The organism is Streptomyces griseicoloratus (assembly GCF_014534645.1).
GTDB lineage: Bacteria > Actinomycetota > Actinomycetes > Streptomycetales > Streptomycetaceae > Streptomyces > Streptomyces griseicoloratus.
Window position 1 is genome coordinate 1 of sequence record NZ_JACVQF010000218.1, and the last position, 55,607, is coordinate 55,607.

The 55,607-nt window shown below is 71.6% G+C and carries 53 protein-coding genes and 1 pseudogene (1 of these 54 running past the window's edge); 23 read left to right on the forward strand and 31 right to left on the reverse strand.

Annotation, left to right across the window (positions count from 1 at the left end; genetic code table 11):
- Positions 1-63 precede the first annotated feature (63 nt).
- A protein-coding gene (locus H0H10_RS26865; RefSeq protein WP_223180439.1) for an IS5 family transposase occupies positions 64-881 on the forward strand; the annotation gives its coding sequence in 2 pieces (ribosomal slippage) (positions 64-415 and positions 415-881; 819 coding nt in all).
- 878 nt (positions 882-1,759) lie between these two features.
- Here H0H10_RS26865 and H0H10_RS26870 read toward each other — a convergent pair.
- Entirely contained in the window at positions 1,760-2,395 is a 636-nt protein-coding gene (locus H0H10_RS26870) for a hypothetical protein (RefSeq protein WP_188183705.1), read from the reverse strand.
- Positions 2,388-2,765, reverse strand: a complete 378-nt coding sequence (locus tag H0H10_RS26875; protein ID WP_188183706.1) for a hypothetical protein — start codon at positions 2,763-2,765, stop codon at positions 2,388-2,390. Before H0H10_RS26875 ends, H0H10_RS26870 begins: the two co-directional genes overlap by 8 nt.
- Positions 2,766-4,057: 1,292 nt before the next feature.
- Here H0H10_RS26875 and H0H10_RS26880 point away from each other — a divergent pair.
- Both H0H10_RS26880 and H0H10_RS41310 read left to right on the forward strand, forming a co-directional pair.
- Positions 4,058-4,588: a WhiB family transcriptional regulator gene (locus tag H0H10_RS26880; protein WP_188183707.1), complete on the forward strand. Its 531-nt coding sequence runs from the start codon at positions 4,058-4,060 to the stop codon at positions 4,586-4,588.
- On the forward strand, positions 4,585-4,776 hold the full coding sequence (locus H0H10_RS41310; RefSeq protein WP_188183708.1) for a helix-turn-helix domain-containing protein: 192 nt from the start codon (positions 4,585-4,587) through the stop codon (positions 4,774-4,776). The genes H0H10_RS26880 and H0H10_RS41310 overlap by 4 nt, the downstream gene beginning before the upstream one ends.
- Positions 4,777-4,805: 29 nt before the next feature.
- On the opposite strand, the gene H0H10_RS26890 is transcribed toward H0H10_RS41310, so the two are convergent.
- On the reverse strand, positions 4,806-5,951 hold the full coding sequence (locus H0H10_RS26890) for a tyrosine-type recombinase/integrase (protein ID WP_223180486.1): 1,146 nt from the start codon (positions 5,949-5,951) through the stop codon (positions 4,806-4,808).
- Positions 5,952-6,367: 416 nt separating this feature from the next.
- Positions 6,368-6,757 (reverse strand): winged helix-turn-helix transcriptional regulator, encoded by a 390-nt coding sequence (locus H0H10_RS26895; RefSeq protein ID WP_223180487.1) that lies wholly within the window; start codon positions 6,755-6,757, stop codon positions 6,368-6,370.
- Between the two features lie 153 nt (positions 6,758-6,910).
- Between H0H10_RS26895 and H0H10_RS26900 the strand changes: the two genes are divergently transcribed.
- Positions 6,911-7,639 carry an SDR family NAD(P)-dependent oxidoreductase gene (locus H0H10_RS26900; protein ID WP_188183709.1) on the forward strand — a complete coding sequence of 243 codons (729 nt, stop codon included), beginning with the start codon at positions 6,911-6,913 and terminating at the stop codon, positions 7,637-7,639.
- A gap of 22 nt (positions 7,640-7,661) precedes the next feature.
- On the opposite strand, the gene H0H10_RS26905 is transcribed toward H0H10_RS26900, so the two are convergent.
- From H0H10_RS26905 to H0H10_RS26925, 5 genes are all read right to left on the reverse strand, one after another.
- Entirely contained in the window at positions 7,662-8,327 is a 666-nt protein-coding gene (locus H0H10_RS26905; protein WP_188183710.1) for a DUF5701 family protein, read from the reverse strand.
- On the reverse strand, positions 8,324-9,361 hold the full coding sequence (locus H0H10_RS26910; protein WP_188183711.1) for a GNAT family N-acetyltransferase: 1,038 nt from the start codon (positions 9,359-9,361) through the stop codon (positions 8,324-8,326). Before H0H10_RS26910 ends, H0H10_RS26905 begins: the two co-directional genes overlap by 4 nt.
- Before the next feature lies 1 nt (position 9,362).
- Positions 9,363-10,046: a CatB-related O-acetyltransferase gene (locus H0H10_RS26915; RefSeq protein ID WP_188183712.1), complete on the reverse strand. Its 684-nt coding sequence runs from the start codon at positions 10,044-10,046 to the stop codon at positions 9,363-9,365.
- Positions 10,047-10,078: 32 nt separating this feature from the next.
- Complete coding sequence (locus H0H10_RS26920; RefSeq protein WP_188183713.1) at positions 10,079-11,098, reverse strand: LysR family transcriptional regulator; 1,020 nt, start codon at positions 11,096-11,098, stop codon at positions 10,079-10,081.
- 254 nt (positions 11,099-11,352) lie between these two features.
- The gene (locus H0H10_RS26925; RefSeq protein ID WP_188183714.1) at positions 11,353-11,553 is read right to left on the reverse strand and encodes a hypothetical protein; all 201 of its coding nucleotides are present in this window, start codon (positions 11,551-11,553) and stop codon (positions 11,353-11,355) included.
- Here H0H10_RS26925 and H0H10_RS40260 point away from each other — a divergent pair.
- Positions 11,467-11,734, forward strand: a pseudogene (locus H0H10_RS40260) (DUF6191 domain-containing protein). The gene H0H10_RS26925 and the pseudogene H0H10_RS40260 overlap by 87 nt on opposite strands.
- Positions 11,735-11,906: 172 nt before the next feature.
- On the opposite strand, the gene H0H10_RS26930 reads toward H0H10_RS40260, so the two are convergent.
- Positions 11,907-13,061: an alpha/beta fold hydrolase gene (locus tag H0H10_RS26930; protein WP_188183715.1), complete on the reverse strand. Its 1,155-nt coding sequence runs from the start codon at positions 13,059-13,061 to the stop codon at positions 11,907-11,909.
- Between the two features lie 78 nt (positions 13,062-13,139).
- Between H0H10_RS26930 and H0H10_RS26935 the strand changes: the two genes are divergently transcribed.
- Positions 13,140-14,123 carry an ArsR/SmtB family transcription factor gene (locus H0H10_RS26935; RefSeq protein WP_223180488.1) on the forward strand — a complete coding sequence of 328 codons (984 nt, stop codon included), beginning with the start codon at positions 13,140-13,142 and terminating at the stop codon, positions 14,121-14,123.
- A 51-nt stretch (positions 14,124-14,174) separates the two neighbouring features.
- Here the strand turns inward: H0H10_RS26935 and H0H10_RS40265 are convergent, their stop codons facing one another.
- Positions 14,175-14,411, reverse strand: coding sequence for a metallothionein (locus H0H10_RS40265; RefSeq protein WP_223180489.1), 237 nt, complete (start codon positions 14,409-14,411; stop codon positions 14,175-14,177).
- A 212-nt stretch (positions 14,412-14,623) separates the two neighbouring features.
- Here H0H10_RS40265 and H0H10_RS26940 point away from each other — a divergent pair, with 212 nt between their 5' ends.
- Positions 14,624-15,013 carry a hypothetical protein gene (locus H0H10_RS26940; RefSeq protein WP_223180490.1) on the forward strand — a complete coding sequence of 130 codons (390 nt, stop codon included), beginning with the start codon at positions 14,624-14,626 and terminating at the stop codon, positions 15,011-15,013.
- A 46-nt stretch (positions 15,014-15,059) separates the two neighbouring features.
- Here H0H10_RS26940 and H0H10_RS26945 read toward each other — a convergent pair whose 3' ends face one another.
- Both H0H10_RS26945 and H0H10_RS26950 read right to left on the reverse strand, forming a co-directional pair.
- Positions 15,060-16,301, reverse strand: coding sequence for an amidohydrolase family protein (locus H0H10_RS26945; RefSeq protein WP_188183717.1), 1,242 nt, complete (start codon positions 16,299-16,301; stop codon positions 15,060-15,062).
- A gap of 99 nt (positions 16,302-16,400) precedes the next feature.
- Positions 16,401-16,844, reverse strand: a complete 444-nt coding sequence (locus H0H10_RS26950) for an Rrf2 family transcriptional regulator (protein ID WP_188183718.1) — start codon at positions 16,842-16,844, stop codon at positions 16,401-16,403.
- Between the two features lie 395 nt (positions 16,845-17,239).
- Between H0H10_RS26950 and hchA the strand changes: the two genes are divergently transcribed.
- Positions 17,240-18,121: a glyoxalase III HchA gene (gene hchA / locus H0H10_RS26955; protein ID WP_188183719.1), complete on the forward strand. Its 882-nt coding sequence runs from the start codon at positions 17,240-17,242 to the stop codon at positions 18,119-18,121.
- Between the two features lie 26 nt (positions 18,122-18,147).
- Here the strand turns inward: hchA and H0H10_RS26960 are convergent, their stop codons facing one another.
- A complete protein-coding gene (locus H0H10_RS26960; RefSeq protein ID WP_188183720.1) occupies positions 18,148-19,023 on the reverse strand; it encodes a universal stress protein in 876 nt (291 codons plus the stop codon).
- A 23-nt stretch (positions 19,024-19,046) separates the two neighbouring features.
- Positions 19,047-20,813 carry a DNA polymerase/3'-5' exonuclease PolX gene (polX, locus tag H0H10_RS26965; RefSeq protein ID WP_188183721.1) on the reverse strand — a complete coding sequence of 589 codons (1,767 nt, stop codon included), beginning with the start codon at positions 20,811-20,813 and terminating at the stop codon, positions 19,047-19,049.
- Positions 20,814-20,974: 161 nt separating this feature from the next.
- Here polX and H0H10_RS26970 point away from each other — a divergent pair, with 161 nt between their 5' ends.
- Complete coding sequence (locus H0H10_RS26970) at positions 20,975-21,187, forward strand: hypothetical protein (RefSeq protein ID WP_188183722.1); 213 nt, start codon at positions 20,975-20,977, stop codon at positions 21,185-21,187.
- Between the two features lie 11 nt (positions 21,188-21,198).
- On the opposite strand, the gene H0H10_RS26975 is transcribed toward H0H10_RS26970, so the two are convergent.
- The 4 genes from H0H10_RS26975 to H0H10_RS26990 all read right to left on the reverse strand — a co-directional run bounded on the left by H0H10_RS26975 (position 21,199) and on the right by H0H10_RS26990 (position 24,904).
- Positions 21,199-22,080, reverse strand: a complete 882-nt coding sequence (locus H0H10_RS26975) for a hypothetical protein (protein ID WP_223180491.1) — start codon at positions 22,078-22,080, stop codon at positions 21,199-21,201.
- 128 nt (positions 22,081-22,208) lie between these two features.
- Complete coding sequence (locus tag H0H10_RS26980) at positions 22,209-22,613, reverse strand: hypothetical protein (protein WP_188183723.1); 405 nt, start codon at positions 22,611-22,613, stop codon at positions 22,209-22,211.
- 47 nt (positions 22,614-22,660) lie between these two features.
- Positions 22,661-23,557 (reverse strand): RNA polymerase sigma-70 factor, encoded by an 897-nt coding sequence (locus H0H10_RS26985; RefSeq protein ID WP_188183724.1) that lies wholly within the window; start codon positions 23,555-23,557, stop codon positions 22,661-22,663.
- Between the two features lie 150 nt (positions 23,558-23,707).
- Complete coding sequence (locus H0H10_RS26990) at positions 23,708-24,904, reverse strand: NAD(P)/FAD-dependent oxidoreductase (RefSeq protein WP_188183725.1); 1,197 nt, start codon at positions 24,902-24,904, stop codon at positions 23,708-23,710.
- 201 nt (positions 24,905-25,105) lie between these two features.
- On the opposite strand from H0H10_RS26990, the gene ctaD reads away from it, so the two are divergent.
- Positions 25,106-26,776, forward strand: a complete 1,671-nt coding sequence (ctaD, locus tag H0H10_RS26995) for an aa3-type cytochrome oxidase subunit I (RefSeq protein WP_188183726.1) — start codon at positions 25,106-25,108, stop codon at positions 26,774-26,776.
- Positions 26,773-27,237, forward strand: coding sequence for an aa3-type cytochrome oxidase subunit IV (gene ctaF, locus H0H10_RS27000; RefSeq protein ID WP_188183727.1), 465 nt, complete (start codon positions 26,773-26,775; stop codon positions 27,235-27,237). Before ctaD ends, ctaF begins: the two co-directional genes overlap by 4 nt.
- On the opposite strand, the gene qcrB is transcribed toward ctaF, so the two are convergent.
- The 4 genes from qcrB to H0H10_RS27020 all read right to left on the reverse strand — a co-directional run bounded on the left by qcrB (position 27,159) and on the right by H0H10_RS27020 (position 30,051).
- Positions 27,159-28,778 (reverse strand): cytochrome bc1 complex cytochrome b subunit, encoded by a 1,620-nt coding sequence (gene qcrB, locus H0H10_RS27005; RefSeq protein ID WP_188183728.1) that lies wholly within the window; start codon positions 28,776-28,778, stop codon positions 27,159-27,161. The two genes, ctaF and qcrB, sit on opposite strands and share 79 nt — an antisense overlap.
- Positions 28,779-28,811: 33 nt before the next feature.
- Positions 28,812-29,165 (reverse strand): DUF8129 domain-containing protein, encoded by a 354-nt coding sequence (locus H0H10_RS27010; RefSeq protein WP_188183729.1) that lies wholly within the window; start codon positions 29,163-29,165, stop codon positions 28,812-28,814.
- Positions 29,166-29,252: 87 nt separating this feature from the next.
- Positions 29,253-29,609 carry a DUF6479 family protein gene (locus H0H10_RS27015; protein WP_188183730.1) on the reverse strand — a complete coding sequence of 119 codons (357 nt, stop codon included), beginning with the start codon at positions 29,607-29,609 and terminating at the stop codon, positions 29,253-29,255.
- 37 nt (positions 29,610-29,646) lie between these two features.
- Positions 29,647-30,051 (reverse strand): ChaB family protein, encoded by a 405-nt coding sequence (locus tag H0H10_RS27020; RefSeq protein WP_188183731.1) that lies wholly within the window; start codon positions 30,049-30,051, stop codon positions 29,647-29,649.
- Positions 30,052-30,187: 136 nt separating this feature from the next.
- Here H0H10_RS27020 and H0H10_RS27025 point away from each other — a divergent pair, with 136 nt between their 5' ends.
- From H0H10_RS27025 to H0H10_RS27045, 5 genes are all read left to right on the forward strand, one after another.
- Positions 30,188-30,562: a four-helix bundle copper-binding protein gene (locus tag H0H10_RS27025; RefSeq protein WP_188183732.1), complete on the forward strand. Its 375-nt coding sequence runs from the start codon at positions 30,188-30,190 to the stop codon at positions 30,560-30,562.
- Positions 30,563-30,627: 65 nt separating this feature from the next.
- Positions 30,628-31,485 carry an oxygenase MpaB family protein gene (locus H0H10_RS27030; protein ID WP_188183733.1) on the forward strand — a complete coding sequence of 286 codons (858 nt, stop codon included), beginning with the start codon at positions 30,628-30,630 and terminating at the stop codon, positions 31,483-31,485.
- A 61-nt stretch (positions 31,486-31,546) separates the two neighbouring features.
- The gene (locus H0H10_RS27035; RefSeq protein ID WP_188183734.1) at positions 31,547-33,829 is read left to right on the forward strand and encodes a serine/threonine-protein kinase; all 2,283 of its coding nucleotides are present in this window, start codon (positions 31,547-31,549) and stop codon (positions 33,827-33,829) included.
- Positions 33,830-33,927: 98 nt separating this feature from the next.
- Complete coding sequence (locus tag H0H10_RS27040; RefSeq protein WP_188183735.1) at positions 33,928-35,496, forward strand: phytoene desaturase family protein; 1,569 nt, start codon at positions 33,928-33,930, stop codon at positions 35,494-35,496.
- An 89-nt stretch (positions 35,497-35,585) separates the two neighbouring features.
- Entirely contained in the window at positions 35,586-35,777 is a 192-nt protein-coding gene (locus H0H10_RS27045; protein WP_188183736.1) for a DUF2795 domain-containing protein, read from the forward strand.
- Between the two features lie 21 nt (positions 35,778-35,798).
- Here the strand turns inward: H0H10_RS27045 and H0H10_RS27050 are convergent, their stop codons facing one another.
- From H0H10_RS27050 to H0H10_RS27060, 3 genes are all read right to left on the reverse strand, one after another.
- On the reverse strand, positions 35,799-37,574 hold the full coding sequence (locus H0H10_RS27050) for a serine hydrolase domain-containing protein (protein ID WP_188183737.1): 1,776 nt from the start codon (positions 37,572-37,574) through the stop codon (positions 35,799-35,801).
- 151 nt (positions 37,575-37,725) lie between these two features.
- The gene (locus H0H10_RS27055; protein WP_188183738.1) at positions 37,726-40,146 is read right to left on the reverse strand and encodes a penicillin acylase family protein; all 2,421 of its coding nucleotides are present in this window, start codon (positions 40,144-40,146) and stop codon (positions 37,726-37,728) included.
- Positions 40,147-40,263: 117 nt separating this feature from the next.
- Positions 40,264-40,764, reverse strand: a complete 501-nt coding sequence (locus tag H0H10_RS27060) for a MarR family transcriptional regulator (protein ID WP_188183739.1) — start codon at positions 40,762-40,764, stop codon at positions 40,264-40,266.
- Between the two features lie 97 nt (positions 40,765-40,861).
- Between H0H10_RS27060 and H0H10_RS27065 the strand changes: the two genes are divergently transcribed.
- The gene (locus tag H0H10_RS27065) at positions 40,862-41,245 is read left to right on the forward strand and encodes a tautomerase family protein (protein WP_188183740.1); all 384 of its coding nucleotides are present in this window, start codon (positions 40,862-40,864) and stop codon (positions 41,243-41,245) included.
- A gap of 83 nt (positions 41,246-41,328) precedes the next feature.
- The gene (locus H0H10_RS27070) at positions 41,329-42,828 is read left to right on the forward strand and encodes an acyl-CoA synthetase (protein ID WP_188183741.1); all 1,500 of its coding nucleotides are present in this window, start codon (positions 41,329-41,331) and stop codon (positions 42,826-42,828) included.
- Here H0H10_RS27070 and paaK read toward each other — a convergent pair.
- Positions 42,825-44,132, reverse strand: a complete 1,308-nt coding sequence (gene paaK, locus H0H10_RS27075; RefSeq protein ID WP_188183742.1) for a phenylacetate--CoA ligase PaaK — start codon at positions 44,130-44,132, stop codon at positions 42,825-42,827. The genes H0H10_RS27070 and paaK overlap by 4 nt on opposite strands.
- 172 nt (positions 44,133-44,304) lie before the next feature.
- On the opposite strand from paaK, the gene H0H10_RS27080 reads away from it, so the two are divergent.
- The 4 genes from H0H10_RS27080 to H0H10_RS27095 all read left to right on the forward strand — a co-directional run bounded on the left by H0H10_RS27080 (position 44,305) and on the right by H0H10_RS27095 (position 47,976).
- Complete coding sequence (locus H0H10_RS27080; RefSeq protein ID WP_188183743.1) at positions 44,305-45,147, forward strand: alpha/beta fold hydrolase; 843 nt, start codon at positions 44,305-44,307, stop codon at positions 45,145-45,147.
- Between the two features lie 142 nt (positions 45,148-45,289).
- The gene (locus H0H10_RS27085) at positions 45,290-45,532 is read left to right on the forward strand and encodes a DUF397 domain-containing protein (RefSeq protein ID WP_188183744.1); all 243 of its coding nucleotides are present in this window, start codon (positions 45,290-45,292) and stop codon (positions 45,530-45,532) included.
- A 150-nt stretch (positions 45,533-45,682) separates the two neighbouring features.
- Positions 45,683-46,585: a universal stress protein gene (locus tag H0H10_RS27090; protein WP_188183745.1), complete on the forward strand. Its 903-nt coding sequence runs from the start codon at positions 45,683-45,685 to the stop codon at positions 46,583-46,585.
- 893 nt (positions 46,586-47,478) lie between these two features.
- Positions 47,479-47,976 (forward strand): hypothetical protein, encoded by a 498-nt coding sequence (locus tag H0H10_RS27095; protein ID WP_188183746.1) that lies wholly within the window; start codon positions 47,479-47,481, stop codon positions 47,974-47,976.
- Between the two features lie 5 nt (positions 47,977-47,981).
- On the opposite strand, the gene H0H10_RS27100 is transcribed toward H0H10_RS27095, so the two are convergent.
- Together H0H10_RS27100 and H0H10_RS27105 are read right to left on the reverse strand one after the other, a co-directional pair.
- Entirely contained in the window at positions 47,982-49,964 is a 1,983-nt protein-coding gene (locus H0H10_RS27100; RefSeq protein WP_223180492.1) for an N-acetylmuramoyl-L-alanine amidase, read from the reverse strand.
- A gap of 261 nt (positions 49,965-50,225) precedes the next feature.
- Complete coding sequence (locus H0H10_RS27105) at positions 50,226-51,368, reverse strand: aminoglycoside phosphotransferase family protein (RefSeq protein WP_188183748.1); 1,143 nt, start codon at positions 51,366-51,368, stop codon at positions 50,226-50,228.
- A gap of 283 nt (positions 51,369-51,651) precedes the next feature.
- On the opposite strand from H0H10_RS27105, the gene H0H10_RS27110 reads away from it, so the two are divergent.
- A complete protein-coding gene (locus tag H0H10_RS27110) occupies positions 51,652-53,145 on the forward strand; it encodes a DNA-binding protein NsdB (RefSeq protein ID WP_188183749.1) in 1,494 nt (497 codons plus the stop codon).
- A 16-nt stretch (positions 53,146-53,161) separates the two neighbouring features.
- On the opposite strand, the gene H0H10_RS27115 is transcribed toward H0H10_RS27110, so the two are convergent.
- Together H0H10_RS27115 and H0H10_RS27120 are read right to left on the reverse strand one after the other, a co-directional pair.
- The gene (locus H0H10_RS27115; protein ID WP_188183750.1) at positions 53,162-54,490 is read right to left on the reverse strand and encodes a PP2C family protein-serine/threonine phosphatase; all 1,329 of its coding nucleotides are present in this window, start codon (positions 54,488-54,490) and stop codon (positions 53,162-53,164) included.
- Between the two features lie 274 nt (positions 54,491-54,764).
- On the reverse strand, positions 54,765-55,607 hold the 3' portion of the coding sequence (locus H0H10_RS27120; RefSeq protein WP_188183751.1) for a Gfo/Idh/MocA family protein. Its footprint extends 177 nt past the window's final position; only the last 843 of its 1,020 coding nucleotides appear in the window; the start codon falls outside the window, past its right edge; it ends in the stop codon at positions 54,765-54,767.

Genomic DNA, 55,607 nt, shown 5'->3' on the forward strand with positions numbered 1-55,607 from the left:
ACTGGCCCTAACAAAAGCGGGTTGATCATGTGACTGTCGGCTTGGTCGCTCGTTGATGGGGGCATGGGGAAGCGTCAGTCGCGGCCATGGATCGTGTCGGACGAACTGTGGTCGCTGATCGAGCCGTTGCTGCCCGAACCGGCACCGAAGCAGGTTGAGGGACGGCCGCGGCTGCCCGACCGTCAGGCCTTGTGCGGCATCCTGTTCGTCCTGCACACGGGTATCCAGTGGGAGTACCTGCCCCAGGAGCTCGGCTTCGGATCGGGCATGACGTGCTGGCGGCGCCTGGCGGCCTGGAACGAGGCCGGCGTCTGGGACCAGCTGCACCAGCTGCTGCTGAACAAGCTGCGGTCGAAGAACCAGCTGGACTGGTCCCGGGCGGTGATCGACTCCTCCCACGTCCGGGCCGCACGCAGGGGCCCAAAAGCGGACCCAGCCCGGTCGACCGCGCACGACCGGGCAGCAAGCACCACATCATCACCGACGGTCAGGGCATCCCGCTCGCGGTGTCGCTGACCGGCGGAAACCGCAACGACGTCACCCAGCTCCTGCCCCTGCTCGACAAGATTCCAGCGGTCGCGGGAGTCGTCGGCCGGCCACGACGCCGCCCGGACATGCTCTTCGCCGACCGCGGCTACGACCATGACAAGTACCGCCGGCTCCTTCGCGAGCGGGGCATCCGACCGGTGATCGCCGAACGTGGCCAGCCGCACGGCACCGGCCTGGGCACCTTCCGCTGGGTCGTCGAGCGGACGATCTCCTGGCTGCACGGCTTCCGCCGCCTGCGCATCCGCTGGGAAAGACGCGACGACATCCACGAGGCCTTCCTCGGCCTCGCCGTCTGCCTGATCACCTACCGCCACGTCCAGAGGCTTTGTTAGGGCCAGTTAGAGGCCGTTCTCTTTCCGAACACCGTGTGACGTCTTCGCTGGTCAGGCATGAAGTGGCTGCTGCTGGGGAAGCCTGGGCTCGTTGCCGGACGAGATGTCGTGGAGGTGGCGGATGCCGTCGATGCGGGCGGTTCTGGAAACGCGGTAGAAGGCCGCAGCCGCGCAGGTGAAGCACCTCGAAGCCGAGTTTGAACGGGTGCGGGCGGCTCTGGCGGAAGCGTAAGAGGTGCACCGGCGCCGAATGATCGGCCTGGAGCAGTATCTGGAGGCGCGGGCCGAGGAGGAAGCGCCCCTCGACGTGACCGGCGAGGTGTCGGGGAGGAAGCCGGTCGGACCGCGCCGGGCTGTGCCTCGCCGGCGACAGGCCACCGAGGTGGAGGAGTTGTCGCCGGACTATCAGGCGTTGGTGGCTGTTGCTGCCGATGCGGGAGGCGACGGGCTCGGTGCCCGGCGGGCAGCGGTGGTGTTGGGCTGGGACAGCGCGTCGGCCTCCCGCGTCGAAGGCACCCGCATCGCTCATGTCCAGTCGTACCCGGGAACGGTGCCCCGGCCGGTCGGCCGCGTTCCCGAGCCTGTGGGCGAGACAGTCACACCCAGGAGTGGACGGACTGGACCCGCAACCCGTGACCGCGCGGCAGTTCGACAACAGGGCCTCTTGCTCGTCGCTGGAGTCGACATCCGCGAGCTACCAAGAGGCCCTTCTTTCATGCGTCCACAACGGCAGACTCACCCGGACCAGGCCCTTGTTCGAACCCCACCGACCACTCGAGCGGATAGAGAACAGCCAGTGAGATCGATGGATGGCATCACAAAGAGTCGGCTGCCCGTTGTGAGATGGTTGGCGTGATCCGTGGCCTGTCTCGACGTCTTCAATGTGACTGTGGGCCCGTAGCAGCGTGCTGCGCTCTGGCGGCGGTCAAAGCAGCGTTGTATCGGGCGATCCGGGCCCTCTCCTGAACGGTCGCCCCGAACTCTCCCCACCCGTAGAAGGCCGCAAGAAGCGTGGCCAGCGTCGCTGCCACCGAAGAGGCGGCAGCCAAGGCCCTGGCCATGCTTGCCGGTAGACGGGCGAGGAATCTCACGTTGGTGTGATGAGCGATGTCGGCACAGCGTCCTGCCCACATCTCGAGCCCCTGCGCGGCTCGAGCCGTGAATGCTGCGACGCACGCGAAGAAGCAGGCGGCGAATACGAACCCTGCGATGAACCTGGTCGTGAGGCCGGGCGCGGGACCAGTACCGGAGAGAGGTAATCCGCGGATCATGTAGAGGAGGCCGGCGCCAGACATGGTCCCCAGCAAGAAGGCACCGAACATCGCCCAAGTGACGTCCTTGTAGTCATCTTCGGGATTGTGGCTGCCGTCTGATGACGCCGGGGGACGTTGGCGCTGGGAGGACACGAAGAGGTTCACGACGCTGCCGAAGACGTTGCCAGCAACGAACGTGCCCGAGCCGCGGTTTGTCTGATTGACCACTCTCTTCTGTTCCCCGGTGGAGTGTTCAGACATGAGGCTCCCTGCCCTGATTGATAGTCAGGTTGCCGTGGTGGTCTCCGCCGATGAACACACCGTTTCCCGTGTTCTGCTGGTTGTAGACGGTGGGTCCTGTCATCGTCAGAGCCAAGAACTCGCGGATGGCGGCCGGATACGCGTCGAAGTGCGCCTGGATGAGGGGGGCCACGCGCTCCGCGCGCTCCTCCGGTGTGGCCTCATGGTCATCAAGTGCAGCAATCACGGCGTCCTGCTCGTCACGAGTGCCGCGGCGCAGAAGCTCGCGGACCTTTGCACCCACCCATGCTGTCCCGCCTGTAACGGCTCCGGTGGCCAGCACAATCGCCGACCCGGTGACAACATCGCCGACAACAACCGGTAAATCCATGGCAGTTGAATCCTCCCGCGACAAGTGGAGAGCCAACCTACCTGCGGCCGGCCTGTGGAGGAGACGGTTCTAAACGTGGCGTCCATCACGCTGGATGATGCGCGGATCTCGCCGACGCCTCTGCTGGAGCCTGCTGAGGTTCGATGCGACTGCCTGCGTGGTTCAGACCTGTGGCGGTCCGGGGGGAAGACCGTCGGAAAGGTGCTCTCACCTCGACGATCTGCGGAAACATGGGTGCCAGCGACTTCTCCGCGTTGACGATCGATACCTGCACATCACCGGCCTCGACGCCGCCGACGGCACCCTGGTGGTCGACCTTGTGCCGGTCTTCAAGGAGCTCCTGCCGCGCGGCAGCGTCACCCGGCCCGTCCTGGCCCAGCGAGATGCTGAAGGACTACTGGAGGGTCGCTTCCGAACGCTGACTCGGGGCAACCGTTCGTAGCGGTGACTGGAAACCCGACGGGAAGTAGCCGCCCGTGTGGATGCCAACGATAGCTGTCGCGCAGGGCCGCAGCGGCAGGCACTCATCACTTGGTGCCTCCGGTGGCGAGGATCGGCGAGGGTGTCTGCGCATCGTGGCATCGTGGTGCCCGCGATGCGCGTCCGATCGCCCTGATGCGTGGCCCGGCGCGCATCGCTGTCGTCGCGCGTGTTCTGCGAGGGGAGATCGAAGCTTTCCCGGCGAGTTGGCCGGCTCTGCCCCGCGGGTAGAATCCGAAGCACGTACCCGGTCAAGCGCTCCAGTTCACGACTGGTTCTCCACAAGTTGACTGCCGAGGATGTCGACGCCGTGCCTGCCATCTATGGCAGCCGTGAGGTGACAGAGCATCTGTCGTTCGAGCCGCGCAAGCGAGCCTCCTTCTGTCGCTTGGTGGACGGCACCGACTTCACGGTCGGCTCGCCGCTGTTTCCAGTCGGCCCGCCGGTCAGCAGGTGCACGCGGGCGCGATCGGTTAGTCATGACGCATTCTCCTCGTCTCGCACCACTGGCGGGCGGGCTCCCGTTCGTAACGAGATCAGATAGCCGTATCCGGCTGTCAGACGACCAGGGCAATGTGCCGTGCCCTGGTGAGGGCGACATACGGTGAGCGATATGTTCCCTGCCATCGTCGAGGTTCATTCTTGCAGCTCAGACACGGTGCGGCAGCGTTCACCGCGGAGACCGTAGGAAGGCGGAAATATAGCCGACGATCGCCGGTTTGGGAAACCGGTGCTTCCCCGGACGCTGTGTACGGCCGTTGGACCGCTCGCGGTCCTCGGATCTCGTACAAGCACCGGAGCAGGAAGCGTCAATGATGCACAGCGAGCACCACGAAATCCGCCGCAGGGGAGACCAGAGTTGGCAGAGGAGGGCGGCCTGTGCCACGGCAGTCGACGTGGCGCGGGATCCCGACCTTTTCTTCCCAGCAACTGTGGCGGATGAGCCACGCATTGTCCTGGCGAAGAGAATCTGCTCGTCCTGTGAGGTCCGCAACACGTGCCTGGAGGCCGCGCTTGAGTGCGGTGACACCGATGGCATTCGCGGTGGCATGACGGAGGCTGAGCGTAGAGCCGTCCGACACCAGTTTGATCGCCGCTGTGACCCCACGCGCGTCGTGGCAGCACTGTCAGGAAGGGACGTCCACCTCAGCGGTGCGGAGCGGGAGGACCTGATTCGTCGGGCCGTTCTGATGGAAGCGCCTGCTGCGCGAGTGGCCCAGGTTCTCAACGTGTCGGAAGCGCACGTGAAGAAGCTTTTCCGTCGCGAGCGTCGCAGGAGGGTGGGTATAAGTCTTGAGGCACCTGAGGGGACGCAGGTCACCCGCGAGGCGATTCCGGCATGAGGGCAGGGGGCGACGGGGGCGGCCGGTATCTGGGAGTCGATGAAGCAGCGGTCTATCTCGGTATGAGTAGGCGCTGGATGTACAGGGAATCCAGGCGCCATGGTGTGCCGCGCTACTACTTCGGGGGAAAGCTCAGATTCAAAGTGGCGGACCTGGACAACTGGGCGCAGCAGCAGAGGGTGCATTGAGGGGGCGGGGATCATCCCGCCCCCCTTTCCTATAGGCCGTCGTTGAGGAGCTTCGCTGCGCGTCCGATCGATGCCGGCATGAGATGGCGATAGATCTTGAACGTCATGTTGATGTTCTTGTGGCCCATCCATTCCGCGACGTCCGTGATGGGTATTCCCTTGGCCAGGCAGTTCGATGCGAAGAAGTGACGGAGTGAGTAGGTCGTGAGTCTCCGGGTGAGGCCTGCCCGCTTCTTGGCGGTGTTCCACTGGTATTCGAGCGTCGTGTGAGCCCAGAACGGGGAACGTTGGGTTCGCAGGAGGTATCCGTCTGGGCTGGCCCCGTGATCCTTCTCGAAGCGAAGGAGTGTCTCGCGGACGGTCGAAGGCATAGGCGTTTCGCGGAACTCGCCCAGCTTGCGGTGCTTGAGGGGAGCGCGCTCGCGCGTCTTTCCTTCGATCTGCTCGGTGACGCGGTAGACGTCGTCCGCGACAATCCGTTCGCGGTTGGCGGCGTAAGCCTCCCCATTGCGAAGGCCGCAGCCTGACATCAGGTCGATGATGACGCGGAGCCCGTCGGTGCTGACGGCCTTGAGCGCGTGTATTTCGTCGAGAGTCGGAATGGTGATCTTCCGCGGGATGTACTCAGGTGGGACGACGCCTTCGAACGGGTCCTCCGTGATGCCGCCGCGGCGGCGTGCGTCGAGGAGGATCTTCCTGAGGGCGTCGAAGGCGTTCTGCTGAGCAGCCAGCCCGACGGAACGTTCCTCCATCGACATGATGAAGTCGTCGACCACGGTCGACGTGAATGTGTTGATCCGACGTGACGCGAGAACGGGGAGGATCTGGCTGTTGAGGACCTGGTTGACCGTGCGGACACTGCCCGGTGCGTAGTGGCGCTGCCTGGTGAGCCACGTCGACGCGTAGTCGCCGAAGCGCTGTTTGCCGATCTGGCGCTTGAGCTCGGCCTGGTGGGGGGAGGTGGTGCGCTTTTCCTCGTAGACTTGCGTCAGCCGGTCTAGGGCCGATTGCTGCGTCGCATACCCCGTCTCCTCGCGCTGGCGGCCGGCCGCATCGCGGTAGCGAATGATGTAGGGGTGGAGGCATCGGCTCTGCCGGGCGCAGGCGCAGCTCTTGAAGAAGCTGCCCATCCCGCGTATGAGCTGGGTCGCCAACGTGCACGTCTCCTGACTCATGCTGGGAGTTTGCTGACCAGTGGCCCCACAGCATGGTCCTGACCTGCGGCCGCGCCAAACTACGGGAAGTTGATGAGCATCTTCACGGGTACCTCCTGGGAAACTTAGCAGGCGGATCTTCGGCCATCGACGGCGTACCGGCAGGAGTCCTACGTGGGCAGTATCGACCTTGCGCCCGCGAAGGTCACGTGAAGCGACATCGGAGAGGCCGGTGAAGATCGGTCTGGCGGATACGGTCGAAGCTCAGGACCGTCCCTACGCCGGGTCAGCCGGTCACCATCACCCTCGGCGACCGCACCGCTACGGGCGCCCCGGCCGCTCGGATGCCGAACACGAGCCGGAGAACCCTGACACCCCATCAGTCTCCGCGGAGCGGGACACGGAACGGGCGAGGAGGCGGTGCGGAGGGCTTGGGCTCAGGGCCGTGTTCGCGGCACGTGGGTGGCGTCGTAGCGGCGGCGGTTGTCGTTGATCTCCTGCCGGTGCGCGGTGGCCCATTCGCCGAGGGCCACGACAGAGTCCAGCAGGGTTGCGCCGAGGGGGGTGAGCGCGTAGTCGACACGCGGCGGAACGCTGGGGTGGACAGTCCTGGTGAGGAGTCCGTCGCGTTCGAGTTGCCGCAGGGTCAGGGTGAGCATGCGCTGCGAGATGCCCTTGACCGCGCGGTGGAGTTCGCTGAAGCGCAGCGTCCGGTCCCGGAGTTGCCCGATGACCAGGATGCTCCACTTGTCGCCGATCAGGGAGAGGATCTGCAGCACCTGCCGGCACACCTCTTCCTCCGCCTCGCGGCCGTTGGGGGGCGTCAAGGGTTACCTCCGTGTCCGTCACTGACATGAATGTGCCGTCTTGTCACCGGCAGGGCAGTGACAAATCATGCTGCTACGAACAAACAGTAACTGCCCAGCGGTGGGGCGTGATCGTGCCCTGCGTGACCGCTGGTGACATGAAGGGACGTCGTAGTGGCCAAGACACTCGTTGTCGTCGGTGCCGGCCCCGGGCTGGGGATGGGAGTGGCCAGGGCCTTCGGCCGCCACGGCTTCCAGGTCGGGCTGATAGCCCGGAACAAGGACACCCTGCACACTCTGGTCGGCGAGCTGACCGAGACGGGCGTCACCGCTGCGGCGTTCCCTGCCGACATCCGTGATCGTGAGGCGCTCGTCTCTGCCCTCTCCGACGCCCGGGAGACACTGGGACCGGTCGATGTCCTGGAGTACAGTCCCAGCCCGACCGGGCCGATCACCCACGCGGCCCAGACCACGGTCGCGTCCGCCGCCGCGCAGTTCGAGCTGCACGTGCTGGGCGCGGTGACGGCCGTCGAACAGGTGCTGCCGGAGATGCGTGCCCGCGGCAAGGGGACACTCCTGCTGACCACCGGCGTGTCCTCCACGATCGCCGCACCGTTCCTGGCCAACGTGGGGCTGGCGATGGCCGGCTTGCGCAACTGGGCACATGCCCTGCACGCCGAACTGCGCCCCCAGGGGATCCACGCGGCAACGGTGACGATCGCCTCCGGAATCGTTCCCGGCGACGAGGTGACGGATCCCGACGTCATCGGTGCCCGTTACTACCGCTTGTACCAGAGGCGAAATCGTGTGGAAGAGGTCGTCGGAGACCTGGAGGCGTTTCGGGCCCTCGTCGCCGAGCGGATCGACGTTCCCAGCCGCCCGGCTCCGCCGACGGCAAGCTAGCCAGGCTGCCGCTGCCCGTGCGTCAGGCTGCTGCGTCGCCGGTGCGGCGGCCTGCGGCGGAGGCCATACCGAGCCAGGTGTGGGGGTTGCCCTCCCAGCACCAGCCCAGTTTGGGGGCCTTCTGGCTGATCCACAGGGCCGGCACTCGGCGGTCACCGCTGCGGGAACCGCCGAGCGAGAAGCACCTGTTCTTCACCAACAGCTCAGGGAACTGGGTGAGGAGGGCGATGCCCTCCTCGATGGTGAGCAGGGAGCGGCCCCGCTCGGCGATCGTGGCCATGGCGTCGCGGGGCACGACGCCGCAGAACTCCTCGCCGCGTTCGACGCCGATCAGCAGATAGGCCCACTGATCGGGAAGGTTCGTCTCCGGTGTGGCGACGAAGCGTTCCAGGGCGCCGGGCTCGAAGGACCGGTCCACGAAGCCGGGCCGTCCGCCGCCGCGCAGAGCGGTGCGCGGCATCGTCTCCTCGATCGGGGCGAGTTCGCGGGTGACGACCAGGACGAACGGCACGCGGCCGGCCTCGGGGTCGCGGTCTGCGCCGGCCGTCGCCGCCGGCACGGTGGCGCGCAGGGGCTCGAGCAGGGCCGTGAACCGATCGTCGGTGAGTCCGGACAGCTTCGGGTAGCCGAGCCCTGTGAGGGTGCGGACCTGCCGGTCGAACTCGGCGACCGGGTCGAAGGGGGTCATGCGGGTTCCTTCCGTTCGGTGAGGGTGAGTCGGTACTCGTGGCTGGTGCGCTGCCGACGGAACCCGAGCTGCTCGTTGACGGCGAGCATGTGCGTGTTGTCCGCGGCGTTGTCCGTCTCGACCTCGGTGACCTGGGGGTACTCGTCGTGCAGCCGACGCAGCATGTGTGCCTTGAGCCATACGCCGAGCCCGTGGCCGCGGTGGGCGGGTACCACGGCGGTGTCGTACTGCCGGGCGCGGGCCGCCGTGCCGCCCGGTATCACGATCTCGGTGAAGCCCGCGATCCGGGCGGTGCCGTCGCTCTCGTCGTCGTGGACGGCGGCGACGGTCAGCAAGGTGTCACCGCGTCCGGCCACGACCGCCGCCACGGCCCGCACCCGCTCGGCGTCCCAGGAGAGCGCGCCGTGGTCCCGGTCGCCGGTGGGCATGCCGTTCATCGCGTTCTTCGCGGCGGCGAAGGTGTCCGCGAGTGTGTCGGGGACGGTGCCGTTCCACGCGGCCGTGCGGTAACCGGGCTGGTCGGCGCCGGTGAGTTCGTCGAGCCAGCCGCGGTGCACCTCTTCCAGCGACAGCAGAAGGTGATGGAGGGTCAGGGCGCGGCGGAAGCCGTTCCGTACGCAGAACAGGTCGGCGGCGCCGGATGCGGGCGCCTCGGCGATCAGGCTGCGGCGCCCCTGCGACCGGGCCTCGTCGACCACGGCCGACAGCAGCCGGGTGCCGATGCCGCGCCGCCGTGCGTCGGGGTGGACGTGCAGTTCCGTCTCGGCCAGGTGCTCCTGTCCCAGGCGGTCGAACAGGCGCAGTGTGGCCGCGCCCATCGGCCGGGTCCGCCCACCGCCGGTGTCGTACGCGAGCCAGGTCAGCAGTCGGCTGCCCGGTCCGGGGCGGGAAAGCCGGGCGTACGACTGGTTCCGGGTCGGGGGCGGGACGCCGGGCAGGTCCTCGGCCATCGACGCGGTGACGACCTGGTGCCAGGCGTCGGCGTGCGCGGGGGTGACCTCCGGGACCGCGATGGTCTTCAATGCAGTGGCCATGTCACGCATGGCTCCCTCGGCCGTCCGGGTCGCCGGTCTTCCGCCGTTCGGCCCCGATGGCCTCGATCTGCGCCGGTGTGCCGGTCATGATCGTGCGGACGTGCTCGGTGACCGCCTCGACGGGCCAGTCCCACCAGGCGGCGCGCAGCAGACGCTCGACGTCCTCGTCGTCGTACCTCCGCCGCACGGTGCGGGCCGGGTTGCCGGCGACGACGGTGTAGGGCGGGACGTCGGAGGTGACGACCGCCCCGGTGGCGACGACGGCACCGTCTCCGATCGTCACGCCGGGCATGACGGTGACGCCGCGGCCGAACCACACGTCGTTGCCGACCACGGTGTCGCCCCGGCTCGGCATCGAGGTGACGATGTCGAGGGTGCGCTCCGCCCAGGCACCGCCGAACATCGTGAAGGGGAAGGTGGACACGCCCAGCTGGGGGTGGGCGGCGCCCGCCATCAGGAACCGGGTGCCGGTGGCGAGGGCGCAGTACTTGCCGATGACGAGGCGCTCGGGGCCGTAGGCGTACAGGACGTTGCGCCGCTCGAACTCCTCGGCGCCGTCCGGGTCGTCGTAGTAGGTGAACTCGCCGATCTCGATGCGCGGATCGGTGACGAGGGGCTCGAGGAACACGACGCGTTCGTGCTCCGGCAGGGGATGCGCAACCGTCGGGTCGGGAATGAGGGACATGGTCTTCACCCTTGCCGACCGGGACCCGGTGATCAACGCCGGGTTGCGGAACGACCCATAACCCCGGGCTTATCGGGGCGGCCCGGAGCGCGACGTGTCTCGCGCTGTCTGCGATCCACGGACGCCCGGCTCGCCGTGCCGGGCGGAAGGTGAGCAGGGTGCTCGGTCAGGGCCTGCTCGGCGGCCGCCACGAACGCCCGGATCAGCGGCGTCTCGCCGGCGGTACGCCACACGAGGGCCCACTCTCCCGACGGGGCATCGCGAATGGGCAGGTAGACGATGTCCGGCCAGGGGTAGTAATGGGCGGCCTCGGCCTGGATCGGCGTGATCACCTCGCCGGAGGCCACGACGGCCAGGCATTCCTGCCAGACCGCGATCGGCGGCCCGCCGCGCCGGACGGGCCGGCCCGACGGAGTCCTGGAGGGCAGCAGCGCCTCGTACCAGTACGCGGGGATCGGTGCGTCGGGCCGCGGCCTGGTCACCGGCCAGTCGCCCAGGTCCTCCATCTCCACCGATTCCCGTCCGGCGAGCGGGTGGGAGGCGCCGACCATGAGGACCAGGGGTCTGGAGCGCAGCACCGGCCCGACGGTGAGGTCGGGTTCGCGCACCGGAAGCCACAGCAGCGCCAGATCGACCTCTTCCCTGCGGAGCGGCCCGAAGGGGTCGGTGCCGTTCATCTCCTTGAAGGAGAAGGCACACGCGGGATGCCGCGCCCTGAACAGCCCGGTGATGTCGGCGATGTCGTGCGCCAACGCGCCCATGGTGCCCAGCACGAGGCTTCCGCGGGTGCCCTCGGCGGCCTGGGTCGCCGCGGCGACGCCGGCGCGGATGCGCTCGTAGCCGTCCTTGAGATCGCTGTGGAGCATCGCACCGATCTCGGTGAGGGCCACCCGTCTGCTGGTGCGTTCGAACAGGGCGGCGCCGATCAGGCGTTCCTGCCGGGCTATGCACTGGCTGACCCGGGCCTGCGAGATGTGCAGCCGCTGCGCGGTCCGCCCGAAGTGCAGTTCCTCGGCCAGGGTCAGGAAGATCTCGATGTCGCGCAGTTCCATGTGGCCGCCCCCCTTGCCGTCTCCCGGTGCCGCGAAGAAGGTACCCCCCGCACGCCCGGCGAGAGCAGCGCGGTATTCGCTCCGCTGACCGGTGCCTGCCGGCTGGAAGGTGACGACGATGGTGCGTACTGCGATGCCGTGTTCACCCCGGGGAGGCGATCAGCGGCGCCCGCTGCCCGGCACGAGGGATGCCGGAGGGCCGTAATTGAGGCGGCTGCGGCAGATCACGCTGCCGGTCGCGGCGCTGACAGTGATCACGGCAGTGCCGGCCGTGACATCGGAATGGCCGCATGGAATTCGTCTTCTTCATGACCCTTCCCGGGCTGGTCGTCGTGCTGACCTTGCTGGCCTTTGTCGACCAGCTGCTGTTGCGCGCGGGACGGGCTGGAGTGCTGCCGTGGCGGAACAGTGCACGACAGGGTCAGATATCGGCGACCGGGTTCGAGCAGCTCCACGCGAGTCTTTCGCCGGGGAAGCAGAACGAGCTGAAGGAAGCGGCAGTCGGCCCTGGTCCTGCCGGACAACCAGGACGACGGGGCACCGCCGAACAGGACAACGGTGGATCTGGACGGAGGCACTGCGGTGGTCCGAATGCCCGGCCTCAGCCGGCAGGAGACTCGCTCGATTTTCCGATGACGCAGGGCGCGACCCGGACCGGGAGCGCGAATTCCTCCGGCCGGCCTCGGTGCCGCGGCTGTCGAGATGGGCCCGAGTCCGGGCCTGGCCGATGAAGGTGTCGTGTTGCATACCCGAAACCCGCCTTCGGCGGACATCACCGCGGACAACGGCCAGTTCTCAACGGCCATCCTCAAGAACGGGCGGGCGTCGCACCCACGGGCACGTGGCGGGCGAAGAACGACCGCACGAGGTCGCGAACGGCGGGAACGGTGAGGCGCGGGTCTGCCCGGCCGACCATGGTGGTGCGTCCGGCAGCTGTCATCAGGCCGGCCTCGTGGAGCTGGGGGACGAGGCTCGCGTAGTCGGTGAAGACCCAGTGCGCGGTGTCGGCGAGCTGCCGCCGGGTGACGGGGCCCGCGTGAGCGAGGAGGGCTGCCCAGGACCGGTCCAGCCGGGCGTCGCGGAAGCCGTCCGTACCGGCCAGGAGCAGCGGCCGGTCCGTCCCCTGCCGGGCAACCGGCAGCAGTTCGCCGTCCATCTGGTCGAGGTACCCCTCCAGGTTGACGGCGGCTGCGATCCGCCGGTCCTCGTGGAGCGCCTGCGCGACCGCGGTGCCGCCCGCAGAGTGTCCGTAGGCCCCGACCCGGTTCAAGCCGAGAGTGTCGAGGACGAAGCGCAGGTCGGCGACCCGCGTGTCGATCATGGTTCGGAAGGTCGCCGCGTCCGGGTCCGGGCGCAGCACGGTGGTCCGGACCCGGTCCCGACCCGGCCGCTCGTCGGGGAACTCCACCTCGCTCGCGTCCCCGGGATGGTCGACGGCGACGACGGTCCAGCCGTAGGAGGCGAGGTCGATCGCCAGTGAGCTGCCCATCGTGCGGGCGTCTCCGCCGCCGGGGCTGTAGAGCAGCACGGGGCGCCGGCCGGGCAGCGGCGGGGCCCCCGCCCGGGCATGGGTGAGGGTGGCCGCCCAGTCGACCCCCGTCGCCGGCAGTTGCGGATGGACCAGGGGCGCGAGGAGGGTGAACTCCCCGGCCGCGCCGGGCGTGAGGTGCGGAACGCGCGGGAAGCCGCGGCCGGGCACGGCCGGCCGCATGACGGTGACCATGAGCTCGCGTACGCCGATACGGGGCTCCCACGGGTCGTTGCGGGAGCGGTCGACGAGGTGGAGGACCCGGGCTCCGACGGCGTACGGGCCGGTGGGCGCGGGAAGCCGCAGGAGGTGCGTGCCGGAACGCCCGGACGCCGAGGCGGAGCCGGAGGCGGCCGTCGAGAGGAACAAGGCGGCGGCACCGGCGAGGGCGCCCTTGGCGAAGGAACGGCGGCCGGGTGTGAAGAAGATGGTCATGGACGTCATCCTGGCGGTGGGCGTGGTGCAGGGGCGATGCTTGCGGCCGGGCCCGAAAGCCTTGCGGGGAACAGGGGGATGTGGGTGATCCGGATCCATTTCACGGCGGACGATTTCGCCCGGGTACGGTTCGCACCGCGCCCCTCGCCGGTACCCGAGCTGCACGCCGCCCTGATGATGCTGGCCGCCCCGCACGAGGAACCGCTGTTCGGGCGCTGGCGGAACAGACTGCTGCGGAGCCTGCCGAGGGCGGTCGAGCCGCTGGCGGGCCTGGTGCCCGACGGGCAGGCTCCCGCCTTCCTCGACGTCCTCGGCGACACGCTGGACGAGGGCGTCGCGCTGATCAGGGACGCCCGCCCGGAGTTCGTGCGGACCGGGATCGAGCAGGTGTACGCGGGACGGCCGGCCCCGCCGTGGATCCGTGCCCTGCACGGCGGGACCGCCGACGCCTGGCGGACACTCGACCGGGCGCTGCGGGCGGCCCACGAGACGGTGCTCGCGCCGGTCTGGCCCTCGGTCCAGGACCTGCACCGGACGGAGTTCACCCGCCATGCCCTGGCCGTCGCCGAACACGGCCTCGGCGCCACCCTGACCCACCTGGCACCGGGATCACACCTGCGCGACGGAGTCTGGGAATGGCCCACGCCGCGCGCCGAGGGTGTGCGAGAGATACACCTCGGCGGACGCGGATTGATCCTGCGCCCGACTTTCCACTGGCGTCGCGGCCCGCTCATCCAGCACCGGGCGGAGTGCCCGACGGCGCTCGCCTACCCAGCAGGCCGGGGGCTGCCGCTCGTCCCGGAAGAGGGCAGCCAGGCGGAGGAGCCCCTCGCGGGAGTCCTCGGGCGGACCCGGCTCGCGCTGCTGCGTTCCTTGGACGAAGCACGTACCACCACGGGACTGGCCCGCCGCATCGGCGTCAGCAACGCAACGGCCTCGGCCCACGCCTCGGCCCTACGCGCCGCCGGCCTCCTCACGACCACGCGCACAGGCCGTTCGGTGCGACACGCGCGAACGCCGTTGGCGGAACTGCTGCTGACCGGCGGAACGGCCGACGGCTGACGCGGGCCGGGTGACGCGCCGTGCCACCCGGTCCGGCGGGGCTTGTCGGCTTCAGGCGTGGTCGACCAGCTGTGCGTGTCCGCGCTGGCGTGCGCAATGGGCGCAGCAGAAGAAATCTCCGTCCCCCGCTTGAAGGCCGTGGCCGAGGATGCGGCATTCGCAGTTGCTACAGGTGGGGGCAATGAGCTGAGCCGCGCACTCGAGGCTGTCGAAGATGTGAGTGGCGTCGGCTGTCCTCACCTCGAACGCCATCTCGTAGTCGTTGTTGCAGACCTCGCAAACTGCCATGGTCCTCTGCTCCCTGGTGTGCCGTGCCGGTGGCCCGGTCTGGTGAGTGACCGGCTGCTTCCGCTGTGTTCCACCGGGCACACGTCCGGGATCAGGGGGTCCCTGGGAATCACTCCCATGGACCTGCGCCGTCGAGGAGAGCGCCACCGACCCGCGGCCAGGGATTGTGGTGAGCCAATCGGGTGGCAAGCCCTGCCCTCATGAGGCGAGCGATGCGACGCAACACCGTCGAGGCGGCCGCTGCCTCTACGGTGGTCGAAAAAGGGGCCCTGTCCGGGCCCGTGCTGCCAAGGGAGGCCGCCGCCATGGAGGAGCAGTTCGTCTGGGTCACGACGCGCCGCCTTCGGCCGGGCACCCTGGAGGATTTCGAGAGCGCGTGGCGACCGGGCGCCACCCCGCAGGGGATGCGGCGCGCTTTCGCGTACTGGTCCGAGGACGGACAGGAGATCACCGGGGTGTCGTTCTGGGACTCCAAGGAGGCGTGCGACTCCTGGCGGGCCTCCGATCCGGAGGCGCAGCGGCGTGCGGCCATGGCCCCGTACGTCGTCGAGGAGCGGGAAGGCTTCTATCGCGGCCGTGAACTCGCCATCCCGCACAGCTAGCCGTGTTGACGGTGAAGCGGCGGAGGATGTCCCGCCACGCGGACGCCTAGCGTTTGTCGACGGCGAGGCGGCCGTTCAGGATCACCATGCCGAGGTCGCGAAGGTTGCCGATGTCCGCAGTGGGATCAGCGTTCAGCACGAGCAGGTCGGCACGCTTGCCGGGGGCCACCGTGCCGAGGTCGGGGCGGACGCACTGCCGCGCCGCGCCGCTGGTGCCTGCGGCCAGCACCTGGGTGGGCGTCATCCCGGCCGCCACCATGAGTTCGGCCTCTTCCAGGGTGTTGGCTCCGAACAGGCCCCGGCCGCTGAAGGTGTCGCTGCCCAGCACGATGGGCACGCCGGCTTCGGCGGCCTTCTTGAGATTGCCACGGGCGTCCGGGTGGGCATCGTCGATCCAGAGCGTGGGCGTGTAGGTGATGCCGTGTTCGAGCATCAGGTCGATGAGCGAGTGGTCGGTGAGGGGCTCGACGGTGACACCGTGCTCCAGACCGTCCGCCCCGGCCTCGATCGCCTCGCGTGCCGCGGCTTGCTGGGTGGTGTGGACGGTGACCCGAAGGCCCCGCTCGTGCCCGGTCTCGATACCCGCCCGAAGGAGATCGAGGGGAAGCCGTTCCAACTCGACACCATCCGGGAAGGCAGGATTCTGCCAGAGGTACTTCGGCCCGCCGGCGTGTGCGCACGCGCCTTCCGACAGGAGTTTGATCGCGTCCACCTTGCGGTCAGCGAGGTGGTGCACCAGGTCGCGGATCTGCTGCACGCTGTCGACCTCTCCCGTGAAGCGCTCGCGCGCCCAAGGGTTGCCGCTGAAGACAGTGGCGGCGGGATGGCCGTCGCGGCCGGTGATACCGCAACCGGTCGCCAACAGCCGCGGGCCCCGCAGCGTGCCCGCGGCGATCTTGGCCCGCGTTTCCAGGATTCCGCCCGTCGGATCGCCCACCGACTTGATGGTGGTGATCCCGTGGTCGAGGAACAGCCCGAGCCTTCCGGGAAGCTCGTTCTCCTCGAAGGCCCGCATCGAGTGCGGATCGGAGACCGCGCGCACGTCGTAGAAGTGGATATGCGTGTCGATCAGGCCCGGCATGACCCATCCTTCGGCCGCGTCCACCTCCTGTCTGCCCCTGAGCCGCTCGGCCGAGACGGAAGCGATCTCTCCGCCGTCGATGGCGACGTCGTACAGACCGGCGAGCGCCTGGCGGCCGTCGAAGACGTGTGCGCGCCTGATCACGAGATCGTAGGTCACAGGGCCGCGAGCCTCGGTGCTCGCAGTTGCTGTGGATTCCTTGGGCATCGCTCTCACTCCTGGTGGTTCTGGGGAGCAAACTGCAACTAAGGCAGTTGCAGTTAAGGCGTGCGTCATGACGCAGGGTGCGCATGTGTCACCGCTTCGTCAGTGATCCCTCGGTTCGTTGTCGGAGGCCAGTATCTGCTGCAGCAGGCCGGCGATCGTCGTCCTGTCGAGCTGTTCCTCCAGGGCTCGCTCCGCGCTCCGGAACTCGGCGTCGAGCACGTTGCCGATGCTGCGTCCGACCTCGCACGCCCCGCTGGGCGGATGGGTGTGCCGCGAGAAGACCTGCCCCTCCTCGACGGCGGCGTAGGCGTCATAGAGCGTGATGTCCCGCGGAGCGCGGGCAAGGGACCAGCCGCCCCCTCGGCCCTCGGTCGACCACACCAGGTGAGCGTCTCGCAAGCGGCCGAGGATGCGCCGTACGAGGACCGGATTGCTTTCGAGGCTGTCCGCGATCTCCGCGGACGTCAACGAGCCCCCGCGCCGGTGCGCCAGCATCGCAAGCGCGTGAATAGCGACCGCGCTCCTGCTGCTGAGCCCCGCCATCTCCTGCTCCCGCCGTCGCCGCCGATAACTGAAACCAGGCTAGTTTCAGTTAAATCGGCAGTCAACCGAGCTGTCCGCGCTCACGCCGGAGCAGTCGCGTATCGGCCCTCTCCGGCCGGCCTCGCCTCGCAGCGAGTACCCGTGGTCGCGGGGTTGCGCCGCCCCGGGCTCTGTCCACGGCGGAGCCCAGCTCTCGACAACGGTAGGCGCGCCGGTGGCCGTGGTGAGAGGCCATCTCGGGGGAAGCTGACAGCACCGGCCCAGTCGCGTGGGGCGGGGGTGCTGGGCAGTATGTGAAGTGTCCGTTCGAACGGGTGCCTCTCGCCTCCGGGCGGACGTCGGAGCGCCCCGGAAGCGGCACAACCCCCGCACGACACCAAGGAAAGTGGGTCGTCATGTCCCAGGGCGCAAACGAGTTGAGCAAGGCCCCCACGCCGGACACGGCCGAGGACAACGCGTACTTCCCGTCGCCGTACTCACTCAGTCAGTACACGTCGTCGAAGACCGACTTCGATGGGGTCCAGCACAAGGGCGCCTACACCCGGGGGAAGTGGAAGGTGCTCATGATCGCGGCGGAGGAGCGCTACGTCCTGCTGGAGAACGGCAAGATGTTCTCCACCGGAAACCATCCGGTCGAGATGCTGCTTCCGCTGCATCACATGATGGAGGCGGGCTTCGACGTCGACATCGCCACGCTGGAGGGCTATCCGGCGAAGCTCGAGCTGTGGGCGATGCCTCGCGAGGACGAAGCGGTCATGCGGACGTACGAGGCCCTCAAGCCGAAGCTCAAGCAGCCCAAGAAGCTGTCCGAGGTCGTCGCCAAGGAGCTCGGAGAGGACTCGGATTACATCGCCGTGTTCATTCCAGGCGGACACGGGGCCGTCGTCGGGCTGCCGGCCAGTGAGGCGGTGGGGCGGACGCTTGAGTGGGCTCTGTCCAACGACAAGTTCATCATCACCCTGTGCCACGGCCCGGCGGCGCTGCTTGCTGCCTCGTTGGGCAGGGACGAGTCGCTGTTCAAGGGGTACTCGGTCTGCGTCTTCCCCGACGCACTCGACGAGGGGCCGAACCTGGAGATCGGCTATCTTCCCGGCCGCTTGCCCTGGCTGGTGGCCGATCTGCTGAGCAAGCAGGGGCTGAACGTCATCAACGACGACATGACCGGCAAGATCCACCGGGACCGGAAGCTCCTGACGGGTGACAGCCCCCTCGCCTCCCACAAGCTCGGTCTGCTCGCCGCTGAGGCCCTGGTCGAGGCAGCCGGGACCGCGGGCTAGGGACCGGGACCGCCCTCAAATGACGTTCAGCTCACGGGCACCACGGCGACCGGGCAGGTCGCGTGGTGCAGTACGGCGTGCACGACCGCGCCCAGTCGCAGTCCGAGCCTGGCCGCGGGTGGATGGCGCGGCAGAACCAGCAGCCCGGCACCGGCGGACGCCTCCACCAGCAAGGCGGCGGGCGCTCCGACGACCAACTCCATGTCCACGTGCACCTGCGGATACTCGGCGACAGGCCGGGCCGCCTGGTTCAGCACCCGCGCGTGGGCCTTCCGTTCCTCGTCCACCTGACTGACCTGCGGAATCATCCGGCCGGCGTCCACGAGAGGTGTCCATGCGTGAATCAGCCGCACGGGCGCCTGCAGCAACTCCGCCTCGGCGAGAGCGAACCGCACGGCGTTCTCGTCGTGCTCATCGCGTACGCCGACCACGATGCCGCCGTCGGCGGCCTTCTTCTCCGCATGCCCGCGTACGACGACGACCGGGCAGGTGGCGTGGGCGGCCAGCTTCAGGCTCACCGATCCCAGCAGCAGACCGGCGAACCCGCCCCGCCCGCGGGTGCCGACCACCAGCAAGTCGGCGTCCTCCGCCGCGCTCAGCAGGGCCTCGGCCGGATGGTCCCGGGCGAGGACGGTCTCCACGTGCAGCCCCGGATGGCCGGCGGCGATCCTGGTCCGGGCGTCGTCCAGCACGGTGGCCGCCGCGTCCAGGACCTGCCGATCGGCACCCTCGGACACGAGTTCCACCTCGGCTCCCGTGATGCCGTGGACGGCGTGGACCACCCTCAGCGTGCTGCCGCGCAGCTCGGCCTCGGCAGCGGCCCAGTCCGCGGCGAGCCAACCGTGCGACGTGTCGTCGACGCCGACGAGCACCGTCCCGGTGCGGCCGTCATGCTTCACCATGCCTCCCATGAGCTCTTGTCCGGTCAGCCGTGGGCTCCGCGACCGGTCCTTCCCTTGCGCAGGAAGCGCCGCAGGCGCGTCTCCGGCCAGGTGTTGATCACGTCGTCCTTGGTGAGCCAGCCGCGCTGGGCCGTGCCGACGCCGTAGCGCAGGTTCGCCAGGTGGAGGACGGCGTGGGCGTCGCTGTCGACGGCGAACTTCACGCCGTGCCGCCTGGCCCGCAGGATGTCCTCGTCGCGCAGATCCAGCCGGTCGGGGTGGGCGTTGATCTCCAAGGCGGTACCGGTGCGCGCACAAGCGGCGAAGATCGCGTCGAGGTCGGCATCGACGCCCGGCCGCTTGCCGATGATCCGGGTGGTGGGGTGCCCGATGATGTTGACGTACGGGTTCTCGCAGGCCCGCACGATCCGCCGGGTCATGGCCTCGCGCTCCTGGTTGAAGTGCGAGTGCACCGAGGCCACGCACAGATCGAACCCGGCCAGGAACTCCTCCGGCCAGTCGACGTCGCCGTCGGGGTCGATGTTCAGCTCGGCGCCGTGCAGCAGCCGCATGCCCTTGCCGCCCTTGCCGCGCTTGCCGCCGAAGGAGCCGTCGAGCTCCCGCACGCGGTCGCGCTGGGCGAGCATCCGCTCGTCGGTCATGCGCTGCATGTAGAGGTTGGGCCCGTGGTCGGTGATCGCGTAGTAGGCGTAGCCGCGTTCGGCGGCCGCGGCGACCATCTCCTCGAGCGGGGCGAGGCCGTCGGTGAGGTCGGTGTGCGTGTGCAGGTCGCCCTTGATGTCCCCCTCCTCGATCAGGCCGGGCAGCTCGCCGTGCAGCCCGGCCTCGATCTCGCCGCGGTCCTCGCGCAGCGTCGGCGGGATCCACGGCAGGCCGAGCCGCGCGTACACCTCCTCCTCGGTCTGCGAGACGATCTTCTCCCCGCTCTCGGCGTCGAACAGCCCGTACTCCGACAGCTTGAGCTTCTGGTGCACGGCCAGCTCCCGGGTGCGGATGTTGTGCGCCTTGGAGCCGGTGAAGTACTGCAGAGCCGCTCCCCACGAGTCCGGCGGTACGACGCGCAGGTCGACGGAGAGGCCCTTGGTGGTGCGGATGGACGTCTTCTTCCCGCCGTGGGCGATGATCTCCGAGACGTACGGCAGCTCGGTGAACGCCTGCATCACCGGCTCCGATTTCCCGGCCGCGGCGAGCACGTCGACGTCGCCGATCGTCTCGCGGTAGCGGCGCAGCGACCCGGCGTACGTGCAGCGCCGGCAGCCGGTCACCCGGGACAGCTCGGCGACGATGTCGTCAGCGACGTCCATGGCGGCATCGAGCAGGACCCGCTCCCCGGAGGACTGCAGGAGTTCGATGCCGTGGAGGATGTTCTCCTCCGTCTTCGGCCCGAAGCCCCTCAGGTCGCGCAGCCGTTCCTCGTGGATGGCGTCGGCCAGTTCCTCCACGGAGGAGATGCCCAGCTCCTCGTGCAGCACGGAGGCTTTCCTCGGGCCCAGCGTGGGGATCGCCGTCAGCCGCCGTACGCCGGCGGGGATCTTCGCCCGTAGCTCCTCGACGGCGGACACCTTGCCGCTGCGGAAGTACTCGACGACCTTCTCGGCGATCGACTTGCCGACGTTGGGGATCTCCTGCAGGCCCTTGACGTCCAGGGTGGACACGTCGGCGTGGTAGCCGCCGATGGAGCGGGCGGCCTTCTCGTAGGTGCGCGTCCGGAACGCGTCTCCTCCGGTGATGGAGATCAGGTCCGCGTACTCGTGGAACAGCGCGGCGACCTCGTCGTTGGACCGAGCCATGACTCCCGAGTAGGCAGACAGTGCCCCGTTCATGCGCGTCGGCCACGACCGTGTGCGGTGGAACCTGCGTGGAGCCGGCGCGCCCGCACGGTCAGCGCCGGCCGAGGTCTCCCTGCGTGCGGCAGAAGCCGGCTCTATGCTGGTCATGAGGCGGGTGCGCCATGCGAGTCGAGCTGATCCAACGGGCCGCCGACGTGCTCTTCGATGTGCCGGAGGAGACGCACGGAGAGATCATCACGCTCATCGACGCCATCACCGAGGACACGGAGACCCGGGCCCCGGACCTTGCCGCGGCGTTCGGCGCATGGTGCTGGCTCGTCTACACCGTCCACGGCGACGTGATCGAAGTGCTCGATGTCGGCTGCGCACGGTGAGACAGGCGATGTCACGGCGCATCGGGTCGCGACTCGTAGTGCAGGGTGTGGAACCGGCCGTCCTCCTCGCGCCCGGCAGGATCCCCGCCCAGCGCCCGTACCGCCGCGATCGCGTACTGCCGCTCCCGCTCGTCGGTACACAGGCGCTGCGGATAGGTGCGGGAGACATCGAGCGTGGTGCGCAGACCGTGCGCGGCCAGGGCCCGGACGACCGGGTGGTACGACACCGTCCGCAGCACGAAGGCGCTGACCCATACCGGCCGCCGGGCGCAGTCCACCAGTGCCGTGAACGTTCGGTCGGTGACATAGCTGCCGCCGCCCGTCAGCGTGATGAGGCCGACCTCGGCGAGCGCGCGCCGCAGACCGGGGCCGGGCGAGCTCCGTTCCAGGTCGTCGGTGAAGCCGTCGTCCAGGAGCCCCACCTCGAGCGCGTAGTGCACGGCGGGGGCCGAGACGTCCAGGCCGAACACCGGCACCGCGTCCGGTCGGCGCCGCTCGGCATAGAACACCTTGTCCCGCGCCACCAGTTCCGCCGTCGACATCGTCCCGAGGGCGGGGGAGGTGTACCGCTCGTACATGTCCGCCAGCGTCAGGTCATGGTTGAGCAGCGCCGCGTTGATGCCGTACGAACAGCACACATCCAGCACCGCCGGCCTGCCGGGGCAGCCGTCGTCGAGCGCGGACCGCTCGGCGGCGACCCGCCGGAAGGCCGGCTGGGCATGGTGCGGGATCTCGTACTCCAGCGGGGCCAGCCGCCCGAAGTACGCGCGGGGGTCCGGCTGGGCGTAGATGTCGTCGAACCGTGACTTGCCGTCCGCCATGCCGTCGGTGCCGCCACAGTCCGACCCGGCCATGCCGAACTCCTCCTCACAGAACGCGCCTGGTACCCCCATCGTGACTCGCCTCCTGCGTCCCCGGATGTCCGCCACACAGGGGCCGTGCACAGATGCACTCGCTTGCTCCGCAACGTCGGCGGCAAGGCCCGGTCGCGTGGTCCGGCGCCGGGGGCGGGCAGCGGCGGCTACAGCCGGACCCGGGCGCGGCCCCACGCCGGGCCGGACAGTATCCGGCCCAGCGCCAGGGTGCTGAGGCCGAACATCAGGACCCCCAGCGGGACATGGAGCGAGGGCATGTGCGCGATGCCCAGCACGACCTGCACCGAGGCCAGGACGAGGAAGCCGGTCGCGTACAGGACGGGGCGGGGTGAGCCGCCGCCCGGCCGCCAGGCCAGGACCGCGGCGAGTACGTACAGCATGGAAGCGGCGTACATCACGCGCGATCCGACGTCGTGCAGCAGCGCGCCGTCGGACGAGGACAGGAGCATTCCGGCGGTGGCGGCCTGGAAGAAGAGGGTCAAGGTCTGCAGGGCGATCGCGCCCTTGAGGAAGGTCTGGCCGCGCTGCCCGGCCGTCGTCCGTCTGCCCATCGTGGTTCCTCTCGTGTGGCGTGTGGTGTCTCGGCGGTCCGGCGTGTTCAGCGCAGCGTGAGTGCGGTCTCGGTCTCGACGCGCGTCAGTTTCTCGGGGTTGCGGACGTAGTAGACGCCCGTGATGCGGCCGTCCTCGACACGCATCGCCATGACGCCGTCGATCTCGCCGTCGAGGAGCAGGGCCAGGCCGGGGTTGCCGTTGACCACGGTCGGTTCGCAGGTGATCGTGGCCTCGACCCTGCCGGAGCCGCCGAGGTAGAAGCGGACCAGCTTGTCGGCGCCGACGACCGGCCGCAGCGCGGCCCGCTTCAGGCCGCCGCCGTCGCTCACCAGGACGACGTCCGGGGCGAGCACATCCAGGAGGCTCTGCGGGTCACGGGTTTCCAGAGCGCGCCGGAAGGACTCCACAGCCGCCCGGGCCTCGCCCGGGGTGACCGTTCTGCGCGGGCGGCGGGCGTCGACGTGCCGGCGGGCGCGGTGCGCGATCTGGCGGACGGCGGCCGGGCTCTTGTCGACGGCGGCCGCGATCTCGTCGTAGCCGACGTCGAAGACCTCGCGCAGCACGAACACCGCCCGCTCGGTCGGTGACAGCGTCTCCAGGACGAGCATCAGCGCCATCGACACGCTCTCGGCGAGCTCGACGTCCTCGGCCACGTCCGGCGTGGTCAGCAGCGGCTCGGGCAGCCACTGACCGACGTACGCCTCCCTGCGGCGCTTCACGGTGCGCAGCCGGTTGAGGGCCTGGCGGGTCGTGATCCGGACCAGGTAGGCGCGCGGGTCGCTCACCTGGTCCAGGTCCACGCCGACCCAGCGCAGCCAGGTCTCCTGGAGGACGTCCTCGGCGTCGGCGGCCGAGCCGAGCATCTCGTAGGCGACGGTGAACAGCAGGTTGCGGTGGGCGACGAACGCGTCGGTCGCGGCGTCGCTGGCGTGGTCGGTCATTTTCGGCCCTTCTCCCTCGTGGCCGGCCTGCGGCAGGCGGCCTTCGAACGTGCGTGCACAGCAAATCGCTTTTCGGCGGCGGCCGTTAGATCCGGTCACTCCGACCGGTCACTCCGACCGGCCACTCCGACCGGCCGTCAGGCCGTCCGCTCAGGCCGTCCGCTCGGCGGCGGCCGACGCCTCGGCGCGCCCGCCCCGCAGCAGTTCGCGGCGCTTGCCGCCCTTGGGCCAGGAGTGCGAACCGGGCTTGCGTGCTTCGTCCGTCAGATGCTTGACGCTGAAGTTGCAGGAGATCTCCTTGAGCTTGGCGCCCGCGCGGCCGCCGACGTAGAGCCTCATCGCGGTGTCATCCTTGTGGGCGAGCTGGAAGACGGCGGCGCCACGCCCCAGGCTGACGCACATGGCGGGGAACGACAGGTCGACGGGCGCGGGCCGCTCGCCCACGATGCGGTGGAGCACCGTGTCGGCCGCGTGGGCGCCCAGACAGCCCGCGGCATACGCGCTCATCCGGAACGGCAGCCCGGACGGCGCCGCCGAGTCCCCGGCCGCGACGACGCGTTCGTCGTCCACGCTGGTCAGCGTCTCGTCGGTGAGCAGCCGCCCCGCCGCGTCCGTGCTCATCCCGCTCTGCGCGGCCAGATCCGGCACACCGAAGCCGGCGGTCCAGACGGTGAGCTCGCTCGGCAGCTCGCGGCCGTCGGCGAGGCGCACGGCGTCGCGGGTCACGGCCGTGACCTTCGTGCCGGGGCCGTCGAGCACGGTCAGTCCGAGCCCGGCGAGCCGCCCGGCGGCCGTGCGCCGAGCCCGGGGGTGCAGGTAGGGGACGAGATCACCGCCGCACACCAGGGTCACCCGGCGGCCCCGCTCCGCCAGCTCGGCGGCGGTCTCGACGCCGGTGGGCCCGCCTCCGACGACCGTCACCGGCGCCGACGCGGGGAGGGCGTCCAGGGCCGACCGCACCCGCTGCGCCGCCTCCAGGGTGGCGATCGGGTACGCGAACTCGGCCGCCCCGGGCACGCGGAGCTCGGCGCTGCCGCTGCCCACCGCGTAGACCAGGTAGTCGTAGCCGATCGTGTCCTCGCTCGCCAGCTCGACCTCGCGCCCGGGCGCGTCGATCCGTGTCACGCTCCCGGTCACCAGACGTACGCCCCCGGCCAGGACCTCCCGGTAGTCGACGACCGCGTCATGGGATCCGCCCACCAGCTGGTGGAGGCGGAGCCGCGGGACGAAGGCCGGGCGAGGGTTGATCAGGGTCACGGTCACGTCGTGGCGCTGCGTCAGCCGGTTCGCGGCCATCACGCCGGCGTATCCGCCGCCGATCACGACAACCTCGGTGTTCTCGCTCATGGTGTCTCCTCCGTCTCGGGGGTTCGAGCACGAGACACCGGGCGGACGATCGCTGTGACAGTGTGTGAGGCAGATCACTTCACGAGCATCGGAGCGGGCACGCCCGGCCGGGGTACCGCGCCGGGGCGCACGGGGGCCGCCGCCCGGATGCGCGGCGTGGCCGTACGACTGGCGGCTTCGGGCGTGGGTACCCTCCGGCGCATGGCGGTGGACAGGAGGACCGGGCCGCCGCACCGGACACCGGCGCGGACGAACCGCACGCTCGGACGTGTGCTGGTGCGGTGGGCGACGACGACCGATCACAAGGTGATCGGCAACCTCTACATGACGACCTCCTTCTCCTTCTTCCTCCTCGGCGGCGCACTCGCCCTGATGATGCGCGCCGAACTCGCCCGGCCCGGACTGCAACTGTTCACCAGTCACCAGTACAACCAGCTCTTCACCGTGCACGGCACGGTCATGATGCTGCTGTTCGCGACGCCGCTGTTCGCCGGGTTCGCCAACGCCATCATGCCCCTGCAGATCGGTTCCCCCGACGTCGCCTTCCCCCGGCTCAACGCCCTGTCGTACTGGCTGTACCTGTTCGGCGGGCTGATGGTGGTGGCGGGGTTCCTCAGCCCCCAGGGGGCGGCCGCCTTCGGCTGGTTCGCCTACGCACCGCTCAACAGCGCCGTCTTCAGCCCCGGGGCGGGCGGTGACCTGTGGACCATGGGGCTGGTGGTGACCGGCGTGTCCACCACGCTCGGCGCCGTCAACTTCATCACCACCATCCTGTGCCTGCGCGCCCCCGGCATGACCATGTTCCGGATGCCGATCTTCACCTGGAACGTGCTGTTCACGTCGATCCTGGTACTGCCCGCCTTCCCCGTGCTCACCGCCGCGCTGCTCGCCCTGGAGGCCGACCGGAAGTTCGGCGCGCACATCTTCGACGCGCCCAGCGGCGGGGCCCTGCTGTGGCAGCACCTGTTCTGGTTCTTCGGACACCCCGAGGTCTACATCGTCGCGCTGCCGTTCTTCGGCATCGTCTCCGAGATCATCCCCGTGTTCAGCCGCAAGCCGATCTTCGGTTACCTCAGCCTGATCGGCGCCACCATCGCCATCACCATGCTGTCCGCCGTGGTGTGGGCCCACCACATGTTCGCCACCGGTGCCGTGCTGCTGCCCTTCTTCTCGCTGATGTCGTTCCTCATCGCGGTGCCGACGGGAGTGAAGTTCTTCAACTGGATCGGCACGATGATCCGGGGCTCCCTGTCCTTCGAGACGCCCATGCTGTGGTCGTGCGGCTTCCTGGTGACGTTCCTGCTCGGCGGCATGAGCGGCGTCCTCATCGCCTCACCGCCCCTGGACTTCCACCTCACGGACTCCTACTTCATCGTCGCCCACCTGCACTACGTGCTGTTCGGCACGGTCGTCTTCGCCATGTTCGCCGGGTTCTACTTCTGGTGGCCGAAGTTCACCGGCCGCATGCTGGACGAACGTCTCGGGAAGATCCACTTCTGGACGCTCTTCGTCGGCTTCCAGACCACGTTCCTCGTCCAGCACTGGCTCGGCGAGCAGGGCATGCCCCGCCGCTACTCCGACTACCTGGCCGTGGACGGCTTCACGGCGCTGAACACCATCAGCTCCATCGGCGCCTTCCTGCTCGGCCTGTCCACGCTGCCGTTCCTCTACAACGTGTGGCGCACCAGCCGGTACGGCACGCGGGTGGAGCGCGACGACCCCTGGGGCTACGGCCGTTCCCTCGAATGGGCGACCGCCTGCCCGCCGCCGCGCCACAACTTCCACTCGCTGCCCCGGGTCCGCTCCGAGTCCCCGGCGTTCGACCTCCACCACCCCGACATCAGCCGATACGACCAGAGGCACGTGCAGTGAGGACCGAGGCGCGTCTGTTCACCGTTGTGGCGGGGTTCTTCGCCGTCACCGCGATCGGGTACGGCTACTTCTCCGCCGAGCCCGCCGGCACCGCCGTCCTCGCCGTCGCCTTCCTAATGGCGTCGCTCGTCGCGTTCTTCCTGGAGGTGCAGCACCGCAAGCGCGGCCTGCGGGCACAGGACCGGAGCGACGCCGAAGTCGCCGACGGAGCGGGGCCCCTGGAGTTCTTCCCGCCGAGCAGCCACTGGCCGATCACCACCGCGCTCGGCGCCGTCGTCCTCGCGCTCGGCGTCGTCTACGGACTGTGGCTCGCCCTGCTGGGCCTCGGAGTGCTCGCGGGCGGCACCTTCGGCTTGGTCTTCCAGTACGCGGGACGGGGCACTCAGCGCTCCAGTTCGCCCCCCGACGGCTCGGCCTCCTCCGGCTCCTCGGGCTCCTCCGCGCCGACCAGGTCGCCGTAGTACCACTGGCTCAGCGTCGCCCGCAGCCGTGCCACCCGGGGCGCCTCCCCCTCGCCCGCCGCCGGTGCGAGCGGCTCGGGCTGCCGGCCCGTCCGCAGTACGTACCGCGTCTCCTCGTCCAGGGGTTCGTGGCTCTCGGCGTAGCCGCCCGTGAGCGTCTGGCGCACCTCGCCCGTCTCCTCGCCCTCGGCCAGCCGTTCGCGGTCCCTCTCCTGCAGCGCCAGGCAGACCCGCTTGGTCACCATGAAGGCGAGCGGCGGCAGCACCACCAGACAGACACGGAACACCCACGTCAGCAGGTTCAGCGAGATCTCGAAGGTGAAGGCGATGATGTCGTTGCCGCCCGCCGCGGTCAGCACCGCGTAGAACGTGATCGCTGCGACGCCCAGGCCGGTCCGCACGGGCCTGTTCCGCGGCCGGTCGCACAGATGGTGCTCCCGCCGGTCACCCGTCACCCAGCGCTCGAAGAACGGGTACGCGTACAGCACCGCGAACAGGGCGCCCGGCAGCACCACCGCGGGCAGCAGCACGTTCCACATCACCGTGTGCCCGGCCACCACCGTCTCCCACGGCGGCACCAGCCGCAGCGCCCCCTCCAGGAAGCCGACGTACCAGTCCGGCTGCGACCCCGTGGAGACGACGTCCGCGCGATAGGGGCCGTACACCCACACCGGGTTGATCTGCGCCACCGCCGCCAGCACCGCGAGGACACCGAAGACCATGAGGGAGAGTCCGGCCGAACCCGCGATGAACTGCGGGAACATCGGCTTGCCCACGGCGTTGCGGTTGGTGCGGCCCCGGCCGGCCCAGTGGGTGTGCTTCAGATAGAAGACCAGGATCAGATGGACGGTGACGAGCCCGAGCAGCAGCCCGGGAATCAGCAGGATGTGCAGCGAGTACAGCCGCGGGATCAGGTCCTCGCCGGGGAACTCGCCGCCGAACGCGAACATGCTGACGTACGTCCCCACCACCGGGATGGACAGCATGATGCCCTGCGCGATCCGCAGCCCCGTCCCGGACAGCAGGTCGTCGGGCAGCGAGTACCCGGCGAAGCCCTCGGCGAGCGACAGCAGGAACAGCGTCACGCCGATCATCCAGTTGGCCTCCCGCGGCCGGCGGAACGCACCGGTGAAGAAGATGCGCAGCAGATGCACTCCGATGGCCGACAGGAACACCAGGGCGGCCCAGTGGTGCATCTGCCGCATCAGCAGCCCGCCGCGGACGTCGAAGCTGATGTCGACCGTCGAGCGGAACGCCTCCGACATCTGCACCCCGAGCAGCGGCTGGTACGAGCCCTCGTACACGACCTGCTCCATCGACGGATGGAAGAACAGCGTCAGCCACACACCGGTCAGCAGCAGGACGACGAAGCTGTAGAGGGCGATCTCGCCCAGCAGGAACGACCAGTGGTCGGGGAAGGCCTTGCGCAGCAGCGCCCCGCCCTCGGAGACGGGGAGCCGCCGGTCGGCCCAGTCGACCGTGCGTTCGGCCGCGACGCGGGCCCGCGCGCCTGCGCGGGCCCTTCTCCTGTTCAACAGCACGGCGCATGGGTTCCCCGACGCCTGTGCCGGAAACTACTGCGTCCGGTCCCCCTTCGGCTTGCCCCGCTGGTCCGGAGTGCCGTGCGGCGGCGGGCTGAACGGCTGCGGAGAGGTCGCGGGTGAGACGGGGGAACCCGTGCGGCCCTGGGTCTGCTCGGGGCGCAGGGCACCGGGGTCACCGGACGTCGGCTCGGCACCGGACTGCAACTGCTCCAGACGGGCCGCCAGCAGTTCCGTCACCGGCAGGCGGTCGGCGTGCGACCGTTCGTACGCCAGCAGTTCCTCCACCTCCTCAACGCCCAGCGACCGGATACGGCTCTCCAGACCCCCGATCGGCAGATGGTCGTAGTCGGGCAGCGGCAGGGCGTTGTGGGCGGGGTCGGCCATGGTTCTCACTTCCCTCTGTACGGCGGCCTGGACGCGGCGGCCTCGGTGCGCGGTGCCCTTCGGAGGCCGGGGCGGGACGGTTCCGGCTCAGCGGGCGCCGGGCCCGCCGCTGCCGAACGAACCGCTGCTGCCCTCGTCCCAGCGCGGCCGCTCCCGCCCGGGGGCGCTGCGGCTGCCCTGGTGCCTGAGTTCGTGGGGCAGCGCCCGCTCGTCGCTCCTGGGCACCTCCTCGGGTTCCCGGCTCTCGCGGACCTCGCGGACCGGTCCCTCGTCGGGCAGCCGGGGCTGTTCGTCGGGAAGGGGCGGCGCCGGCTCCCGCTTCTTGACGCGGACGCCGTAGGCGAAGGCGCCGATCAGCAGCGCCACGACCACGACACCCGCCACGATCAGCCCCACCCCGGCGGCACCGGGGCTCGCTGCCATCTCCATCCATGCGCTAGTCATGCCGCGCGAGTACCCGCGGGGCACGTCACCAACCTGCTCAACCCGACCGGGACGCTCGCGTCTGCGAACGGTTGGCCTTGCGGATGGCGTCGAGCAGTTCCGCCTTCGACATCCGCGACCGGCCCTCGACGCCGAGCCGTTGCGCGACGCCGTACAGGTGCTCCTTCGAGGCCTGCTCGTCGACGCCCTCGCCGCTGCGGCCGCCCTGCCGGCGGGGCCGGGCGGACTGCGGGTCCGAGGGTCCCTTGCGGCCGCCCTCCTTGCGCTCCCAGTGGTCGCCGACCTTCTCGTACGTGTGCTTGAGCGCCCCGTAGGCCACCCGGTGGGCCCGCTCGCCCTCGCCGTACTCCTCCACGGCCGAGTCGTGGGCCTTGATCCACGTACGCTGGGCGTCCTTCGAGGACCGCTCCAGGGTCGACGGCAGTTCCTGTCGTCCGGGCATCTCGTGCACCTCCGTCCGTCGTCGCTTCCGGGGCGTGGAACGGGTGCCCGGCCACGGGTGCGGAAAACGGCCCGGAACCCTTGGGAACACCGGGCTCCGCGGGTTTGCCGCGGCCGCCGGCGGCAACCCGCGGAGTGTGACATCGACGACTTCCCAACAGGAACTCTTCCGGTTCCTGGAGGACCGCTTCGCATGTGCACAGGCCTGCACCGAGTGTGCGCGGGCCTGTGCGGTGCGCGCGAGCCTCGTGGATCCGGACGGGACCGAGGAGCAGGAACTGGTGCGGCGCAAGGGCGTCATGTGCGCGGAGGTGTGCGACGCGACCTGCCGGGTGCTGTCCGAGCAGAACCAGGTGGACGAGTCCGCGATCCGGGCCCAGCTCGAGTGGTGCCGCCAGGTGTGCCTGGAGACCGCGCACGTCTTCGACGCATGCCCCGGAGCCGAGGACAGCGCGGCGGCCGGCCGCGCCTGCGCCCGGGCCTGCGACGACTTCCTCGCCACCCTGCGCTGAGGCCCTGAGGCCCTGAGGCCCTGACGCACTGCCGGACACGGGCCGTACGGCGTTAACCTGCCCGCATGACGGTGACGCCGACGGGTGACCCGGGCCTGTTCGGCCCCGGCTCCGTGACCTGGCAGGCCCACGCCGACCCCATGATGTGGGTCGCCGGGATCCGCGCGCTGTACCTCCAGGCCCTGCACCCGCGCGCGGTGCGCGGCGTCATGCAGAACTCCGACTTCCGGCGCGACGCCTGGGGCCGGCTGAGGCGCACCGCCGACTTCGTCGGCACCACGACGTACGGCACCACCGAGGCCGCCGAGCGGGCCGGTGCGCGCGTCCGGAAGATCCACCGTATGCTCGGCGCGACGGACCCGGACACGGGGGAGCGGTACGGCGTCGACGAACCCGCGCTGCTGCTGTGGGTGCACTGCGCCGAGATCGACTCCTACCTGCACGTCCTCACCCGCTCCGGGTTCCCGCTCACCGACGCCCAGGCCGACCGCTACATAGCCGAGCACCGGATCAGCGCCCGTCTGGTCGGCCTCGACCCCGATGCCGTACCAGCCGACCGGGCCGGGCTGGCCGCCTACTTCGCCCGGGTGCGGCCCGAGCTGGCCGCGGGGGACGAGGCGCGCGAGGTGGACGCCTTCCTGCTCCGCCCGCCCACGCACCCGCTCCTGGTCCCGGCGCGCGAGCTGCTGTGGCGGCGCGTGGCACATCTGGCGTACGCCTCCCTACCGCGATACGCGCACGAGCTCTACGGCAGACCGGCCCCCGCGCCCGCCACCGTCACCCGGCGACTGCGGGTCACGGGAACCCTGCTGCGGGCGATTCCCGCACGTCTGCGCTGGCAGCTCCCGCCCAAACACGTCCTGCGCGCCATGGCGAGGCTCGGACCGGACGCGCGTCCGGCACCGTACAAACCCGGACGATAAACCGCCATACTGGACGGGCCAGGGGAGGGCGGAGCGGACAGCTACGGGGGCGGGCGCCGAGATGGGGGACAGCACGCTGATCCAGGGCCGGTACCGGTTGCTCGACCGGATCGGGCGCGGCGGCATGGGCGAGGTCTGGCGAGCGCGGGACGAGTCACTGGGGCGGCGCGTCGCCGTGAAGTGCCTCAAGCCGCTGGGCGCGCAGCACGACCAGTCCTTCGGCCGCGTCCTGCGGGAGCGGTTCCGGCGCGAGGCCCGGGTGGCCGCCTCCCTCCAGCACCGCGGGGTGACCGTCGTGCACGACTTCGGGGAGTCCGACGGCGTGCTCTTCCTGGTCATGGAGCTGCTCGACGGCCGCAACCTCAGCCAGCTCCTGGAGGACAACAAACACCACCCGCTGCCGGTCCCCGACGTCGTCGACATCGCCGAACAGGTCGCCGCCGCCCTCGCCTACACCCACGAACAGGGCATCGTGCACCGGGACCTGAAACCCGCGAACATAGTGCGGCTCGCCGACGGCACGGTGAAGATCTGCGACTTCGGCATAGCCCGGCTCGGCCACGACGTCGGGTTCACCGCCCGCCTCACCGGCACCGGCATCGCCATGGGCACCCCGCACTACATGTCACCGGAGCAGATCGGCGGCACCGAGGTCGACCGGCGCAGCGACCTGTACTCGCTGGGCTGCGTGCTCTACGAGATGGCCACCGGCGTACCGCCGTTCGACCTCGACGACGCCTGGGCGATCCTCGTCGGCCACCGCGACACCCCGCCCGAGCCGCCGCGCAGGCACCGTGCCGAGCTGCCCGGGTACCTGGAGCGGATCATCCTGGACCTGCTCGCCAAGCGGCCCGAGCAGCGCCCGGCGGACGCCCGGGAGCTGGGCCGCCGGATCGCCGCGGGCCGGGCGGCGCCGGCGCAGGTGCCGACGGCGGTCGCCGCCGCGCGGCCGGCGCCGCCCGAGCCGGCGGTGCGCAGGCTGCCGTCCTGGACGAAGGGCATCACCACCGGCCACAAGGCGACCGGGACGGGACTGCGGTCCACGCCCCCGGACCCCGCGGCCGGCCTGTCCGGCGAGTGGATCCCACGGCCCGCCCGCGACGAGGACGCGCGGCCCGCCACCGACGCGCGACCCTACCCCGGCGAGCGGCCCGTCACCGACGCGCGACCCGACCCCGGCGAGCGGCCCGATCCGGCACCGGAGGCCGTCACCGCGCTGGCCGGGCGGCACAACGCGGGCCTGAGCCTCGGGCGGCTGGGCCGCTGGACGGAGGCGGGCGAGGTGCACCGCGCGGTGGCCGCCGAACGCGAGCGGCTGCTCGGCCCCGACCACCCCGACACCCTCGCCAGCCGCTACGAGGTCGCCTTCACCCTCAGCCGCACCGGCCGCGCCGCCGACGCGCTGCACGCGTACAAGCGCGTCGCCGAGGCCAGGATCCGCGTGCTCGGCCCCGACCACCCCGACACCCTCGCCACCCGCCAGGAGATGGCCTACGTCCTGGGCCGGCTGGGCCGGTACGCAGACGCCCACCAGGTCTACACGTCGGTCCTCGCGGCCCGGGAACGCACCATGGGCGCCGACCACCCCGAGACCCTGCGCTGCCGCCACAACCTCGCCTTCAACCTCGGCCGGCTCGGCCGCCCCGAGGACGCCCACCGCATGGCCCGCGAGGTGGCCGCCGCCCGCGCCCGGGTGCTCGGACGCGACCATCCCGACACCCTGGTCACCCGCTACGAGGTGGCCTACACGCTCGGCCAGCTCGGCCGCTGGCAGGAGGCGCTGCGGACCTACCAGGAGGTCGCCGAGGCCCGCGAGCGGGCGCTCGGCCCCGACCATCCCGACACCCTCGCCGCGCGCTACGAGACGGGCATCAGCCTGGGCCGGCTCGGCCGCAGCGCCGAGGCGCTGACGCTGTACGGCGAGCTGGTCGAGGACCGCACCCGCGTCCAGGGCCCCGAGCACCCCGAGACCCTGCGCGCCCGGCACGGCCTGGGCGTCAACCTCGGCCGGCTCGGCCGCTGGGAGGAGGCGCTCGGCGAGTCCCGCGAGGTGTGCGCGATCCGCGAGCGCGTCCTCGGCCCCGACCATCCGGACACCCTCGTCAGCCGCCGAGAGGTCGCCGTGGGCCTCGGCTGGCTGGGCCGCTGGGCCGAGGCTCTGGCCGAGTACCGGCAGGTCGCCGACGCCCGCGAGCGCGTCCTCGGCCCCGACCACCCGGACACGCTCGCCAGCCGGGACGACGAGGCGCACTGCCTGGAGCAGCTGGGCCGGGGCGCAGAGGCCGTGGAGCTGTACCGCAGGGCGGCGGTGCTGCGGCGCCAGGGGGCGTCCGGCAGCCGCTGATCCGGGGCACGGACAGACGGGCGGGCGGACAGACGGGCCGACGGGCGGACGGGCAGGCGGACCCTGGCGGAGTGGATCACCGCGTGCTACCAAGAGCCATGACCCCACACCGCGCATCCCGTTCCTACGACGCAGTCGTCGTCGGCGGCGGCCACAACGGTCTGGTCGCCGCCGCCTACCTGGCCCACGCCGGGCGCTCCGTGCTGCTGCTGGAGCGTCTCGGCCACACCGGGGGCGCGGCCGTGTCCACGCGGCCGTTCGCCGGGGTCGACGCGCGGCTGTCGCGGTACTCGTACCTGGTCAGCCTGCTGCCGGGGAAGATCGTGCGGGACCTGGGCCTGGACTTCCGGGTGCGCGGACGCACCGTCTCCTCGTACACGCCCGTCGTGCGGGACGGCCGGCCCACCGGGCTCCTCGTCGGCGGGGACGAGGGGCGGACCCGGGAGTCCTTCGCCCGGCTCACCGGCTCCGACCGGGAGTACGCGGCCTGGCAGCGCTTCTACGGCATGACCGGCCGCGTCGCCCGGCGGGTCTTCCCGACGCTCACCGAACCGCTGCCCACCCGGGACGAGCTGCGCCGCCGCGTCGACGACGAGGAGGCCTGGCGGGCCCTGTTCGAGGAGCCGATCGGCGTCGCCGTCGAGGAGCACTTCGCCGACGACCTGGTGCGGGGCGTGGTCCTCACCGACGCCCTGATCGGCACCTTCGCCGACGCCCACGACCTCTCCCTGAAGCAGAACCGCTGCTTCCTCTACCACGTGATCGGCGGCGGCACCGGAGCCTGGGACGTACCGGTCGGCGGCATGGGCGCCCTCACCGACGCGCTGGCGGACACGGCGCGTGCGGCGGGCGCCGTGCTCGCCACCGGCCACGAGGCGGTGCGCATCGACACCGACGGCCGGACCGCCGAGGTCACCTACCGCACGGCCGACGGCGAGGGCGTCGCCGCCGCGCGGCACGTGCTGGTGAACGCCTCCCCGCGGGAGCTGGCGGCCCTGACCGGCGCGGCTCCGCCCCCGCCCGCCGAGGGCGCCCAGCTCAAGGTGAACATGCTGCTGAAGCGGCTGCCGGCGCTGCGCGACCCGGCCGTTCAGGCGCGCGAGGCGTTCGCCGGGACCTTCCACGTCGCCGAGGGCTACGAGCAGCTGGCCACCGCGTACGCCCGTGCCGCCGGCGGGCAGCCGCCGGCCGCGCCGCCCTCCGAGATCTACTGCCACTCCCTGACCGATCCCACGATCCTCGGCCCGGACCTCGCGGAGCGCGGCATGCACACCCTCACCCTGTTCGGCCTGCACACGCCCGCACGGCTGTTCGCACGGGACAACGACGCCGTACGCGAGGAACTGCTGGCCTCGCCCCTCGCCCAGCTCGACGCCCATCTCGCCGAGCCCCTCGCGGACTGCCTCGCCACCGACGCCGACGGGCGCCCCTGCATCGAGGCGAAGACCCCGCTCGACCTGGAGCGCGACCTGCGGCTGCCCGGCGGCAACATCTTCCACCGCGAGCTGTCCTGGCCCCACGCCCAGGAGGGCACGGGCCGCTGGGGCGTGGAGACCGGGCACGCGAACGTGCTGCTGTGCGGGGCGGGCGCGGTGCGCGGGGGAGGGGTCAGCGGGGTGCCGGGGCACAACGCGGCCATGGCGGTACTGGAGGCGGGCGAGAGCTGAGGGCCTGCATGCGTCGGTGCATGCGGGGTACCGCGACATAACGGAAATTCCGTACATGCACAGCCGACCAGTACGACAAGGAGCCCGTCATGGCCGACCTCAGCCCCATCGACCTGCAGAAGGCCCTCAGCGGCATGGACTACCCGGCGGACAAGAAGGCGCTCGTCGACTGCGCCCGCAAGAACCATGCCGACGACAAGGTCGTGAGCCGACTCGACGGCCTCAAGGAGAACCGCTTCGACGGCCCGAACGAAGTGCAGAAGGCGGTGTTCAACCGGTAGCGACAGCGGACCCCCGGTCCGCTAGTCCGCCGACGGCGCCCACCCGAGCGTCTCGACCCGCGCCGCGTCCGCCGGGCGCGCGTCGTCGAACAGGACGTCGCCGGCCCTCTCCACACGAAGCCCGTCGACGTACGCCCCGCGGCCCACGTACAGCCGGTCGGTCGAGTACCGCCAGCGCAGCGTGAGCCCGCGGGCGGCCGGCAGGTCCGCCGTCAGCCGGTGCCAGACGCGGCCCGACCAGCCGGAAGCCGAGCCCGCGGGGTGCTCCCGCGGTGCCTCGCCGCGGCGCGCGGTCGTGAAGGGCACGGGCTTCCAGGTGGCGCCGCCGTCGGCCGAGCCCTCCAGGACGAGGGCGTCCGACCCCGCCTCCGTGTCCCACCACAGCGCGCAGCGCAGTCGTGCGTCACCGGCCGACGCGTCCAGTGCGGGCAGCGTGAGCGTCGCCGTCGTGGCGTTCGCCGTCCCGGAGAACCAGGCGGTGCGTCCGTACGCCGGCCGGACCGGCACGGCGCGTGCCATGCGGGTGGCGGCCGCCACCCGGGGCGCCGAGCCGGAACGCCAGCTGCGCACGGGGTGCACGGAGTTGCCCAGGACGACGAGGAACGAGTCGGTCGTCGGGTCGAGCACGAGGGACGTTCCGGTGAAGCCGGTGTGCCCGGCCGTGCGCGGGGTGGCCATCGCCCCCATGTACCAGTGCTGGTACAGCTCGAAGCCGAGTCCGTGCTCGTCCCCGGGGAAGGCGGTGTTGAAGTCGGTGAACATCAGCTCCACCGACTCCGGCCGCAGGATGCGCGCCCGGCCGTAGGAGCCGCCGTTGAGCAGCGTCCGGCCGAGGACCGCGAGGTCCCACGCGCAGGAGAACACCCCCGCGTGGCCGGCGACACCGCCGAGGCTGAAGGCGTTCTCGTCGTGCACCTCGCCCCACACCAGCCCCCGGTCGAGGCCGGACCAGGGCTTGCGGGCGTCCTCCGTCGCCGCGATCGACGGTCTCCAGGACGCGGGCGGGTTGTAGCGGGTGCGGCGAAGTCCCAGCGGGCCGGTGATCTCCTCGCGCAGCAGGACGTCGAGGGCCCTGCCCGTGATCTCCTCCAGGACCAGCTGGAGCGAGATCAGGTTCAGGTCCGAGTAGAGGTAGGCGGTCCCCGGCGGGCTGACCGGCGCTTCGTCGAAGACGAGCCGGACCTTCTCCTCGTACGTCGGCGCGCTGTACAGCGGGATCCAGGCGCGGAACCCCGAGGTGTGCGTCAGGAGTTGACGTACCGTCATCGCCTCTTTGCCCGCCCGGCCGAACTCCGGCAGGTACGAGGCGACCGGCGCCTCCAGCTCCAGCGCGCCCCGCTCGATCTGCTGCACGGCGAGTATGGAGGTGAACAGCTTGGACACCGACGCGAGGTCGAACACCGTGTCCCTGGTCATGGGGATCTGACGGTCGGCCGGGAACTCGACGCCGGTGTCGGTCTTCTCGTCGTACGCCCGGTAGCGCACCGCCATGCCGATCGGCTCGTGCAGCGCCACCGTGCCGCCGCGGCCGGCGAGCAGCACGGCGCCCGCGTACCAGGGGTGCTTGGGGGACGGGCCGAGGAACGCCTCGGCGTCGGCGACGAGTTGCCGCAGATGGCCGGGGAGCAGCCCGGCGCGCTCGGCGGAGCCGTGCCGCAGGGTGGGGCGGCGGCCCCTGTCCGGGGCGGCCGAGGCGGGCCCGGCCGCGAACGGGGCGATCGCCAGGGCACCGCCCAGGGCCAGGGCGCCGGCGCCCAGTCGCCGACGGGTGAATCCGCTCGCCGCCTGCTCCGCCATCGAGAGCCTCCCGTACCGAAGTTGAAAGTATCTTTCCGGGATTGCCGTGCGGGGTGAAACTTTCCTGTCAGTGACGGTGTGTGTCAATGGGGCGTGCGGGACCGGCGTGCGGGACCGGCCCGCCCGGCGGGTCGCCGGGCGGGCGGGCGGTTCACCGTTCGCGCACGCGGACGACCCTGAGCGCGGGCGAGGAGAGGATGTCCCGCTCGCAGAAACGGGACGTCACCCATCTCCCTTCCGAGAACAGCCGCGTCTGGTCGGCGTGATGCGGCGAGTACGGGTTGGACGACTGGGAGTACGTCAGCAGCGTCCGCGCCACCGGGCAGCCGCTCCCGTCCCAGCCGACGGCCTGGATGTAACTGGAGCCGGTGGTCACCTCGGTGTAGCCGCCGCGCGCCGGGTTCCAGACGGGCTCGATCTTGTTCCAGACGCCCAGCGACTCGGTGCCGCCGCCGACGGGGATGCGCGTGCCGCCCCGCACGACGAACTGGTGCTCACCGAGAGGCGCGTCCAGCGCGATGCCCGCCGCCCGGAGTTCGGCGACCGCGTCGGCGAGGGCGGTGGCGAAACCCGGCGCGTCGGTGTTCAGGGTGTGCGGGGTGCCGACCGGGTCGGCGGCCGAGAACGGCACCCGCCACAACTGCGCGGCGGGGACGGCTGCCGTGACCTTTCGCCAGAACCGGTCGAAGAGCAGCGCGCCCCGGCTGCCGGTGCTCGCGGTGCGGTCCCAGGAGGCGAGCACGTCGCAGGCGGACCGGACGTCGACGACCCGGCCGTCGCTGCCCTTCGCCGTGCCGCCGGGCAGCGCGGCGCAGCTCTTCGCCGCGTCGGCCGCTACCAGGTCGCCGGCGGGCACGCGGTTGGCGAACTGCTGCTTCTGCAGGTCCCGTACCGTCAGGCCGCCCCGGCCGGCCATCGCCGCCACGTCCTCGATCGCGCCCCGGGTACGCATCGACCGCTGCGTGCCGACGGTGCCGAAGACCCGCTCGTAACCGGTCAGCGGCCGGGCGGCGTTGGCCAGCCAGGCGCTGTCGTTGGAGTTCTCCGCGTACGGCGCGTCCTTCAGCGTCGGCATCCTCGCCGGGCCGAAGATCCCCGGCTGCACGGCGTCGCGGTCGCGGCCGAGGGCGCACTCACCGCGCGAGCCGTCCAGGACCGCCAGTCCGGAGGAGGGGTAGGTCGCCCTGCCGAGCGGCGTGGAGCAGTCCTGCGCCAGCTCGTCGGTGATCCGCGGGAGCACCTGCGACTGGGTGAACAGGGTGCGACCGCGTGCGTCGGCGGCGATCGTGTTCACCCACGGCAGTCCCTGGGTGCGCCGCAGGGCGTCCAGTACGTCGTCCGTGCCGCGGGCCCGGCTGAAGCCGAGCGCGGTGTCGGAGGCGCGCAGGTTCGCGGCGTTGGGGTCGTTCAGCGCGTAGGCCGTGGTGGCCGTCCAGGGCAGGGGGAGCGAGGCGCCGAGCGACGTGACCACCGGTCCGTACCGGGTCCACCACTGGGTCCGCGTCACCGGTGCGCCGTTGTCCACCGCCACGGTGACGGACCGTTTCGTCATGCGCTCGCGCCTGCCGTCCACCAGGTAGACGGTGGGCTCCGCCGGGTCCAGGGCCAGCTGGTGGAGATTGAGGGTGACGCCCGTGGCGACGGTGTGGCTCCAGGCCACGTGGGCGTTGTGGCCTATGGAGACGGTCGCCGAGCCGAGCAGTGAGCCGCCCGCCACGTCCAGCCGCCCGGGGATGGTCTGCTGCGACTGCCAGAAGCGCCGCCCGCCCTGCCAGGGGTAGTGCGGATTGCCCAGCAGCAGGCCCCGGCCGTTCGCCGTCGTCGCCCCGCTGAAGGCGACAGCGTTGGACCCCATGTCGGCGTCGTTCGCGGCGAAGAGCTCCCGGGCGGCCCGCGCGGTCGCCTCGGCGTCGGGTGTCCGCGAGGAGGCGGTCCCCGCCACCCCGGCCGGCGGCTGCGCGGCCGTGATGCCGTCCACGGCCCGTCCCTGTCCGCCGAGCACGGAGAGGGCGAAGCCGCGCGCGGCCACGTCCAGCGCCGTCACCGGCCGCACCCAGGCGGCGCCGCGGCACGCCGGGTCGGTGATCCTGTTCTGCTCCAGCCAGGCGTTGTAGCCCGCCGCGAAGCCCCTCATCAGCTCCTTCACGTCCCGGCCGGGGCCGCGCGGCGCCGGCTCGGCGAGCAGCCTCTCCACCGTGCCCGCCTCGCGCACTCCCCGGAAGTAAAGGTCGCTGGAGAGGTTCGTGGTGGCCGAGGAGAGCGAGGGGTCGGAGGCCGCGTCCGCACCGAAGTGGCGCGAGCGCTCCCCGCGCACGGTCACGAAACCGTCGGCCAGCGTGCACACCTGGTCGGCGGCCTGCGCCCAGCCGGTGCCGAAGCCGAGGTTCGCGTAGTCCTTGGCGACGATGTGCGGAATGCCGTACTCGGTGTAGCGGATGACGGCGGACAGCCCGCCGTGGGACGGATGCTCGTGGCGGTCACCGGGCCGTTCGGCCGCCGCGGCGGGCAGCGCCGTCGTGGCGGTGAGCAGGGCGACGGCCGTGACGACGAACCGTCTCAGGCGGGTGCGCATCGTGCCTCCCGACGTCATTGGGGGAAGGGGCGGCCGAGCGTACCAGTCGGTATGTGTACATGTCAGTGCTAGGACACCAGGCGCTTCGTGCGGGGCTGTCGCGCCTCGCGGACGCGCTCAGTCGCGTTCCTCGCCGTCGCCGACGGCGGCCTCGTAAGCGAGCAACGTGTCGACGAACAGCCGGCGCTGAGCCGGCGTCAGTGGATCGAGAGCCGTGCGCCACGCGGCGGCGCCGGGGGCCAGCCAGGCGCGGATGGCGGGTTCCTGCTCCGGCGCGATCGCCACGATCCGGCGGCGCCGGTCGGCCTCGTCCTCGCGCCGCTCCAGGATCCCCTTCCGGCTCAGGTCGCCGATCAGCAGGCTCGCCGTCGTCGGTGCCACCTCCAGTCGCGCCGCCAGTTCGTTCACCGTCATCGGGCCGTCGAACAGCAGACAGGCGAGCAGGGAGAGGTGGCGCGGTGCGAGCCGCGAGGAGCGCAGCGCCTCCGGTACGGGAATCCGCTTGGCCCGGCCCACCAGACGCGGCATGAGCAGCAGGAGCGCCCGGATCGTGTCGTCGACGCCTCCAGGTCCGTCCCCGCCGTCGTGTCCGGTCCCGGGCGCCTCGCGTGCCGGCATCGTGCGCTCCTCGCCATTTACCTTTGATGTCAAAGATGCTTTGCTTTCTCATGCGAACTGTCCGCCATGCTACGCATCGCGTGAACGGAGACCCGCCATGCCCCACTTCACCGTCCACCTGCGCGAGGAATCCCTCGACGGAACGGTCGAGCCCAAGCTGATCGCCGCCCTGGCCGACGCGGTCGGTTCCGTCTACGGAGAGGAGTTCCGCCGCCTGGTCGGCGTGGACCTGATCGGCGTCCCGCAGCACCGGCGCGGCATCGGCGGCGTGCCGACCGACACCGACGCACCCCTGGTCACATTCAGCCTGCGCGAGCCCGCCCTGCGCCACCCGCGGGTCCCCGAAGCGCCCGCCCGCCTCGTCGCCGCCATCACCGACGCCCTGGCCGGCGTGCTCGGCGAGGGGGTCCGCGAGCAGACCGTCGTCAGCCTCGCAGGCGTCCCCGACGGACGCAGCGGGGTGGGCGGGGTTCTCATGTGAGTCCGGCACCGGCGCGACGGCCCGGCACCGGCGGCGCACGGGAGTCTTGACCTTCCCGGGAGGCCGACCGAGGATCGGCTGTCATGACGCCCGGACACGGCAGCACGGTCGACGGGGTGCTGCGGCGCAGCGCCCGGCGCACTCCGGCGCGCGTCGCGGTGGAGTACCGCGACCGCCGCTGGACCTACGAGGAACTCGACACCGCGGTCTCCCGCGCGGCGAGCGTCCTGCTGGGGCTGGGACTGTCCCCCGGGGACCGGGTCGGCGCCTACGGCCACAACTCGGACGCCTACCTCATCGGCTTCCTCGCCTGCGCCCGGGCGGGCCTGGTGCACGTGCCGGTCAACCAGAACCTGACCGGCGACGACCTCGCCTACCTCGTCCGCCAGTCCGGCAGCACGCTGGTCCTCGCCGACCCCGACCTCGCCGGCCGGCTCCCCGTCGGCGTCCGCAGGCTCCCGCTGCGCGACGCCGACGACTCGCTGCTCGCCCGGCTGGCCACCGCTCCCGCGTACGACGGCCCGGAACCGGGCGGCGAGGACCTGGTGCAACTGCTGTACACCTCGGGCACCACCGCGCTGCCCAAGGGCGCGATGATGACCCACCGGGCACTGGTGCACGAGTACCTGAGCGCCGTCACCGCCCTCGACATCGGCGCGGACGACCGCCCGGTGCACGCGCTGCCCCTCTACCACTCGGCGCAGATGCACGTCTTCCTGCTGCCCTGTCTCACGGTCGGCGCGACGAACATCATCCTCGACGCGCCCGACGGCGACCGGCTCTTCGACCTGATCGAGGCCGGCCGGGTGGACAGCCTGTTCGCGCCCCCCACGGTGTGGATCGGCCTCGCGAACCGCTCCGACTTCGCCACCCGCGACCTCGCCGGCCTGCGCAAGGCGTACTACGGTGCCTCGATCATGCCGGTGCCCGTCCTGGAGCGGCTGCGCGAGCGCCTGCCGGGTCTCGCCTTCTACAACTGCTTCGGACAGAGCGAGATCGGCCCCCTCGCCACCGTCCTGGGCTCCGACGAACACGAGGGCCGGATGGACTCCTGCGGCCGGCCCGTCCTGTTCGTGGAGGCCCGCGTGGTCGACCCGGACGGCAGGGATGTGCCCGACGGCACACCCGGCGAGATCGTGTACCGCTCACCGCAGCTGTGCGAGGGGTACTGGGACAAGCCGCAGGAGACACGACAGGCGTTCCGCGGCGGCTGGTTCCACTCCGGCGACCTCGCCGTGCGGGACGCGGACGGCTACTTCACGATCGTCGACCGGGTCAAGGACGTCATCAACTCCGGGGGCGTCCTGATCGCTTCCCGCCAGGTCGAGGACGCCCTGTACACGCACGAGGCCGTCGCCGAGGCGGCCGTGGTCGGGCTGCCCGACGAGCGGTGGATCGAGGCCGTCACGGCGGTCGTCGTCACACGCGCAGAGGTCACGGAGGAGGACCTGATCGCCCACGTCCGCGAGAAGCTCACCGCCTTCAAGGCACCCAAGCGGGTGCTCTTCGTGGACGAGCTGCCCCGCAACGCCAGCGGCAAGATCCTCAAACGGGAGCTGCGGGACCGCTTCGCCGGTTCCTAGAGCGCCCCGCGCGGCCGCAGATCCACGATCCGCCGGATCTTCCCCACCGACCGCTCCAGCGACTCCGGATCGACGATCTCCACGCCGACCGAGACCCCGATGCCCTCCTTCACCCCCGCCGCGATGGCCCGCGCGGCCTCCTCCCGCACCTTGGGGCCCGCGTCCGGGCGGGCCTCGGCCCGCACGGTGAGGGCGTCGAGGCGTCCCTCCCGGGTGAGCCGCAGCTGGAAATGGGGCGCGACGCCCGGCGTGCGCAGCACGATCTCCTCGACCTGCGTGGGGAAGAGGTTCACGCCCCGCAGGATCACCAGGTCGTCGCTGCGGCCCGTGACCTTCTCCATCCGCCGGAACACCCGCGCCGTGCCCGGCAGCAGCCGCGTCAGGTCCCGCGTCCGGTACCGGACGACGGGCATCGCCTCCTTGGTCAGCGAGGTGAAGACCAGCTCGCCCTCCGCCCCCTCGGGCAGCACCTCCCCGGTGACCGGGTCGACGACCTCCGGATAGAAGTGGTCCTCCCAGACGTGCAGGCCGTCCTTGGTCTCCACGCACTCCTGCGCGACGCCCGGGCCGATCACCTCCGACAGCCCGTATATGTCGACCGCGTCGATCGCGAACCGGTCCTCGATCTCCCGCCGCATCTCCTCGGTCCACGGCTCGGCACCGAAGACACCCACGCGCAGGGACGTGCCGCGCGGATCGACGCCCTGCCGCTCGAACTCGTCCAGGAGCGTGAGCATGTAGGAGGGGGTCACCATGATGACCGTGGGCCTCAGGTCCTGGATCAACTGAACCTGGCGGGCCGTCATGCCACCGGAGGCGGGGATCACCGTGCACCCCAGCCGCTCCGCGCCGTAGTGCGCGCCGAGCCCGCCGGTGAACAGCCCGTAGCCGTACGCCACGTGCACCACGTCCCCGGGCCGGGCACCGGCCGCGCGGAGCGAACGGGCCACCATGTCCGCCCACACCGACAGGTCGCCGTCGGTGTAGCCGACGACCGTGGGGCGCCCCGTCGTGCCGCTGGAGGCGTGCAGGCGGCGGACGCGCTCCCGTGGCACCGCGAACATCCCGTACGGGTAGTTCTCCCTGAGGTCCGCCTTCGTGGTGAAGGGGAAGCGGGCCAGATCGGCGAGCGAACGGCAGTCCTCCGGGCGCACTCCGGCCTTGTCGAAGGACTCACGGTAGAAGGGCACGTTCTCGTACGCCCGCCGCAGCGACGCCCGCAGCCGGTCCAGCTGCAGCGCCCGCAGCGCCCCGGCGTCGAGCCGTTCCCCCGGGTCCAGCAGGTCCGTCGTCGCGTCCGCCATCGGCACGTCTCCCTCGCCAACCACATCATTCCGGGCGACCGATCATTCGGTCGAGGTGCTGTGGATCAGTAACGCAGGCGGCCTGCGCGCAGGCAAGAGTCCGTCCGGCACTTTCTGCCGGACGCCGGCAACTCCGTTGCGGCCGGCCGGCCCGCGGGCGAGGATCGGCGCCGTGCCGATCTCCTTCACCGCGTACGACGGGACCCGCCTCGCCCACCACGTCCGGGGCGACGGCGACCCGCTGGTCGTCCTGCCCGGCGGCCCCATGCGGGCCTCCGCCTACCTGGGAGACCTCGGCGGGCTGGCGGCCCACCGCCGGCTGATCCTGCTCGACCTGCGCGGCACCGGCGACTCCGCCGCCCCGGCGGACCCGGCGACGTACCGCTGCGACCGGCTCGTGGACGACGTGGAGGCGCTCCGCGTCCACCTCGGCCTGGAGCGCATGGACGTGCTCGCGCACTCGGCGGGTGGCAGCCTCGCGATGCTGTACGCCGCCCGCCACCCGGCGCGCGTGTCCCGGCTCGCGCTGGTCACCGCCACGCCGTGGGCGCTGGGCATGCCGGCGACGGCGGAGGACCGGCTGGCGGCGGCGCTGCTGCGCAAGGGCGAACCGTGGTTCGAGGACGCCTTCGAGGCGTACCGGAGCTGGCTGGCGGGCACCGGCGACCACGACCCGGCGTTCGCCCCGTTCTTCTACGGGCGCTGGGACGACACGGCCCGGGAGCACGACGCGCGCGGCGACGAGGAGTTCAACGACGAGGCCGCCGGAGTCTACGGCTCCCCGGGCGCCTACGACCCGCCCGCGACCCGCGCCGCCCTCGCCCGGTGCACCGCCCCCGTCCTCGTCCTCGCCGGCGAACTCGACGGCGGCCCGCGCCCGGAACTGGCCCGCCGCACCGCCGCGGCGTTCCCGCGCGCCGAGACCGCGGTCCAGCCCGGTGCCGGGCACTACCCGTGGCTGGACGACCCCGAGTGGTTCGTACGGCGTGTCCTGGCCTTCCTCGGACAGGACTGAGCGGACCCGGCCTGTTCCGCTCCGCGGGACGCGTGGGACTCCCGGGGACGGATCCGGGGAAAGGTACGGCTCAGGTGGCCTGTTGGCGGTCGGACCCGATCGCTAGGCTGGCCGCGGACGACGAATCGGGAGGAGCACGGACGTGGCCGAGACCACCACCCAGCAGCGCTCGCTCACGGGCTGGGACAAGCCCGAGCTGGACCTCAGCAACGCGCAGTGGCAGTCCAGCAGCCGTGGCCTGGGGGATGTCCAGATCGCCTTTGTCGAGGGGTTCATCGCGATGCGGAACAGCGGCCGCCCGGAAAGCCCTTCCCTGATCTTCACCCCCGCGGAGTGGGGCGCTTTCGTGTCGGGCGCGCGGGAGGGGGAGTTCGACCTCACGTGACCGGCCGGGGCCCGGGCGAGCCGTCCGGCCGATCCGGGGGTGTTCCACGCGTTTTTCCGGACACGCGACCATGAGCACCCTTCCGGAGCCGATGCCTGAGCGAGGCTGGCGCCGGGAGGGGGAAGGTCGCACTCCGGAGGTGAGGAACCCATGAGCACCCTGCCGGTCATCGCGGCGGTCGACGGTTCGGACGACAGCCTGCATGCCCTGGACTGGGCCCTCGACGCCGCCCGTCGGCGCGAGGCGCCGCTGCGGGTCGTCCACGTGCGGCAGTACCCCGCGTGGGCACAGCCCGACATCCCGGTCGCCGAACCCCCGGACCTCGGCGAGGACGAGGTGCTCGACCAGGCCCGCACCCACCTTCAGGACAAGGCCGACGGGCTGGTGACCGAGTACATCGGTATGGAGGGCGTACCGGGCGCCCTGCTGCCCGAGCTGGGTGCAGGCGCCCAGCTGATGGTGCTCGGCTCCCGGGGCCGGGGTGGTTTCGCGAGCCTCCTGCTGGGCTCCAACGGCATGGCCGCCGCCCGGGACGCCGAGTGCCCCGTCGTCGTCGTGCCCCGGCCCGGCCGCGAGGTGCACGGCGAGGCACCGGCGGAGCCCGGCCCCCGGGTGGTCGCCGGACTGCAGGTGGACAGCCCCGACGAGGCCACGCTGTCCTTCGCCTTCACCGAGGCCGCGCTGCGCGGCGCCCGCCTCCAGGTGGTCGCCGCCTACCCGTGGCCGGTGCACCCCTGGGTCGCCGCCGGCCAGGTCGTGCCCCCGGTGATCGACGAGGTGGCCATCGAGAGCGAGACCCGGGTCCTCGCGGACGGCTTCCTCGCCCCGTACCGGGAACGCCACCCCGACGTCCGCGCCGAGTCGTACGTCGTGCCCGGCGACGCCGCCGGCAACCTCGTCGCCGCGTCCCGCGACGCCGAACTGGTCGTCGTCGGCCGGCACCGCAGGCGCCTGCTGGCGCCCGCCCGGATGATGGGCTCGGTCACCCACGCCGTCCTGCTGCACGCCGCCGCCCCGATCGCGGTCGTACCCCCGGCCCCGCCCGAGGAGTGACCACCCGACGCGGCCCCGGCCATCGGAGCCACGCCCGCCCGGCGGACACGGTGGTCTCGCCCACGGCACACCCGTCCCGCCGACCGACCGCACGGGTCCACACGCACCCGCCCGACCGGCGCCGGCCGGCCGCCTCGCCGCCGACGCGGCCGGTCACGCCGCTTCGCAGGCGGCCCCGCCCGAGGGGTGCCCGCCCCACGCCGCCCTCCGGCGCACCGGTCGTCGGCGCCACGCCCCGCCCGGCGGACACGCCCGGCCCGCCGGCCCACGGCACGGGTCACCCCCCGCCCGACCAACGGTGAGGTGGTCCCCGCCGTCGTCCCAGGCGTGGCCCCGCCCGGGGACTGACCAGGCCGCGGCCGTCCGGCCTGCCGGTCGTCGGTGTCTTGGCCCGCCTGCCAGGCACGTCCTGCTCACCCCCACCGTCCCACCGGCGGACACGGTGGGCCCGCCCCGCCGAGCGGCCGCACAGGTCCGTGTCTGCGCCCACCCCCAACACCCTGCCGGGGCTCGCCCGGCGGCCTTACCGGCGGTGAGGCCCGGTCCGCCTCCGACTTGGCGGCCGCCGCGTTCCGGCGCCTCGGGTGCGGGCAGGGCCGTGGGACAGGAACCGCCGTGCGCCAGGAGTCCGTGCACCGCGCGTCGGCCTCACCTCGCACGGTCCTCGCGCAGTCCCTGACCCACAGCCGCGTGGGGGCCGAGCGGCGGTGGGCCGCCGGGCCTGCCGCGTGCGTTGGTTCCTCGTGGAACGCCCGTGTCGCGAGCGGCGTGGGTGCTCTCGCGGCGACCGGGCCCGAGGCGTCCTCGCCGCGAACGGCGCGAGAGGGCCGCGCAGCCGGATCGGCACCCGCCCGCACGCCGTTCGCGCGTGCCGGGCACGTACCATTGGCGGCATGTCGTTCCTCCGCCGCCGCAGTGCCACGCCCGCCGGGCCCGACTTCGACGTACTGGCCATGGACCCGGGCGACTGGCCCGGGAACCTGGGCGCCGGGCTGCTCCCCGCGCCCGACGGCAGCTGCCAGGGCGTCTTCCTGCGCTACGACCTGTTCGGCGGCCGCGGCCCCGCGATGATCATCGGCAACCTGCCGGAGGGCTCGCCCGCCCGCGACGTCCCGGAGGGACAGATCCCGTTCGAGGTCGGCCAGCTGCTGCTGGCGCTGGAGAACGACGAGGAGGTGACGGTCGTCGGCAGCGAGGACGTGCCCGTCATGCAGGGCGACAACCTGCTGATCGTGCGCCGTCTGAAGCTCTCCGAGAGCCGGATCTCCTGCGTCCAGTTCGACCGGAGCGACAAGGTCCTGGTGACGATCGCCGCCTGGGACCGCCCCATCACCGACGACCTGTACGCCCTGCTGAAGCCGCTCCCGGCGGAGCTTTTCCAGCAGGGCTGACCCGGCTACTTCCCGGCGGACACGAGTGTCACGTCGGCGGCGCGCACATACGCGACCCGGTGGCCGTACTGGATCTCGTAGTACTGGTCCTGGCCGACCACCACCCGGTGCGACGACTCGTCGAAGGTCACCGCGTAGTAGTACTCGCCGGGCACCGTGTCACCGACCACGTACCGCTGGCCCTTCGGCAGCCTGTACGGCAGCGGGGACACGGCCTGGGCCGGCACGCCCGCCGGGTAGGCCTCCTTCTCCGGGTACGCGCGCCCGTACACGGGGACGCTGTCCAGGCCCTCCCGGGGAGTGACCAGCCGGCCCGAGGCGGGGACGGCCGCCGGATTCTTCTCCGGGTTGTGGAACCAGGCCTTCTGGCCCAGGTACCAGATGGCGGTCCAGTCGCCCCAGCGGTCGGCCACCGCGTACTGCTGGCCGGTGGAGACCCGGGAGGACAGGTCGTTCACCCCGGTGGTCGGCGTGGTGCCGAGGCCGACGTCCTTGATCAGGGGCGCGTTCACGTCGTGGTCGGAGTACAGCCGCACCTCGCTCGAACCGTGCGCCGCGCACGGCACGCCCTTGGCCTCGCAGCCGGTGTACTCCGGCCGGTTGGCGGCGTAGTCGGGGCGGATCGTCACCAGGGCGGCGTTCTTGCCGGCGCTCGGCTCGAAGGGGCGGCCGAGCAGCTGGAAGTAGTGCCGCCAGTCCCAGTACGGGCCCGGGTCGGTGTGCATGCCCGGGACCGTCCCGGCCGTCGGACCGGGCACGTTGTCGTGGCCCAGGATGTGCTGCCGGTCCAGCGGGACGTCGTACTTCTTGGCCAGGTACTTCACCAGCCGCGCCGACGAGCGGTACATCGCCTCCGTGTACCAGGCGTCCGGCTCCGCGAGGAAGCCCTCGTGCTCCAGGCCGATCGACCCCGCGTTGACGTACCAGTTGCCCGCGTGCCAGGCCACGTCCTTGCCCTTCACATGCTGGGCGATGTGGCCGTCGGTGGAGCGGAGCGTGTAGTGCCACGACACGTACGTCGGGTCCTGGACCATGTTCAGGACCCCGTCCCAGGCACCCTCCGTGTCGTGCACGACGATGTACCGGACGGACTGGGACGCGGGCCGGTCGCCCAGGTCGTGGTTGCCGTAGTCGCCCGCCCCGAACTCCTGGTAGGGCGCCGGGATCCACTCGCAGGACACCGTCGTCGGGCACTCGGTGCCGTCGGCCGAGGCGGGGCGCAGATCCGCCCGCCGCAGCTGCCCTGTCTCGGGTGCCACCTCCGGCAGGGGGGTCAGGACGACCCGCTGCCCGGCGTCCGTGGTGCGTTCCTCGCCGCCGCGGATCACCTCGTACACGTCGTTCGCGTACGCCGCCGCCGTCGCGGAGTCGTCCGCGCCCGAGAACCGGGCCACCGCCCCGTACCAGTCCGCCGGGTCGTCGCTCGGCGGCTCGCCCAGCTCCCGCTGGATGGCGGCGAGCAGCGCGGCGCCGCCCGCCACGTTGGCGGCCGGGTCGGTGCGCAGGTCCTCGGGGCTGAGCCCGGTCAGCTCGGCCGCCTTCGGCAGTGTCGTCAGCCGGGCCGGCAGGTCCGCCGTCTCGGGGAGCGGTGCCTGACCGGGGCGCAGGGCGGCGCGGGCGTCGTCGCCGCGCGGGTCCTCGGTGCCCTCGCTGTGGTGCGACGCCCCGGCCAGTGCCGTGCGGGCGTCGGTGAGGTGCATCGGGCCGTAGCCGCCGGTCACGCTCGGTGCGCCGCCGTGGGCGTCCCAGCGGGACTGGAGGTAGGAGACGCCCAGCAGAACGCTCTGCGGCACGTGGTACTCGGCCGCCGCGACGGCGAACGCCCGCTGGAGGCTCTCCGGGGACGGTTGGGTGTCGGACGGCCGTGCGGTGGACGGGGCCGCGCCGAGCAGCGGCAGCAGCAGCGCCGCGGCGGCCAGGGCGCCGGCGGCGGTGCGGACGCGTCTGCCGCCGGGGGCGGGATCGGGGACGGTGGCGGTACCTCGCAATGCAGCCTCCTGTGACGGTCGGGCGTGGCGGGGCGTGCGGGGCCGGGCGTCCGTCAGTGGTACCCGGCAGTCCGACGATCCGTCAATCATGCAGGAGCGACGGCGATTTCCCACGTCAACAGGGGGTTGGGCGAGTTTCGTGGCGGCGGCCCACGGGCCTGCGCGGCGTCACTGGCGTACACCAATGGCCACGCCGGATGCCCGGAGACACAAAAGTCCGCGGTGCGCCCGGTTCGGGCACACCGCGGACCTGGGTCTCCGTCAGCGAGTGCCGACCGCCGCGCGCACGGCCCGCCGGGCCAGCTGGCAGTCGTCGTGCAGCCGCCGCAGCAGCAGCCGCTGTTCCTCGCCGGACGGTGCGGCACCCGGGTGGGCCGCACCCGGCGCCGCCGGGGCCGTGTCGTGCATCGAACGCTGCACCGCCGTCTCGTACGTGCGGATCTCCCGGGTCAGCACCAGCATCAGGTTCACCAGGAACGCGTCGCGCGCGGCCGGTCCCCCCGACTGGGCGATCTGGCTGATCTGCCGCCGGGCCGCCGGCGCGTCCCCGAGGACCGCCCACAGCGTCGCCAGGTCGTACCCCGGCAGGTACCAGCCCGCGTGCTCCCAGTCCACCAGCACCGGACCGGCCGGCGACATGAGGATGTTGGACAGCAGCGCGTCACCGTGGCAGAACTGGCCCATGCCCTGGCGCCCGGCCGCCTGGGCGATGCCGTGCAGCAGTTTCTGCAGGTCTCCCAGGTCCCGGTCGGTGAGCAGCCCCAGCTCGTGGTACCGGGAGATCCGCGCCCCGTAGTCCAGAGGGGCGTCGAAGGTGCCCGCCGGCGGCCGCCAGGCGCCCAGCCGGCAGATGGCGCCGAGCGCCGCCCTGATGTCCGCCCGCGGCGGGGCCTCCAGCGGGTGCCGCTGCAGGGCGGCGGGCCGGCCGGGCATCCGCTCGATGACCAGTGTGCAGTTGTCCGGATCCGCCGCGATCAGCCTCGGCACCCGTACCGGAGGACGGTGCCGGACGAACGAGCGGTATGCCACTATTTCGTGCCGGATCCGCTCCGCCCACGCGGGGGAGTGGTCCAGTAAACACTTGGCGACCGCCGTGCTGCGCCCGGTCGTTCCGACCAGCAGCACGGACCGCCCGCTGCGGCGCAGCACCTGCACCGGGGCGAACTCCGGGCAGATCCGGTGCACGGAGGCGATCGCCGTGCGCAGCTGGGCGCCCTGAGCGCCGGACAAGTCGATTCTCCCGCTGAGCGGTTGCGTGCCGGGGACCGCGCCGCGCCGCGCCCTGCCCGCCCCGAGCACGGGGGCCGCCGGACGCGCGGGGGCGAGGTAGGGGCCGCCGCCCGCCGCCGGGCGGGGGTGCAGCGACCGGGGCGGGGCGGACACGGAGGACGATGCTGCGTACATGGGCGAGACAGATCCCTTCGTGTGCCTGCTGTGCCTGCCTGACAGGCCACGTCCGTCGAAGGCCGTACCTGTCCGATGGAGCCGTTGCGCCCACCCGCCCGGCGGCCGGAGGGGCACCCTGGGGAGTGTCCCCGCGGCGACCGGGTCGGGGTGGCGCGTTCCTACCTGACACCCGTCGGCCCCTGGCACACCATCTGGCGCACCCTGGCGAACGGTGGCGAATAGTCGCCCGGCATCTCTCCCCGGGCTAGTGTCAAGTCAGCCGAGAACCTGGGGGCTTGACGTGAGCGGACAACCCAACACCCGCCTGTCGGACCTGTTCGGCCTGGCCGGCTGGTCCAAGGGGGAGCTCGCGAGGCTGGTCAACCGGCAGGCGGCGGCCATGGGCCACCCCCAGCTGGCGACCGACACCTCGCGGGTGCGGCGGTGGATCGACATGGGAGAGATCCCGCGCGATCCGGTGCCACGGGTGCTGGCGGTCCTGTTCACCGAGCGTCTCGGCCGTGTCGTGACCATCGAGGACCTCGGTCTGGTACGGCACGGGCGTGCGGGTAAACGGCAGGGCGGCGGGAGTTCCGAACATCCCGACGGAGTGCCGTGGGCGCCCGAACGGACCGCTGCGGTCCTCACCGAATTCACGGGAATGGACCTCATGCTCAACCGACGCGGCTTGGTGGGCGCGGGCGCCGCGCTCGCCGCGGGATCCGCACTCAGCAGCGCCATGCACGACTGGCTGCACACCGACCCTGCCCTGGCTGCCGACGCTCCCGACCTCGACCACCCCCTGCACGCCGACCCCGCCGGGTTCGACCGCTACGAGGCCGCCCCCATCGGGTCGCAGGAGATCGAGGAACTGGAGCGCTCGGTCGAGGTGTTCCGCGCCTGGGACGCCGCCCGTGGCGGCGGGCTCCAGCGCAAGGCCGTGGTGGGCCAGCTCAACGAGGTGGGCGGCATGCTCGCCTACCACCATCCACCCCACCTGCAGCGGCGCCTTTGGGGTGTCGCCGCCAATCTCGCCGTCCTCGCCGGCTGGATGTCGCACGACGTCGGCCTGGAGCCGACGGCACAGAAGTACTTCGTCATCGCCGCCCATGCCGCACGCGAGGGCGGTGACCGGCCCCGGGCCGGGGAGGCGCTCTCCCGGGCGGCCCGCCAGATGGTGCACCTGGGCCGGCCCGACGACGCGCTGGACCTGATGAAGCTCGCCACGTCCGGCTCGGGCGAGCGGCTGCTGCCGCGCACCCAGGCGATGTTCCACACCATCGAGGCGTGGGCGCAGGCGTCCATGGGCAAGGGCCAGGCGATGCGCCGCACGCTCGGCCGGGCCGAGGACCTGTTCGTCTCCGACCGGAACGACACCGAACCGCCGGACTGGATGCAGACCTTCAAGGACGAGGATCTGTACGGCATGACGGCGCTCGCCTACCGCACCCTGGCGGAGTTCGACCCGGGTGCGGCGGTGCACGCCCAGTACTACGCCGAGAAGGCGCTGGAGCTGAGGGTCGACGGCCGAGAGCGGTCGAAGATCTTCGACCATCTGTCCATGGCATCGGCCTGCTTCATCGCGGACGACCCGGAACAGGCCGACCGCTACGCCCGGTTGGCCCTGATGTCGATGGGCTCCAACTCGTCCCAGCGCACCTGGGACCGGCTGCGCCAGATGTACCGGCTCACCGCCGAGTACGCGAGCTACCCGAAGATCCAGGAACTGCGGGAGGAGATCAAGCTGGCGCTGCCGAAGGCGAAGGGGAGGAGCGGCAACAGCGCACAGGCCTAGCGGGCGGCGCCGTTTCCTAGGACGTCACCCGGGCGACCAGTACGCAGGCTTCGTGCTCGCGTCCGGTACCGCCGCTTCCGTCGAACTCCCGCGTCACCATGCCCACGCCGTCCTGCGCCGAGCGGGCCCCGGCCAGACGCGGGGCCAGGGCGAGGAGACGGTTCACCGCTGCCGCCCCGCCGTGCCCCGGCACCAGTGCGCCGGTGTACAGGAGCAGCAGATCGCCCGCCTGGAGGGTCTCTTCGGGCTGCCCGTCCAGCCTGCGCCCCGTTCCGTTGCGGAAGAGCAGCGGGGCGGGGTGTCCGGTGTGCGCCCACCGCAGGGTGCGGGTCGCGGTCCGGTAGGCGCAGCACACGGCGGTGTGCAGGGGCGGCAGGGCGGCGGCGTCGAGCAAGGGGGCGAGCCGGCTCAGTAACTCCTCGGGCCGGGTCTCCGCCACGGCGGCCATGCCCCGCAGGGCGCCGATCAGCATCGCCGTGCCCGCCGCCTCGCCGGTGGCGGGGCCGGTGAACTCGCCGACGCCGAGCAGGGTGTCGCCGTCGCCGAGCGGGCAGGCGTCGTACCAGCCCGTGCCGGGCGCGGACACCGCGGAGGGCAGGTACCCGCCGGCGAGGTCCAGGCCCGGTCGTTCCTGTCGGGGGAACCGCGGGAGGCCGTGCCGCGGAGGGACCGCGGCCTCCCGTTTCCCGGTCCCCGCGTCCTGCGGGTGGCCCTGGAGCGAGTCACGGGTCTCGCTCACCACCCGCTGGCTGCGGCGCAGTTCGCTGACGTCGCGCAGCACCGCCCACATGGACACGGTGCTGCCGTCGGCGTCGAGCACGGGCTCGCCCATCATGTGGACGAGCCGTACGTCACCGTCGGGGCGCACGATGCGGAACTCGCCGTCGATGGGCCGGGCGTCGACGAGACAGTCCGTGACCATCGCCGTGAGCTTCGGCCGGTCGGCGTCGAGGACGAGGGACGGCAGCTCGTCGAGGGTGAGCGGGGGAGTGGCGGGGTCACGGCCGAGGATCTGGTACAGCTCCCCGGACCAGTCGGCCCCGTCGGTCAGCAGATTCCATTCCGCGCAGCCGACCCGGCTGAGCAGCGAACCGGGCCGGGGCGCGGGCTCCGGCCCGTCCCGCAGCTGGGACAAGTGCTCGTCGAGGTCGTGGAGCTGACGCAGCGCCAGGTCGCACAGGGCACGCTGCCAGCGGCCCCGCGGGTTCGTCACATCGTCCCGGGTGTCCCGCCGCACGGCGTCCACGTCGCCCCTGAGCCGCCGGGCCTGCGATATCAGCGCCTCGACGGAGCCGCGCCCCGGCGGCTGGGCGGCTGGGCGGTCCGCGGAGAGATGGGACGGCATGACGCACTCCGGTGTGCAGACGGTACTTGACCAAGGCGGAACCGAGGCTGACGGAAGGACCGTTACGACTGTTGCACAGCCCTCGACGCCCTGTAAGGGATTTGGCAAGACACGATACGGTGGTGCTTCCGGCATATGCCAGCGTCTTCCCGGAGCGACTTCGGCGGACGAATGACGTACGTGCCACGGAGTCCAAGTCCCAGGAATTCTACGGAACTTGGGGGAGTGCCCCGTGTCACGCCGTCGTCGTTCTGGTGTTCGCCGGACTCGTGTTCTACGACGGGTCGTACAGCGCCGGGCGCCCGGCCAGGTCGACGGCCGTCCGGACACCGGTCTCCAGCGCCCGCACCCCTGCCTCGGCGACCGCCGAGGCGGCATACCCGTCCCAGGCACTCGCACCGGTGACCCGTCCCCGCCGGGTGGCGTCGACCCACGCCTGCACCTCGCGGTCGTAGGCGTCCGCGAACCGGACGAGGTAGTCCTGCGGCACCTCCTCGCGGCTGCCGCCCGCCTCCGTCACGACCATCGTGTGCGCGTCGCCGATCCGGGCGCTGCCCGCCTCGCAGACCGCCTCGCAGCGCACCTCGTAGCCGAAGCCGCAGTTGACGAAGACCTCCACGTCGACCAGGGCGCCCCCCTCGGTCTCGAAGAGCACGAACTGCGGATCGAGCAGGCCCTCGGGCGCCCCCGCCGACGGGCGCGGCCGGAGCACGGTCACCGCGGTCAGCTCCTGGCCGAGCAGCCAGCGGGCCGCGTCGATCTCGTGCGACACCGAGCTCTCGACCAGCATCGCGGAGGTGAAGCCGGGCGGCGAGGCCACGTTGCGATGGGTGCAGTGCAGCATGAGCGGACGCCCCAGCCGCCCGCCGTCCAGCAGCGACTTCAGCTGCCGGTACTCGGCGTCGTAGCGCCGCATGAACCCGATCTGCGCCAGCCTCCGGCCCAGCCGCGCCTCCGCCTCCACCACGCGCAGCGCGCCCGCGGAGCCGGGCACCATCGGCTTCTCGCACAGCACCGGCAGCCCCCGCGCGAAGGCCGCGAGCAGCGCCTCCTCGTGCGCCTCGCCGGGCGAGGCGATCAGCACGGCCTCGACGCCGGGCGCGTCGAGCGCGGCCTC

Coding starts and splice junctions, on each gene's coding strand:
- H0H10_RS27065 (WP_188183740.1), top strand. CDS start 40,862: ATGCCCCACTTCACCGTCCACCTGCGCGAGGAATCCCTCGACGGAACG.
- H0H10_RS26980 (WP_188183723.1), bottom strand. CDS start 22,613: ATGGGCAGACGGACGACGGCCGGGCAGCGCGGCCAGACCTTCCTCAAG.
- H0H10_RS26950 (WP_188183718.1), bottom strand. CDS start 16,844: ATGGCGGGGCTCAGCAGCAGGAGCGCGGTCGCTATTCACGCGCTTGCG.
- H0H10_RS27090 (WP_188183745.1), top strand. CDS start 45,683: ATGAGCACCCTGCCGGTCATCGCGGCGGTCGACGGTTCGGACGACAGC.
- ctaD (WP_188183726.1), top strand. CDS start 25,106: ATGGCGGTGGACAGGAGGACCGGGCCGCCGCACCGGACACCGGCGCGG.
- H0H10_RS27055 (WP_188183738.1), bottom strand. CDS start 40,146: ATGCGCACCCGCCTGAGACGGTTCGTCGTCACGGCCGTCGCCCTGCTC.
- H0H10_RS27105 (WP_188183748.1), bottom strand. CDS start 51,368: ATGTACGCAGCATCGTCCTCCGTGTCCGCCCCGCCCCGGTCGCTGCAC.
- H0H10_RS26960 (WP_188183720.1), bottom strand. CDS start 19,023: ATGGTGAAGCATGACGGCCGCACCGGGACGGTGCTCGTCGGCGTCGAC.
- H0H10_RS27070 (WP_188183741.1), top strand. CDS start 41,329: ATGACGCCCGGACACGGCAGCACGGTCGACGGGGTGCTGCGGCGCAGC.
- H0H10_RS26990 (WP_188183725.1), bottom strand. CDS start 24,904: ATGAGCGAGAACACCGAGGTTGTCGTGATCGGCGGCGGATACGCCGGC.
- polX (WP_188183721.1), bottom strand. CDS start 20,813: ATGGCTCGGTCCAACGACGAGGTCGCCGCGCTGTTCCACGAGTACGCG.
- H0H10_RS26875 (WP_188183706.1), bottom strand. CDS start 2,765: ATGGATTTACCGGTTGTTGTCGGCGATGTTGTCACCGGGTCGGCGATT.
- H0H10_RS27095 (WP_188183746.1), top strand. CDS start 47,479: ATGTCGTTCCTCCGCCGCCGCAGTGCCACGCCCGCCGGGCCCGACTTC.
- H0H10_RS26970 (WP_188183722.1), top strand. CDS start 20,975: ATGCGAGTCGAGCTGATCCAACGGGCCGCCGACGTGCTCTTCGATGTG.
- H0H10_RS40265 (WP_223180489.1), bottom strand. CDS start 14,411: ATGGCAGTTTGCGAGGTCTGCAACAACGACTACGAGATGGCGTTCGAG.
- H0H10_RS26930 (WP_188183715.1), bottom strand. CDS start 13,061: ATGACCATCTTCTTCACACCCGGCCGCCGTTCCTTCGCCAAGGGCGCC.
- H0H10_RS26890 (WP_223180486.1), bottom strand. CDS start 5,951: ATGAGTCAGGAGACGTGCACGTTGGCGACCCAGCTCATACGCGGGATG.
- H0H10_RS27050 (WP_188183737.1), bottom strand. CDS start 37,574: ATGGCGGAGCAGGCGGCGAGCGGATTCACCCGTCGGCGACTGGGCGCC.
- H0H10_RS27020 (WP_188183731.1), bottom strand. CDS start 30,051: ATGCCCGGACGACAGGAACTGCCGTCGACCCTGGAGCGGTCCTCGAAG.
- H0H10_RS26920 (WP_188183713.1), bottom strand. CDS start 11,098: ATGGAACTGCGCGACATCGAGATCTTCCTGACCCTGGCCGAGGAACTG.
- H0H10_RS26985 (WP_188183724.1), bottom strand. CDS start 23,557: ATGACCGACCACGCCAGCGACGCCGCGACCGACGCGTTCGTCGCCCAC.
- H0H10_RS27035 (WP_188183734.1), top strand. CDS start 31,547: ATGGGGGACAGCACGCTGATCCAGGGCCGGTACCGGTTGCTCGACCGG.
- H0H10_RS26915 (WP_188183712.1), bottom strand. CDS start 10,046: ATGTCCCTCATTCCCGACCCGACGGTTGCGCATCCCCTGCCGGAGCAC.
- H0H10_RS26940 (WP_223180490.1), top strand. CDS start 14,624: ATGCGACGCAACACCGTCGAGGCGGCCGCTGCCTCTACGGTGGTCGAA.
- H0H10_RS26870 (WP_188183705.1), bottom strand. CDS start 2,395: ATGTCTGAACACTCCACCGGGGAACAGAAGAGAGTGGTCAATCAGACA.
- H0H10_RS26945 (WP_188183717.1), bottom strand. CDS start 16,301: ATGCCCAAGGAATCCACAGCAACTGCGAGCACCGAGGCTCGCGGCCCT.
- H0H10_RS26905 (WP_188183710.1), bottom strand. CDS start 8,327: ATGACCCCCTTCGACCCGGTCGCCGAGTTCGACCGGCAGGTCCGCACC.
- H0H10_RS26935 (WP_223180488.1), top strand. CDS start 13,140: ATGTGGGTGATCCGGATCCATTTCACGGCGGACGATTTCGCCCGGGTA.
- H0H10_RS27040 (WP_188183735.1), top strand. CDS start 33,928: ATGACCCCACACCGCGCATCCCGTTCCTACGACGCAGTCGTCGTCGGC.
- H0H10_RS26910 (WP_188183711.1), bottom strand. CDS start 9,361: ATGGCCACTGCATTGAAGACCATCGCGGTCCCGGAGGTCACCCCCGCG.
- H0H10_RS27015 (WP_188183730.1), bottom strand. CDS start 29,609: ATGACTAGCGCATGGATGGAGATGGCAGCGAGCCCCGGTGCCGCCGGG.
- hchA (WP_188183719.1), top strand. CDS start 17,240: ATGTCCCAGGGCGCAAACGAGTTGAGCAAGGCCCCCACGCCGGACACG.
- H0H10_RS41310 (WP_188183708.1), top strand. CDS start 4,585: ATGAGGGCAGGGGGCGACGGGGGCGGCCGGTATCTGGGAGTCGATGAA.
- H0H10_RS27115 (WP_188183750.1), bottom strand. CDS start 54,490: ATGCCGTCCCATCTCTCCGCGGACCGCCCAGCCGCCCAGCCGCCGGGG.
- H0H10_RS27030 (WP_188183733.1), top strand. CDS start 30,628: ATGACGGTGACGCCGACGGGTGACCCGGGCCTGTTCGGCCCCGGCTCC.
- H0H10_RS27010 (WP_188183729.1), bottom strand. CDS start 29,165: ATGGCCGACCCCGCCCACAACGCCCTGCCGCTGCCCGACTACGACCAT.
- H0H10_RS27045 (WP_188183736.1), top strand. CDS start 35,586: ATGGCCGACCTCAGCCCCATCGACCTGCAGAAGGCCCTCAGCGGCATG.
- H0H10_RS26880 (WP_188183707.1), top strand. CDS start 4,058: ATGATGCACAGCGAGCACCACGAAATCCGCCGCAGGGGAGACCAGAGT.
- paaK (WP_188183742.1), bottom strand. CDS start 44,132: ATGGCGGACGCGACGACGGACCTGCTGGACCCGGGGGAACGGCTCGAC.
- H0H10_RS26975 (WP_223180491.1), bottom strand. CDS start 22,080: ATGGGGGTACCAGGCGCGTTCTGTGAGGAGGAGTTCGGCATGGCCGGG.
- H0H10_RS27060 (WP_188183739.1), bottom strand. CDS start 40,764: ATGCCGGCACGCGAGGCGCCCGGGACCGGACACGACGGCGGGGACGGA.